51 protein-coding genes (2 of these 51 running past the window's edge) are annotated in these 57,671 nt (G+C 38.5%); 29 read left to right on the top strand and 22 right to left on the bottom strand.

Annotated elements, in window-relative coordinates:
- Window positions 1-460, bottom strand: partial view of a hypothetical protein gene (locus tag ACY2A0_RS17445; RefSeq protein WP_461790659.1) — the start only. 563 nt of this gene lie to the left of the window's left edge; 460 of the gene's 1,023 nt are visible here — the first part of the coding sequence; it begins with the start codon at window positions 458-460; its stop codon lies off the left edge, out of view.
- A gap of 342 nt (window positions 461-802) precedes the next feature.
- Between ACY2A0_RS17445 and ACY2A0_RS17440 the strand changes: the two genes are divergently transcribed.
- From ACY2A0_RS17440 to pbpC, 8 genes are all read left to right on the top strand, one after another.
- Complete coding sequence (locus ACY2A0_RS17440; protein WP_461790658.1) at window positions 803-1,012, top strand: hypothetical protein; 210 nt, start codon at window positions 803-805, stop codon at window positions 1,010-1,012.
- Between the two features lie 55 nt (window positions 1,013-1,067).
- Window positions 1,068-2,798: a sensor histidine kinase gene (locus ACY2A0_RS17435; RefSeq protein WP_461790657.1), complete on the top strand. Its 1,731-nt coding sequence runs from the start codon at window positions 1,068-1,070 to the stop codon at window positions 2,796-2,798.
- Window positions 2,799-2,807: 9 nt separating this feature from the next.
- Window positions 2,808-3,473: a response regulator gene (locus ACY2A0_RS17430; RefSeq protein ID WP_461790656.1), complete on the top strand. Its 666-nt coding sequence runs from the start codon at window positions 2,808-2,810 to the stop codon at window positions 3,471-3,473.
- Window positions 3,474-3,623: 150 nt separating this feature from the next.
- A complete protein-coding gene (locus tag ACY2A0_RS17425; RefSeq protein WP_461790655.1) occupies window positions 3,624-4,025 on the top strand; it encodes a hypothetical protein in 402 nt (133 codons plus the stop codon).
- 3 nt (window positions 4,026-4,028) lie between these two features.
- Entirely contained in the window at window positions 4,029-5,297 is a 1,269-nt protein-coding gene (locus ACY2A0_RS17420; RefSeq protein ID WP_461790654.1) for a hypothetical protein, read from the top strand.
- A gap of 1 nt (window position 5,298) precedes the next feature.
- On the top strand, window positions 5,299-6,207 hold the full coding sequence (locus ACY2A0_RS17415) for a hypothetical protein (RefSeq protein WP_461790653.1): 909 nt from the start codon (window positions 5,299-5,301) through the stop codon (window positions 6,205-6,207).
- Between the two features lie 735 nt (window positions 6,208-6,942).
- Entirely contained in the window at window positions 6,943-12,540 is a 5,598-nt protein-coding gene (locus ACY2A0_RS17410; RefSeq protein ID WP_461790652.1) for an alpha-2-macroglobulin family protein, read from the top strand.
- 383 nt (window positions 12,541-12,923) lie between these two features.
- Window positions 12,924-15,296 (top strand): penicillin-binding protein 1C, encoded by a 2,373-nt coding sequence (gene pbpC / locus ACY2A0_RS17405; RefSeq protein ID WP_461790651.1) that lies wholly within the window; start codon window positions 12,924-12,926, stop codon window positions 15,294-15,296.
- A 115-nt stretch (window positions 15,297-15,411) separates the two neighbouring features.
- Here pbpC and ACY2A0_RS17400 read toward each other — a convergent pair whose 3' ends face one another.
- The 6 genes from ACY2A0_RS17400 to ACY2A0_RS17375 all read right to left on the bottom strand — a co-directional run bounded on the left by ACY2A0_RS17400 (window position 15,412) and on the right by ACY2A0_RS17375 (window position 19,829).
- Complete coding sequence (locus ACY2A0_RS17400; RefSeq protein ID WP_461791718.1) at window positions 15,412-16,008, bottom strand: lysoplasmalogenase; 597 nt, start codon at window positions 16,006-16,008, stop codon at window positions 15,412-15,414.
- An 85-nt stretch (window positions 16,009-16,093) separates the two neighbouring features.
- Window positions 16,094-17,311 carry a sterol desaturase family protein gene (locus tag ACY2A0_RS17395; protein ID WP_461790649.1) on the bottom strand — a complete coding sequence of 406 codons (1,218 nt, stop codon included), beginning with the start codon at window positions 17,309-17,311 and terminating at the stop codon, window positions 16,094-16,096.
- Between the two features lie 119 nt (window positions 17,312-17,430).
- Window positions 17,431-17,826 carry a BLUF domain-containing protein gene (locus tag ACY2A0_RS17390; RefSeq protein ID WP_461790648.1) on the bottom strand — a complete coding sequence of 132 codons (396 nt, stop codon included), beginning with the start codon at window positions 17,824-17,826 and terminating at the stop codon, window positions 17,431-17,433.
- Between the two features lie 77 nt (window positions 17,827-17,903).
- Complete coding sequence (locus ACY2A0_RS17385; protein ID WP_461790647.1) at window positions 17,904-18,593, bottom strand: DUF421 domain-containing protein; 690 nt, start codon at window positions 18,591-18,593, stop codon at window positions 17,904-17,906.
- 113 nt (window positions 18,594-18,706) lie between these two features.
- Complete coding sequence (locus tag ACY2A0_RS17380) at window positions 18,707-19,054, bottom strand: hypothetical protein (RefSeq protein ID WP_113634968.1); 348 nt, start codon at window positions 19,052-19,054, stop codon at window positions 18,707-18,709.
- A 4-nt stretch (window positions 19,055-19,058) separates the two neighbouring features.
- Entirely contained in the window at window positions 19,059-19,829 is a 771-nt protein-coding gene (locus ACY2A0_RS17375) for a queuosine precursor transporter (protein ID WP_461790646.1), read from the bottom strand.
- Window positions 19,830-19,959: 130 nt separating this feature from the next.
- Between ACY2A0_RS17375 and ACY2A0_RS17370 the strand changes: the two genes are divergently transcribed.
- From ACY2A0_RS17370 to ACY2A0_RS17330, 9 genes are all read left to right on the top strand, one after another.
- A complete protein-coding gene (locus ACY2A0_RS17370) occupies window positions 19,960-21,105 on the top strand; it encodes a methionine aminotransferase (protein WP_461790645.1) in 1,146 nt (381 codons plus the stop codon).
- A 13-nt stretch (window positions 21,106-21,118) separates the two neighbouring features.
- Window positions 21,119-21,916: a nitrilase family protein gene (locus ACY2A0_RS17365; protein ID WP_461790644.1), complete on the top strand. Its 798-nt coding sequence runs from the start codon at window positions 21,119-21,121 to the stop codon at window positions 21,914-21,916.
- Between the two features lie 6 nt (window positions 21,917-21,922).
- Window positions 21,923-22,939: a N(4)-(beta-N-acetylglucosaminyl)-L-asparaginase gene (locus tag ACY2A0_RS17360; RefSeq protein ID WP_461790643.1), complete on the top strand. Its 1,017-nt coding sequence runs from the start codon at window positions 21,923-21,925 to the stop codon at window positions 22,937-22,939.
- Window positions 22,939-23,679, top strand: a complete 741-nt coding sequence (locus ACY2A0_RS17355; RefSeq protein WP_461790642.1) for a copper homeostasis protein CutC — start codon at window positions 22,939-22,941, stop codon at window positions 23,677-23,679. The genes ACY2A0_RS17360 and ACY2A0_RS17355 overlap by 1 nt, the downstream gene beginning before the upstream one ends.
- Window positions 23,680-24,111: a hypothetical protein gene (locus ACY2A0_RS17350; RefSeq protein ID WP_461790641.1), complete on the top strand. Its 432-nt coding sequence runs from the start codon at window positions 23,680-23,682 to the stop codon at window positions 24,109-24,111.
- A gap of 193 nt (window positions 24,112-24,304) precedes the next feature.
- Window positions 24,305-26,092 (top strand): translation elongation factor 4, encoded by a 1,788-nt coding sequence (gene lepA, locus ACY2A0_RS17345; protein ID WP_461790640.1) that lies wholly within the window; start codon window positions 24,305-24,307, stop codon window positions 26,090-26,092.
- An 84-nt stretch (window positions 26,093-26,176) separates the two neighbouring features.
- Window positions 26,177-27,055, top strand: coding sequence for a bifunctional 5,10-methylenetetrahydrofolate dehydrogenase/5,10-methenyltetrahydrofolate cyclohydrolase (locus ACY2A0_RS17340; RefSeq protein ID WP_461790639.1), 879 nt, complete (start codon window positions 26,177-26,179; stop codon window positions 27,053-27,055).
- Between the two features lie 155 nt (window positions 27,056-27,210).
- Window positions 27,211-27,477: a DUF6364 family protein gene (locus tag ACY2A0_RS17335; RefSeq protein WP_461790638.1), complete on the top strand. Its 267-nt coding sequence runs from the start codon at window positions 27,211-27,213 to the stop codon at window positions 27,475-27,477.
- 1 nt (window position 27,478) lies between these two features.
- Complete coding sequence (locus tag ACY2A0_RS17330) at window positions 27,479-27,898, top strand: PIN domain-containing protein (RefSeq protein ID WP_461790637.1); 420 nt, start codon at window positions 27,479-27,481, stop codon at window positions 27,896-27,898.
- Here ACY2A0_RS17330 and ACY2A0_RS17325 read toward each other — a convergent pair.
- A complete protein-coding gene (locus ACY2A0_RS17325) occupies window positions 27,891-28,220 on the bottom strand; it encodes a Rieske (2Fe-2S) protein (RefSeq protein WP_461790636.1) in 330 nt (109 codons plus the stop codon). The genes ACY2A0_RS17330 and ACY2A0_RS17325 overlap by 8 nt on opposite strands.
- Window positions 28,221-28,298: 78 nt before the next feature.
- Between ACY2A0_RS17325 and ACY2A0_RS17320 the strand changes: the two genes are divergently transcribed.
- The 3 genes from ACY2A0_RS17320 to ACY2A0_RS17310 all read left to right on the top strand — a co-directional run bounded on the left by ACY2A0_RS17320 (window position 28,299) and on the right by ACY2A0_RS17310 (window position 31,313).
- Entirely contained in the window at window positions 28,299-28,922 is a 624-nt protein-coding gene (locus tag ACY2A0_RS17320) for a 7-carboxy-7-deazaguanine synthase QueE (protein ID WP_461790635.1), read from the top strand.
- An 82-nt stretch (window positions 28,923-29,004) separates the two neighbouring features.
- Window positions 29,005-30,897, top strand: coding sequence for an OmpA family protein (locus ACY2A0_RS17315; RefSeq protein WP_461790634.1), 1,893 nt, complete (start codon window positions 29,005-29,007; stop codon window positions 30,895-30,897).
- Window positions 30,897-31,313, top strand: coding sequence for a DUF6526 family protein (locus ACY2A0_RS17310; protein ID WP_461790633.1), 417 nt, complete (start codon window positions 30,897-30,899; stop codon window positions 31,311-31,313). Before ACY2A0_RS17315 ends, ACY2A0_RS17310 begins: the two co-directional genes overlap by 1 nt.
- On the opposite strand, the gene ACY2A0_RS17305 is transcribed toward ACY2A0_RS17310, so the two are convergent.
- The 3 genes from ACY2A0_RS17305 to recQ all read right to left on the bottom strand — a co-directional run bounded on the left by ACY2A0_RS17305 (window position 31,310) and on the right by recQ (window position 35,122).
- Window positions 31,310-32,029: a YqjF family protein gene (locus ACY2A0_RS17305; protein ID WP_461790632.1), complete on the bottom strand. Its 720-nt coding sequence runs from the start codon at window positions 32,027-32,029 to the stop codon at window positions 31,310-31,312. The genes ACY2A0_RS17310 and ACY2A0_RS17305 overlap by 4 nt on opposite strands.
- 7 nt (window positions 32,030-32,036) lie before the next feature.
- Window positions 32,037-32,849, bottom strand: coding sequence for a 3-deoxy-8-phosphooctulonate synthase (gene kdsA / locus ACY2A0_RS17300; RefSeq protein ID WP_461790631.1), 813 nt, complete (start codon window positions 32,847-32,849; stop codon window positions 32,037-32,039).
- Between the two features lie 83 nt (window positions 32,850-32,932).
- On the bottom strand, window positions 32,933-35,122 hold the full coding sequence (recQ, locus tag ACY2A0_RS17295; RefSeq protein WP_461791074.1) for a DNA helicase RecQ: 2,190 nt from the start codon (window positions 35,120-35,122) through the stop codon (window positions 32,933-32,935).
- A gap of 87 nt (window positions 35,123-35,209) precedes the next feature.
- On the opposite strand from recQ, the gene ACY2A0_RS17290 reads away from it, so the two are divergent.
- Together ACY2A0_RS17290 and ACY2A0_RS17285 are read left to right on the top strand one after the other, a co-directional pair.
- Window positions 35,210-36,175, top strand: coding sequence for a KpsF/GutQ family sugar-phosphate isomerase (locus ACY2A0_RS17290; RefSeq protein ID WP_461790630.1), 966 nt, complete (start codon window positions 35,210-35,212; stop codon window positions 36,173-36,175).
- A 21-nt stretch (window positions 36,176-36,196) separates the two neighbouring features.
- Window positions 36,197-37,288, top strand: a complete 1,092-nt coding sequence (locus ACY2A0_RS17285; RefSeq protein WP_461790629.1) for a mannose-1-phosphate guanylyltransferase — start codon at window positions 36,197-36,199, stop codon at window positions 37,286-37,288.
- Window positions 37,289-37,362: 74 nt separating this feature from the next.
- Here the strand turns inward: ACY2A0_RS17285 and rlmB are convergent, their stop codons facing one another.
- Window positions 37,363-38,136: a 23S rRNA (guanosine(2251)-2'-O)-methyltransferase RlmB gene (gene rlmB / locus ACY2A0_RS17280; protein WP_461790628.1), complete on the bottom strand. Its 774-nt coding sequence runs from the start codon at window positions 38,134-38,136 to the stop codon at window positions 37,363-37,365.
- A 263-nt stretch (window positions 38,137-38,399) separates the two neighbouring features.
- On the opposite strand from rlmB, the gene dnaB reads away from it, so the two are divergent.
- A complete protein-coding gene (gene dnaB, locus ACY2A0_RS17275; protein ID WP_461791717.1) occupies window positions 38,400-39,959 on the top strand; it encodes a replicative DNA helicase in 1,560 nt (519 codons plus the stop codon).
- A gap of 83 nt (window positions 39,960-40,042) precedes the next feature.
- Here dnaB and ACY2A0_RS17270 read toward each other — a convergent pair whose 3' ends face one another.
- From ACY2A0_RS17270 to ACY2A0_RS17260, 3 genes are all read right to left on the bottom strand, one after another.
- Entirely contained in the window at window positions 40,043-40,789 is a 747-nt protein-coding gene (locus ACY2A0_RS17270; RefSeq protein ID WP_461790626.1) for an LOG family protein, read from the bottom strand.
- Between the two features lie 50 nt (window positions 40,790-40,839).
- The gene (gene chrA / locus ACY2A0_RS17265; protein WP_461790625.1) at window positions 40,840-42,039 is read right to left on the bottom strand and encodes a chromate efflux transporter; all 1,200 of its coding nucleotides are present in this window, start codon (window positions 42,037-42,039) and stop codon (window positions 40,840-40,842) included.
- A 135-nt stretch (window positions 42,040-42,174) separates the two neighbouring features.
- On the bottom strand, window positions 42,175-42,510 hold the full coding sequence (locus tag ACY2A0_RS17260) for a tetratricopeptide repeat protein (protein WP_461790624.1): 336 nt from the start codon (window positions 42,508-42,510) through the stop codon (window positions 42,175-42,177).
- A 185-nt stretch (window positions 42,511-42,695) separates the two neighbouring features.
- On the opposite strand from ACY2A0_RS17260, the gene ACY2A0_RS17255 reads away from it, so the two are divergent.
- The 5 genes from ACY2A0_RS17255 to ACY2A0_RS17235 all read left to right on the top strand — a co-directional run bounded on the left by ACY2A0_RS17255 (window position 42,696) and on the right by ACY2A0_RS17235 (window position 47,835).
- Window positions 42,696-43,433 (top strand): electron transfer flavoprotein subunit beta/FixA family protein, encoded by a 738-nt coding sequence (locus tag ACY2A0_RS17255; RefSeq protein WP_461790623.1) that lies wholly within the window; start codon window positions 42,696-42,698, stop codon window positions 43,431-43,433.
- A 77-nt stretch (window positions 43,434-43,510) separates the two neighbouring features.
- A complete protein-coding gene (locus ACY2A0_RS17250) occupies window positions 43,511-44,479 on the top strand; it encodes an electron transfer flavoprotein subunit alpha/FixB family protein (protein WP_461790622.1) in 969 nt (322 codons plus the stop codon).
- Window positions 44,480-44,537: 58 nt separating this feature from the next.
- Complete coding sequence (locus ACY2A0_RS17245; RefSeq protein ID WP_461790621.1) at window positions 44,538-45,164, top strand: bifunctional nuclease family protein; 627 nt, start codon at window positions 44,538-44,540, stop codon at window positions 45,162-45,164.
- Between the two features lie 193 nt (window positions 45,165-45,357).
- Complete coding sequence (locus tag ACY2A0_RS17240; protein WP_461790620.1) at window positions 45,358-46,743, top strand: nucleoside permease; 1,386 nt, start codon at window positions 45,358-45,360, stop codon at window positions 46,741-46,743.
- An 18-nt stretch (window positions 46,744-46,761) separates the two neighbouring features.
- Entirely contained in the window at window positions 46,762-47,835 is a 1,074-nt protein-coding gene (locus tag ACY2A0_RS17235) for a DUF3667 domain-containing protein (protein WP_461790619.1), read from the top strand.
- Window positions 47,836-48,202: 367 nt separating this feature from the next.
- On the opposite strand, the gene ACY2A0_RS17230 is transcribed toward ACY2A0_RS17235, so the two are convergent.
- From ACY2A0_RS17230 to ACY2A0_RS17205, 6 genes are all read right to left on the bottom strand, one after another.
- A complete protein-coding gene (locus ACY2A0_RS17230; RefSeq protein ID WP_461790618.1) occupies window positions 48,203-49,471 on the bottom strand; it encodes a citrate synthase in 1,269 nt (422 codons plus the stop codon).
- A gap of 105 nt (window positions 49,472-49,576) precedes the next feature.
- Complete coding sequence (locus tag ACY2A0_RS17225; protein ID WP_461790617.1) at window positions 49,577-50,134, bottom strand: DUF3347 domain-containing protein; 558 nt, start codon at window positions 50,132-50,134, stop codon at window positions 49,577-49,579.
- Between the two features lie 165 nt (window positions 50,135-50,299).
- Window positions 50,300-50,836, bottom strand: coding sequence for a hypothetical protein (locus tag ACY2A0_RS17220; RefSeq protein WP_461790616.1), 537 nt, complete (start codon window positions 50,834-50,836; stop codon window positions 50,300-50,302).
- A gap of 466 nt (window positions 50,837-51,302) precedes the next feature.
- Complete coding sequence (gene pelA, locus ACY2A0_RS17215; protein ID WP_461790615.1) at window positions 51,303-52,331, bottom strand: pectate lyase; 1,029 nt, start codon at window positions 52,329-52,331, stop codon at window positions 51,303-51,305.
- Between the two features lie 52 nt (window positions 52,332-52,383).
- On the bottom strand, window positions 52,384-54,327 hold the full coding sequence (locus tag ACY2A0_RS17210) for a glycoside hydrolase family 88 protein (protein ID WP_461790614.1): 1,944 nt from the start codon (window positions 54,325-54,327) through the stop codon (window positions 52,384-52,386).
- Complete coding sequence (locus tag ACY2A0_RS17205; RefSeq protein WP_461790613.1) at window positions 54,327-56,003, bottom strand: glycoside hydrolase family 28 protein; 1,677 nt, start codon at window positions 56,001-56,003, stop codon at window positions 54,327-54,329. Before ACY2A0_RS17205 ends, ACY2A0_RS17210 begins: the two co-directional genes overlap by 1 nt.
- Window positions 56,004-56,333: 330 nt before the next feature.
- Between ACY2A0_RS17205 and ACY2A0_RS17200 the strand changes: the two genes are divergently transcribed.
- Window positions 56,334-57,668: a DNA/RNA non-specific endonuclease gene (locus ACY2A0_RS17200; RefSeq protein WP_461790612.1), complete on the top strand. Its 1,335-nt coding sequence runs from the start codon at window positions 56,334-56,336 to the stop codon at window positions 57,666-57,668.
- 1 nt (window position 57,669) lies between these two features.
- Here the strand turns inward: ACY2A0_RS17200 and ACY2A0_RS17195 are convergent, their stop codons facing one another.
- Window positions 57,670-57,671, bottom strand: a 2-nt sliver of a protein-coding gene (locus ACY2A0_RS17195; protein WP_461790611.1) for a glycoside hydrolase family 43 protein. It continues 1,600 nt past the right edge of the window; only 2 of the gene's 1,602 nt are visible here; the start codon falls outside the window, past its right edge; only part of the stop codon is in view: it crosses the right edge, with 2 bases visible at window positions 57,670-57,671.

The raw sequence follows: 57,671 nt of genomic DNA, 5'->3' as shown, positions 1-57,671 counted from the left end.
GCAGGTCAATCCTACTCCCCGCTTCCGGTTGATCTCCGCGTTCTAATTCAATCGCCGTAACTAACGTTACATCAACGTCATCTGCTACTTTAGTTTCATCCGAATTATAGTTCTTACCAAATACGCAGGGACGCTCGAAATCGAGCAAAAGTGCCGCCAAGTGCACATGCTTATCCTCCGGAGTTGAAGTTTTTCCCTTCAACCAATTGATGACCGGTCTAAAATCGTCTATCTCCGCATGCTTCACCATCTTGGCATAAGCAGCGGCATCCTGTTGTTTACCAAAGAAAGCTTCCAATACCTGCCCATCTTTCATTGGATCAAAACTAGTGGACAGGTAGTGCTCCAAATGGTCCCTAATCTTCGCCGGAGACGGCTCTTGCAGCCTAATAGGCAACTCACCAGAAGTTTTTTTCAATAGATAGTACTGTCGTATAGCTTGCTTATAAGTCGAAAACATCAATCGGAATTTGAGCGAATTTATCTCGGAATATACGGAATTTATTACGGTTTTCCGGAAATCCTCCAGAAAGAACGGAAAGAACGGAACCGTCTTACCATCAATCCCTTATCATCCCACAACTTTGTATTCGAAATCGCTAGCCAAGTTTAAAAACAATTCTGGCAGGCGAGATCCACTGAGCCGCAAAAGGCGGAGAAAGGAACTGAAGGGAAGCAGCCCTCTTTTCCGCCCAAGCAGCTCAAACACCTTCCCAAACTAAGCGGCGCCGCTTAATCATGCAGCAAGCTATCGAAAGTTCGGTATGCCCTGCCAATTAGCAACAATTTAAAAATTAAAAAAATGTTTTTACCTCTTTTTATTGCCATATTATTGGGCTTGGCATCCCCTGCGCAGCAGAATTGCGGAAACAAAAATACAACAGTACAAGTTAACAGCACCGACCCTGATGGTGACCCAGATGATGGAGGGGAAACTGGCGACCCTGGTGAAGATGGAGATGGCGGTGGCCACAATGGAGACAACGGTACCATTAGACCTACAAAACCGTAATCAAAATGACGTCTGCCTTGTTTTAAAACCTACAGTTTTACAAGACCGTGCAAATATGCACGGTTTTGTTTATTTTAGGCGAAAACTGGAAAAATTGAAACGCCACCTCACCTTCCTTTTATTGTTGCTCATCGTGTTGCTCTACTCTTGCCAAAAATCACAAGACAAAACGAGTGAGAAATCTACAGATCTAACAGCTGATTCCCTTATTAATGTTGCCGACCGATTGTGGGACAAGGGACGGTTAGATAGTGCCTTCCTAGTATATGCACAAGCTCGTGAATCTGCCGCAAAATCCAAAGATAGCTTAAACTTGGCCAATGCCTTAATCAGTATGGGCATACTCGCTAACGATCAAGGAGATAGTTTTAACGGACAAGAATATGCCTTGGAAGCTACACAGTACCTCAATCGCAACGACAAAAAACACCATCGTAGCATCATCGCCAACTTAAACAATTTAGGTGTTACCGCATACGACCTTAAAAAATACGACGATGCGATTGACTTTTATAGTCAGGCCATTCCACTGGCCAATGATACCGCACATCTTCATATCGCTAAAAATAATCTGGCCAACGCCTACCGACAAAAAGGCAACTATGCCATGGCCATTAAACTGTATGAAGAAATATTAAACAACACCCCTTCTCCTCAGAACAAAGCCAGAACAATGACTAATTTGGCAAAAGCACAACTGATGCGAAATCAAAATTTCAATCCAATACCGCTATACCTCAGTGCGCTTCAAATTCGTAAAAATATAAATGATGAGTGGGGAAAGAACTCAAGCTATTCGCATTTGGCCGACTATTACTTGTACCGTGTACCTGATTCATCCCTATACTACAGCCGCCTCATGTATGAACTGGCAGTGGCGTTGAAAAATCCAGATAATGAATTGGAAGCTTTAGCTAAACTAACCGAACTTGAACCTAAAAATCACCTCAACTTATTCCGCCGCTATCGAAAGCTTGACGATAGCCTATCAAGTGCAAGAAATGTTGCGAAAAATCAGTTTGCCCTAATTCGATATCAAACCGAAAAATATAAAATAAATACATTGCGGCTGGAAAGGGAGAATGAACAAAAAAAATCGCAAATAGATAAACGAAATACGCTCTTAGCGATAGCCATATTAGCGATATTACTTATCTCATTAACCGCAATAGTAGTTTATAAGCAACGTAAACGCCGCCTAACCGAGCACGCCGAAAAACAAATTAGAGACAGTAAACTAAAAACTTCAAAAGAAATCCATGATGTCGTTGCCAATGGTCTCTACAGAATGATGTCTGAAGTGGAGTATAGTGAATCAATTGATAAACCAAAATTTGTTGGACAGCTTGAAAAGCTATATCACCAATCCCGACAGATCTCACACGCGGTATCGGCAAACCCGCAGGATTTCGTTGAGCGTTTGGAAGAACTCATTCATGCATTTTCCAGTTCCGAAACGAAAATCATTACCGTGGGTCTTGATGAAAAATTGAATACCAGTGTTAGTGTGCCTGTTAAAGATGAAATTGTACTCGCTGTACAGGAGTTACTGGTGAACATGAACAAATACAGCAGTGCCTCTCAAGTAGCGCTTCGTTTCATATTACAAGAAGATGAACTGGAAATCCGATACCGTGACAACGGGATTGGCCTATCAGGCGACAAAAAAGACGGGATTGGAATTCGTAATACGGAAAGCCGTATTGCAGCAATAAACGGGCATTTTATATTTGGCAATCATGGGAATGGCGGTGTACAAGCAGTTATTAAAGTCCCATTAACCTAAGAAATAAATATGCTCGAAAAAGTATTAGTGGCGGAAGACCACCAAAATAGCAGCAAAGCTGTTACTAAAATCATTGAGGAATTAGCAATTCCAGTTTGCAACTACGTATATTATTGTGACGATGCATTAACACGCTTAAAAAATGAACTTGCTTCTGGTGAGCCGTACGACCTATTGATTAGCGACATTTCTTTTATAGAAGATCACAGGACGCAGCGACTGAAAAATGGTGTGGAGTTAATCATAGCGGCCAGAGAAATTCAGCCACAGCTGAAAGTTATCATCTTTTCTGGAGAAGACCGTCCAGCAAAGATTCAATCCTATTTCAAAGACTTAAAGGTAGATGGATACGTACAAAAAGGTCGAACTGACGCTATCGAACTTGAAACAGCCGTAAAATTAGTAGCCAAGGGCCAAGTTTATATGCCTCATGGAATCAGAGAGAAGATGAGTCCATCACACAGTCACCAATTCACCAACTACGATATTACTGTGTTATCGTTATTGGCAGAAGGAAAAAAACTACAAGATATCCCTGATTTACTGGTAAAACTTAATGTTTCGCCTAGTGGAAAAAGTTCGATGGAAAAACGCCTTAACCACATCAAGACCGTGTTGAACTTCAACAAAAACGAACAGTTGATCGCCTTCTGTAAGGATATGGGCATCATATAGCCCAATCCATTAACTTACCAAATGAAATAGCTCCCCGGTTAACGGCCTACCATCCGTTACGGTTTTCCGTACAATTAGTTGGTGTACACCTTTTAGTTTTGGGTTTATAACAAACTGGCAGCTTATGCCAATAAACCTAACAAACAAAAAATGGAAAACCAAATTACCGCCACGTTACAAAGCCGTTTTCTGAGAATCTACCAAATGGCTTGTGCCGACGAAAATTTTGACACGCCCGAGATGAAGCAGCTATATCTTTTTGCTGAACAACGCGGGCTCGAAACAGAACAGCTGGAAAAGATCCTAACCGATCCATTGGCTAGGTTAGCAATACCTAAAACTAGGGACGAGAGAATTGAATACCTATATGACTTGGCATTGATGACTTGGGCAGATAAAGAGATAACTGACGATGAATACAGCACCTTACAAAAGTTCTGTCGCCGTTTTCAATTTGAGGATGCCAATATAGATGGAATCTGTGCCTTTCTATTAGAATGCGCTAAACAAGAAATGTCTCTTACTCAAGTATTAACTAAAATAAACGATTAAGCCATGGAAGCAATCAATAAGTTATTCTCCCTGAAGAAACAACTACCTGCAGACCAGCAAAATATTGAAAAAGATACCGACGAAGTACAAGTAAGAATCACCTACTACCAAAGTGGGCACGGCGCAGCGTTAAAAGCTAATGGAAATGCTTTAACATTGAAAGCGTGTTTACAAAATGTTTACAGTAGTTTCGAAGAACAATGTAGAAGACTGAAAGAAGAACAACACAAACTCAAGCAACCCTACATCCAAGATAAAGCAAAGCAGGAAGGTGAATTAAGAAATGCTGAGACAGCGCTCTCAATACACCAAGACAAATTAAATCAACAAGATCTAAAAATAGAGGCAGTAAAGCAGGACATCGAAACTGTACGTAGCAATCCGGAAAAGCATGGCGTAACCGATACCAAGCAACCACACGCCCTATTTTATATTGGCCTTTTGCTTTTGATACCTATCACCATTTACCTTTTCGTTTTTTATATATCAGCTACGTATTCGGCACTTTTCAAAATCTTTTCCGATGATAGTCTCAGTACAGCAATTTTCGACTCTCAGGCATTGAACGACGCATTCAGTGCAAGTTGGCTGGAAGGCGTATTGGTCATCACCATTCCAACTGTCTTTCTAGGTTTAGGATACATCATCCACATGATGCAAAAAGGCAAAGGAATAAAAAACTTAATGAGGCTAGCTGGGCTATTCCTTATCACTTTTTTGTTTGATGGATTATTAGCCTACCAGATAGAAAAGAAAATTTATGATTTCAACAAAACACCTACTACGCCAACCTATAATCTAAAAGTAGCTATCGGTGAAGCAGAATTTTGGATGATCATCTTTGCTGGATTCGTTGTATATATCATTTGGGGATTAGTGTTCGATTTCGTGATGAAGGAATACGAAAACATAGATAAGATCAAAGCTTTTATACGCAACAAACAACAAGAATTGCAACGATTAGAAAAAACCCGTCTTCAAATTTCAACTGATATCGAGCAAACAAAACAACTCATAAGTACCATCAAAGGGAAAATTGAAGAGCTACAAAATAAGATCGACGGATTCATTCTTAATATAAAACAATACCTACATTATCATAATCAATATGTTGAAGGTTGGCTACAAGCAATAAATGGGGAATTAGTGATGTCTGACGCCAAAAAACATGAAATATTGAACAGTTGCGCTATGGCCGCAGAAGAACATCTTAAAGAGTTAGATCTGCTCAAACCTCAACATCAACATTTAATTTATTCTAAAGTTTCTTAATATGAAAAAACATTTGAACTTAACTCTGCTTACGGCCACCCTCATCATCTTGTCGCTCAACAATGGCTGTAATGCAGAGTCTAAAAAAGACCATACACAAAACATTGCCGCTGGTCCTAGGCATGCAAAAAATCTCAACTTAAGTATATTCCTTGATCTTTCGGATAGAATAGATCCAAAGAAGTACCCTAATGAAACGATGGAAATCTATCAACGTGATTTAGGTTACATCAATAGCTTGGCGGAGGCTTTTCAAAGTCATGTAAACAGAACTAAGATCAGCAGAATGGACGAAACGATGCAAATTTTCTTTGAACCTGAGCCAAAATCAAAACAGATCAATGAACTTGCAAAACAGATGAAATTAGTATTCAACAAATCTACCGTTACGACAGATAAAATTGCTGGCATTATGCCGACGTATGAATCAAACTCAAAAAAAATCTATCAGGTAGCGTTAAAAGAAAATAAGTTCATTGGAGCCGACATATGGACTTTCTTCAAAAACAAAGTGAAAGATCAATGTATCCTGCCTAATCATCAAAATGTATTGGTCATACTTACCGACGGATATATGTATCATCAAGAGAATAAACTTAAAATTGGTAATCAAACTTCCTACTTAAGTCCGGAATTAATACGAATGGCGAAATTGAACACCCCAGATTTCGAAAAGAAAATGAGTGATGGTAAGTTCGGTTTTATACCTGCAACAAGTGGACTTCAAGAACTTAACGTATTGGTCATCGGAATCAATCCACAAAGAGGAAAACCTTTTGAAGAAGATGTGATCAAAAAATACTGGGGAGATTGGCTAAAGCGAATGGGCGTAACTAATTTCCAAATCAAGGGTACAGACTTGCCAACGTACATGGATTCGATTATTAAAAAAGGATTAGCTGGCAAATAATCAATTAAGTCGTCTCCCACTATTCTTTAATAAAGTTTAATTGATTAGTAATCAATCTATTAAAAAGTACAATTCTCTTCCTTCAGGAGGAGATGCCGAAAGGTAGCAGGTTGTTTATTGGCCTAGCAGTATTTCAACAGAAAAAGCAAAAGTATTAATAAATAACCTCTCCCTAACCCTCCCGAACAGTCGGGACAAGTACTCCTTAAAAAAGAGGGAATGAGTTAGTGCTAAACCATTCCCAAGCACAACTCTCTCCCTTTCAGGGGGAGATGCCGAAGGCAGAGGGGGTTTAGTGGCCCAGCAGCCTTTCAACAGAAAAAGCAAAAAGTATTAATAAATAACCTCTCCCTAACCCTCCCGAACAGTCGGGACAAGTACTCATTAAAAAAGAGAGGGAATTAGTCTGTGCTAAGCCATTCCCAAGTACAACTCTCTCCCTTTCAGGGGGAGATGCCGAAGGCAGAGGGGGTTTAGTGGCATAGCAGGTTTTCGACGGAGAAAACACCAAAATAACCATAGCAAAATCCTCTCCCTAACCCTCCCGAACAGTCGGGACAAGTACTCCTTGAAAAAGAGAGGGAATTAGTCGGTGCTAAGCCATTCCTAAATACCGCAACATTAACAATCAACCAAATCCCCCAACTAACCCTCAAAACTTTAAACAATTCAGCTATATCCCCAACAAAAAGGAAGTTTTTTCGTTATCTTCATTATCTAAAGTCTATTTAGCGTATGAACCAACAAATCTCCTCTAAAAACGCTCTCCAGCGCCCAACTGCCAAAGCTATAATCATTGGCACACTCGTATTAATCGCCATTGTTTCAGGTCACTTTTTACTAAAGAAAGACAGGAAGCAAGATCACAGTCAATTTGCCAAATACATTGACGCCTACACTTCTGGCATCATCTCCAAAAAAAGCTACATCAGGGTACATTTGGCCAATTCAGTTACCAACACTACCGATTTAGGCGAGACCAAAAAAGAGCTCTTCCACTTCTCTCCTAGCATTAAAGGAAAAACTTACTGGATAGATGCCCAAACCTTGGAATTTCGACCAGACGAAAACTTAGAGCCAGATCAAAAATACGAGGCAACCTTAAACTTGGCTAAAATCCTTCCCGTGGAAGACCAGCTGGAAGAGTTTGAATTTGATTTTAAGGTAATTAAACCAGGTTTAGCGTTCAAACAAAATGGCTTGGTATCGCAAAACAACACCTCCTTAAGCTTGATGAAGCTCACAGGAGAAGTTGCAACTGCTGATGTGGAGGAAACACAAAAGATAGAACAAACATTGCAAGTAAGCTCTCCTCAAAAGCTGCGCATCAAATGGAGCCATAACCCTCAAAAACAAACCTCCGCTTTCACCATCGATAGCATCCAAAAAACCAATTCGTCACTAACCTTAAAATGGAGCGGCGAGGCCATAGATGCAGATGACAACAAGGGCGAAGTCACTTTAGCAATTCCGGCACCCGACGTATTCAAAGTGCTGGACATGAAAGCAGTACAAGAGGAAGAAAATTACGTGCTGATCCAGTGCTCGCAACCAGTAAGCGTAACACAGGACTTAGTGGGCTTAATCACCGTTGGTCAACTCGGCGACCTGCGTTTTACCATCGATGGCAGCCAAATTAAGGTATATGCGCCTGATGCACTTGAAGGAAACTATAACGTCACAGTAAGCAATGCCATCACCAACATTGAGGGCAAGAGCTTGGAAGCCGCTAAATCGGCCAACCTTGTTTTCGAAGATAAGAAACCCGCCGTAACCATCGCGGGTACCGGAACCATCCTACCAAATTCGGGTAAATTAGTTTTACCTTTTGAGGCGGTCAACCTGAAGGCGGTGGACGTAACTATCATTAAAATTTATCAAGATAACATCCCGCAGTTTTTCCAAGTCAACAACTATAAAGATGGCAATGAACTACGACGGGTAGCGAAACCTATCTTACAAAAAACCATCAGCTTAAGTGAAGATAAATCCTTGGATCTCCACAAGAAAAACCGTTTCACACTCGATTTAGATCAATTGATTAAAACCGAACCGGGTGCCATATATCGCGTGAGCATCATGTTCAAACAATCGTACAGCTTATTTAATTGCACCGCTCGCAGTACCAACGAAGAGGTAAATGATGCCGATGAAGAAGAAGATGGCGATCGTTACGATTATGGAGAAAAACTGGATGAGGACGATGATTTTTGGAACAACTACCAAAATTACTACCCACGAAATTACAGTTGGAACGATAAGGATGATCCTTGTACGCCATCCTACTATACCAGCGAGAGATGGGCACACCGCAACTTACTATCATCAAATATCGGCTTAATTGCCAAACGAGGAAATGACGAAAGCATGCTCGTAGTCGCTACCGATCTGTTGTCTGCAAAACCTTTAAGTGGTGTAAGCATCGAGCTGTTAGACTATCAAAAACAGGTGTTAACTACCGTAAAAACGGATGGTGATGGCATGGCCAGTTTCAGCCTAAAAAGGAAACCATTTTTATTGGTGGCGAAGAATGGCAATGAGCGTGGCTATTTGAAACTAGATGATGGTAACTCGCTGCCTTTATCAAGGTTCGACGTAGGTGGCGATATCGTTCAAAATGGCATTAAAGCGTTCATTTATGGGGAGCGTGGCGTATGGCGACCGGGCGATAGCGTTTATCTTTCCTTTATTTTGGAAGACAAGCTGAACAAGTTGCCGCCCAATTATCCAGTGGTGTTTGAATTGTACAATCCAAAAGGACAGTTAATCAAAAAACAAACCGATAACAATCCGCTTAATGGATTCTACACCTTTAAAACCGCCACCGAAAGCACTGCTCCTACTGGAACTTGGCAGGCTAAATTTAAAGCTGGAGGAGCTACGTTCACCAAAAGCTTAAAGATAGAAACCGTAACCCCTAATCGCATCAAAATCAATTTCGATTTGGGAGGAAAAAAATACTTGGGAAATGGCCGAGTGTCAACAGCAACCCTATCGGCAAAATGGCTGTTTGGTACGCCTGCACAAAACCTGAAAGCTAAGGTAGACATTAACCTAAGTAAGGGAGAAACCTCCTTCCCTAACTTTAAAGATTATGTATTCGACAATCCTATCGTACAGTTCGACAATCAGTTGAAAACCGTATTTGAAGGCACGCTTAATGATGCAGGTGTGGCAGTAGTGAATACAAATTTGAACGATAACATGTCAGCTCCGGGCATATTAAGAGCCAATATCACCACTAAAGTTTTTGAACCCGGCGGTAATTTCAGTATTGATAATTTCAGTATCCCTTATCACGTTTACGACAACTATTTCGGTATCAAAGCGCCGCAGGGCGATAAGTTGACGGGCATGTTGGTAACGGGTAAAAATCATCAAATTGATATTGTAAATGTAAATAGAGATGGTATCTTACTAAATGCGAACAAAACCGTAACCGTAGCTTTATACAAAGTACAATGGCGTTGGTGGTGGGAACAAAATAATCAGGAAAACTATGCCAATTTCACGCAGAATGAGTATAACAAACTCATCAGGGCAACGCAGGTGCAAATGGTTAATGGTAAGGCCAAATGGGATTTACGCCTAGATGAGCCTGAATGGGGAAGATATTTAATTGTGGTGGGTAATGCGAGCGGCGGTGGCCATTTTGCAGCTAAGGAAGTATACATCGATTGGCCGGGATGGGCGCAACGTGAGCAAGGGAACAATCCTACCGAAGCGGCCATGCTATCCTTCACGTCCAATAAAACCAAATACAACGTAGGCGAAGAAGTAACGTTAACCATCCCAACTCCTGAAAACGGCAGGGCATTCATCTCCATTGAAAATGGAAGTCGGGTAATTAAAACATTTTGGGCTGATACCAAGAAAGGACAAACCCAAGTTAGTTTCAAAGCGGAAAAAGAAATGACACCAAACGTTTTCGCAAACGTGACCTTGTTGCAACCGCATAGTCAAACGGTAAACGACATGCCAATACGCATGTACGGCGCTATTCCTCTGAGCATCGAGAATCCAGAAACGATCTTGAAACCTCAAATTGCAATCGCCAAAGAACTTAAGCCAGAAGTGGAAAGCAGTTTAGCCATTAGCGAAGCAAACGGAAAAGCCATGACTTATACCATTGCCATTGTAGATGAAGGCTTGCTTGACCTTACCCGATTTAAAACACCAGATCCTCACGCTACTTTTTATGCCAGAGAAGGGTTAGGCGTTAAAACTTGGGACTTGTTTGACCAGGTACTCGGTGCTTGGGGCGGCAACTTAGAACGTATCTTAAGCATAGGTGGCGATGGTGCCGTAAATAAAAACATCAATCCGGCCAAAGCCAACAGGTTTAAGCCTGTAGTAAAATTCATGGGGCCATTTCAGTTAGCCAAAGGCGAAAAGAAAACACACCATTTTAAATTGCCGCAGTACATTGGAGCGGTAAAAGTAATGGTAGTGGCTGGCGCCGATGGTGCTTATGGCAATGCCGAGCAATCGGTTGAGGTGAAAAAGCCAATCATGCTTTTAGCTTCCGTACCTAGGGTAATTGGCCCAGGTGAAACCTTCACCTTACCTGTAAATGTATTTGCAACAAACAACAACCTACGTAATGTTAGCGTAACCCTGCAAACCAGTAACTTGCAAATCAACTCGGGCAATAAGCAAAACTTAACCTTTGCCAAGGCAGGCGATCAACTTACCTATTTTAACGTCACTGCACCAAATAATACGGGCATCGCCAAAATTAAAATTATCGCACAAAGTGGATCAGAAAGAACTATCTCCGATGTGGAATTGGACATCAGAAATCCAAATCCAATAGTAACCAATGTAATTTCAGGAGTGGTACAGCCTAACCAAACATGGAGCACCAAATACGCTGCTATTGGAACTTCTGGCACTAACATCGGTAGCTTGGAGGTATCGTCTATCCCTCCTATTAATTTGGAAAAACGAATGGGCTACTTGATTCAATATCCTCACGGTTGTGTAGAGCAAACCACGTCTAGCGTATTTCCTCAATTGCATTTGAATAAGTTGGCTGATTTAAGCGAGCAGAAAAAGGCGCAAATAGAACGCAATATCAAAGCGGGCATCAATAAGCTGAAAGGTTTCCAAACTACTGATGGCGGCTTAGCCTATTGGCCAGGTAACGCAGAGGCTGATGAATGGGGAACAAATTACGCCGGGCATTTCTTGGTAGAAGCGCAGGATGCCGGATACGCACTTCCGGTGGGTTTATTCGATGGCTTAACACGCTACCTTAAAAACAAGGCCAACAACTGGACACCAAATTCCAATAATTTCTATGGTGGAGATTTAAGTCAGGCCTACCGATTATACGTGCTGGCTTTAGCTAAAAAACCGGAAATGGCCGCCATGAACAGGCTGAGAGCTTTCCAATACTTAAGCGAGGCTGCTAAGTGGCGCTTGGCGGCGGCGTATCAATTGGCAGGTCAAAGCGGCGCCGCCAATGGCTTGGTTAAAGGTTTGAACACAGAGATTACGCCTTACCAACAACTTGGCGGTACCTACGGTTCTGATTTAAGAGATCAGGCAATGATCATGGAAACGCTAACCTTGATGGGACAAAAAAGCAGGGCGGCGCAACTTCTCACTAAGGTAGCGGCTAAACTAGGCGAAGATCAATGGTACAGCACCCAAACTACAGCCTACAGCCTACTGGCAATTGCTAAGTTCTGCGGTACGCAAAAAGCTGGCCGACAATTGAACTTCCAATACCTACTTGATGGCAAAAAAGCGGGAGTAAACAATAACCAATTCTATAGCACTACGCCTATCAGTTTTAAAGGTAACACCGCCAGCGTAACCAACAAAAGTGGCGGTGTACTATTCGTCCGACTGATTGTTCAAGGGCGCCCAGCTACCGGACAGAATAATTTCTTGCCTAACCACCCAGAGTTGTTAGATATGCAGGTAAGTTACAAAAACATGAAAGGTCAGTCATTGGATCCTACCCGTTTAAAACAAGGACAAGATTTTTATGCTGAAGTGACTGTAAAAAACACTGGCAATAAAGGTTTGTATGAGCAAATGGCACTCACGCAAATCTTCCCTTCAGGTTGGGAAATCATCAATACCAGATTGAATGACAATGAAGGTGCTTTTGCAGCATCAACCTTTGACTACCAAGATATTAGGGACGACAGGGTATTTACTTACTTCAACTTACGTGAAAACGAAACCAAAACCTATAGGATATTGCTAAACGCGGCGTATTTAGGAAGATTTTACCTATCCAATGTACAATGCGAGGCCATGTATGACAATAACATAGCTGCTGCCAAAGCAGGTTATTGGGTAGAAGTAGTCAAATAATAAAATAGTGGAAATGGAAGATAATTAAGGTAATAAAACAGATACGGGTTATGAGTTTTGGGTTGTAAATCACATCACTCATAACCCTAACTACTAACCCCTAATACCTAGCAACTAATCCCTAACAACTAATACCTAATTCCTAAAAACTAATCCCTAACTCCTAAACCCTAGGCCAAACATTAGTGAGCACAAAGCGAATAAACCCTGCCGAGAACTTCAAAAAAGTAAATATTTTTTCCATATTTCATCCTCCTTTTATTGATATCAAAAGATTGGAGAAATTGTTACCGTTAAAATTGAACAATTAGTTGATTAGCAAGAATATCAGGCAATAGCAAGTAAGAGACAGCCATTGAATCCAGCTCGGACAAACCAACGAAATGAATAAGCAAATCAGAAAAATCATTTATACCGATGCCCTATTTTTAGTGGCATTGCTTTGTTTTTGGTTTTCCTTACCTCGGCCGCTATTCATCACCCCTACCTCTTACGTAATTGAAGCCAGCAATGGAGAATTATTAAGCGCAGCTATTGCTAGTGACGGACAGTGGAGATTCCCAGTGGCAGATAACGTTCCAGAGAAGTTTGAAAAGTGCATCCTAACTTTTGAAGACAAGCGTTTTTATCAGCACTTTGGTGTGGATATTTTGGCCTTAGGACGAGCAATTAAGGCTAATTTGCAGGCAAAAACGGTAACCAGTGGCGCAAGTACCTTGAGTATGCAAGTGATTAGGCTTTCTCGCAAAAAGAACCGGAATATCTTTCAAAAAGCTATCGAAATGTTACTGGCAATGCGTTTAGAAGTTGCTTATTCCAAGAAGGAAATATTAGAACTATATGCCGCCAACGCTCCATTTGGTAGTAATGTGGTGGGTTTGGAAGCTGCCAGCTGGCGTTATTACGGCCGACCTGCAAACAATCTTTCGTGGGGAGAAATGGCCACTTTAGCCGTACTACCCAACAGTCCTTCTTTGGTACATCCGGGCAAAAATGCGGTAAAACTCATCATCAAACGTAATAACTTGCTGGATAAATTGGTGTCGGCCAACATCATTGATCGGCCTACAGCACAGCTAGCTAAAGCCGAGCCCATTCCAACTACGCCTATGGCACTGCCACAAAACGCACCACATTTGCTGAATAGATTTAAAGCTGAAGCGAAACAGCTGGATGTGGCTAGTACTAGGATTACTTCAACCATTGATGGGCATTTGCAAAAAGAACTGAACGGCATGATCAGTCAATACCACCAAAAATTTGCAGCCAACGGCATCAATAACTTAGCTGCATTGGTACTCAACGTAAAAGATGGTAGCGTAGCAGCTTACATCGGTAATTGTTACCTGCCCCAACAACGTGAAATGGAAAGTCACGTAGATATGATCAGTGCCAGAAGAAGTCCGGGAAGTACCTTAAAGCCTTTGCTTTACGCCAGCATGCTGAACGATGGTTTCATTTTACCACAAACACTCATTCCAGATGTGCCCACTCAAATTGGTGGTTATACGCCAATGAACTTCGATTTGGGTTATGATGGCGCTATCCCAGCCGACAGAGCGTTAAGCAGATCGCTTAATATACCAGCGGTAAAAATGCTGCAGCAATACAAGTACGAACGCTTTTATGACAAGCTTAAGAAATTCCACTTCTCTACCTTAAACCAACCTGCTGATCATTATGGCCTTTCGCTAATTCTTGGTGGAAGCGAAGTAACCATGTGGGATTTATGCAATGCGTATTTAGGAATGGCCCGCACTTTAAATCATTACAACAACTACCAAGGGAAATACAACAGCGCCGATTACGCCCCTGCCTATTACGTAAAAGATAAGAAGCAAGATAAGGAAATCATTGAACCTACTTCGTTAATAGATCACGGATCAATTTGGGCTACATTTAATGCGATGGAAGAAGTAATGCGCCCCGGTGATGAAGGACTTTGGCAACAATTTTCGTCGTCGCAACGCATAGCTTGGAAAACGGGCACCAGTTTTGGCTTCCGCGATGCATGGTCGGTTGGCTTAACACCAAACTTTGTGGTTTGCTTATGGGTAGGTAATGCTGATGGTGAAGGCCGACCGGGATTAACAGGAATAGAAGCAGCAGCGCCCTTAATGTTTGATATTTTTAGGTTGCTACCTACTTCAAAATGGTTTGCCATGCCTAAAAGTAAACTAAAACAAATGTTGGTTTGCAAGCAAAGTGGTTATAAAGCCTCGGCTGTTTGTACCGATAAAATAACACAATGGGTATCACCTATGGGCGAAAAAACTTCCCTTTGTCCCTACCATAAAATGATTCATTTAGATGCAACTGAACAATATCAGGTGAGCAACCAATGTTACAGCGTAGCTCAAATGAAGCATCAAAGTTGGTTCGTATTGCCGCCAACCATCGAATACTACTACCAAACCAAAAATGCAAGCTACAGACCGGTCCCTCCTTTTATGTCCGGCTGCGATAACAGCACAACACAAGTGATGGAGATGATTTATCCGAAGCCCAATGCCGCTGTATATATTCCATTAGAGATTGATGGAAACCGAGGAAAAGTGATTTTCAATGCTGCCCATCGCAATCACGGCGCTACCATTCACTGGCATATTGATGAAACCTATGTCGGTTCAAGTAAAGGCTATCATCAAATGGCTTTAAGTCCACAACCCGGTAAGCATGTGCTCACGCTGATTGACCAAAACGGCGAAAGACTAGTTCAGTCGTTTACTGTGCTAGATAAAGATAACGAAAGATAATTCTTGGTGAAATTGGTTAACTGTTTAATCGGTTAATCGGTTGGGTTAATTGTTTAAACTGTTCGACTAACACCTAATACCTTACCACTAACCACTAATACCTAACACCTAACCCCTAATTCTTCTTCACATACTTCCGCTCTGCGGTACCCATTGCAATAAAAAATTGCGCTAGCATATAGGTCGACATGATTAGAATATCACCAATTTCCAGTGGCTCTACAAACTTATTATATGCTAATATGGAATCAGAGATGATAAATAAAACAGCGCCAGTTAAAATCCACGAAAAGCTCTTGAAATTAGTTTTACCATACCTCAGTGCAGCAGTAATTCCCATCAAAGCAATAGTGATAGAATAGAACAAAACCGGTAGGCTCAACTCGCCTAAATACGGACTAAGTATAAAATAATAAGAAAAGCAATAGAAGCCAAAAACCATAAAAATTGGCAATATATAACGGCGATGGACTTCAATTTTATTGGTACTATCTAAGTAAAAAGCAGCAATATAAAAGATATGTGCGATTAAAAAAGCTCCCAACCCCAGCATGAAAAAAACATTATCGTTTGAAGTAAACATTAATGCTATATCTCCAATCAAAGAAAAAAGCAAACCGATAATTACTTTGTTCGTAAACCTGCTTGAACGTTTAATGATGAAGTAAAGAAACAACATCAAAGAAATGGTAATTAGCGGTTTCGTGATCATCCTAACGCTAATAAAATCATTCGTGGTGGCGATTAGATCCGCAAAAAATATAATAGCAAATGCAAAACTGAATTGTGGATATTTATTAAACATTTCTATAGCTAGCTTTGATGAAAAAGAAATAAACAAGCATGCCTACGTGTAGGACCAATGCAATTCCCAAATACATCGCATTTAAACTTTGATGGTATAAGGTGTAGATAGTGGCAAACCCTAGCAAAAACCTTAGTATCTCCGCTCCTACAAACCAACGCTTTTTTTCCAGCAATGCGCCACAGGTAAGCAAACTCGAAATAACTAACGTAGCAATCAAAATAGCGGCATTCAACTGTAGCTTATCGAAATAGAAAAGCTGGTAAGATCCCAAACCTAAGGCCAGCAAAAACAAAAGTATGGCATAACCCATTGCTACAAGATTACTTTCGGTATGAAACTTCTTATAATTTAGCGCATCTATTTCCGGAGCAGCCTGAAAACCTCCCAATTGCTCTGGAAACCACCCCGGAGGTTTAACAAATACTTTGATCTTATCGTGAAAGCGCTCAGACTTTTTAGCAGTTTCAATCAAATCTTTCCAGTAATGCAAGTTGGCCCAAACTGGATTCCAACTCGCCAAAGGCTTGGTGATTCCGTAATATACTTCTTCTTCTTCCTTCTGGAAAGTACCAAAAAGTCGGTCCCAAATGATTAGCGTACCTGCATGATTTTTATCAATATATTTAGGATTTGAACCATGATGTACCCGATGATGCGAAGGCGTGTTGAGGATATACTCCAAAAAACCCATGCTTTTTATGGTACGCGTATGAATCCAAAATTGGTAAAGCGTATTGAAAGAGCTCAGCGTTAAAAACATAATTGGGTCAAACCCGATGAGCGCCAAAGGCAAATAAAAAACCCACGAAAACCAACCTTGAATCCACGACTGTCGCAACGCTACAGTTAAATTATATTCTTCGGATTGATGATGAACGATGTGAGCTGCCCAAAGTGCATTAATCTGGTGGCTCATTCGATGAAACCAGTAATAAAAGAAATCCACACCGATAAAAAGAATAATCCAAGTCCAAATCGTATTGGGGATTTCAAAAAGTCGCCAATGCTCAAAAATGTACATGTAACCAACAAAAAGCACAGATTTCATGAAAAGCCCCACCAATTGAGAACCTATACCCTGACTCAAATTAGCAATGGAATCATTTAATCGATAATAATTGAGTTTTTTATAAAAGGTATATGCAAGTTCTATCCCTATTAAAATAAAAAAGATAGGCACCGACAGGGCAATATAATTGGTTTTCATACTCTAATTTATAACTAAATTAAAGATTTCAAACGCAATAAATAGGAAATTATAACCTGAAATTAAAAGTTTATGGTAAAGGAAATAAAGTTCCTACCGAACAACTTCCAACAGAACATTTACTTAGTTAATAGTTTTAACAATTTTATTGCTGGCGCACTGTTAATGTAATCCGAAACATCGGGATGTGTACAGTTCTCAAAGTCATTGATCGTATTCAACGAAATCTCTTTAAAATCCATACTCCATCCGCCAAAATGCCTAGATTCAACATTTCCGGTAGTAACTAATTTGGTAGCCACCATTCTAGAATCCTGTATAATTGAAGAGTAAACATCTTTTACGTCCGCTTCATTACCCTCCAACACTTGAATAAATGTTCCCTCACAGTAAATCAACTTCCCAGTAATATTCAGTTTCTCATTACGGGCCCTTGCTTGCTCTAACAGCTCCTCAAAATCTTTCTGCTTAAATTTAAAGCTCTCTATCCCGTAATACAACAAATAAAACACCATAAACCCCAATACATTTAAAGCCGCAAGTTACTGCAATTATTTGATTAAATAACGCTACTTTAAACAATATTGTTGTATTACGTAACTCTTATGACATTAATAGACTTTACCCAAACATTTCTATTGCAACACTTACAAACGTGATTTTTTGTTGGCGCTATTAACTCAGTATTCCCGCAAAAGTTACAAGAATAGTAATCATTGTATTTAATCTCTTGTTTTTTGTTACCGAATAAGGCTGGTAAAACTGGCAATCCATACTTTACCTCATCATCTGGATAATAAAATAGACTTATACTACCAGAAGTTTCTAAGATTGCAAGTTTAACCTGCCCTAAATGAGAAACTCCCTTTAATCTCAACTCAGCAAAAAACTCATCCTGTGCTAGAGATTCTTTTTTAAAACTGTCGAGTGTAAATTTACCATGCTCAATAAGGCAGGTACAAGCACCTTCTAATAATATCTCTATTTTTTTGTTAGTGCTAACTAAGTGTGAGGTAAATTTGTAGGCCAATACCACCACTGTAAAAACAATAATCGCGTTCAAAACGCCCACTTCCTTATAAAACATTGGATCACCAGCTGCTGAACCCAACCCTATAATTACTACCAGCTCAAATACAGAAAGTTGCTTTACTCCTCGTTTACCTAAAACACGTAAGCCAATTAGTATAACGGCATACATAATGAAGGTTCGTAGAATAATTTCGGGGATGAAAATCCACCCTTCGCCACCAAGTAAGAACTGCTTTATGTCATCGTTCATAGCACGCTTCGTTTTTGGTATAAACGCAGAAGCTAAAGATTTGTTTAAACCCGAATGCGATAGCTAAGTAGTATTTACGAGCTCTATGATAAAAGAAGTCTCTTAAAGCTGCTTTATTGAGATAAATATCGTTTTAATAAGGTTTTGGTAGTGCGTTTTTTCCAAGCAGTGATGAGTAGTTCTTCTAAGATTATTGGTTCCACCAAATCCAAATTAACCAACATGTACTTGTAGTTTTGATAATGAGGTGTGATGAAGAAAGTATCGGGAGAGATATTTATCCATTTTTCCCGCTCTTCAGTATAAATCACCAAATTTTCTTCGTCTTCTTTTAACCTAGCGAAAATATTCTTACCAGCGTAAAAAGCGGGAGTATCAAAACATATTTTCTCGAGGGTATCAGGTAGCTTAGCAACTACATTTCTGATAAAATTTAAAGCTAATATGGTTTTCTCCTGCATTAAACTATCCCCTTGCTGCTAGCTTGATCATGCGGTGCGCTAAATCTTTACCTAAATATCTGTCGATGATGGTATGCACTACGTACAAAATTGGCGTCATCAGCAATGCTACAATAAACTTGTACGTATAACCTACCAAACCAATGGCAGCAACCATTTGCCAACTCCAATGATAAGCTGGATTAAGGTAAAACGCTATGAAGATTACAACGAAACTGTCTATCAACTGCGAAACCAAAGTGGAACCAGTAGCTCGTAACCAAAGTGCCTTCTCACCGGTAAATTTCTTGATTTTATGGAATATCAACACATCAACCATTTGACCAATAAGAAACGCTGTAATTGAACCAACAATAATCCACATACCTTGACCGAAAATAGCGTTAAAGGCCCTCGGCATATTCAATTGCTGACCATCAACTTCTTGTGTCAACCAAAAATCTGAAGGCTGCAGTTTAATAGCCATCCATAAAACTAAAAAAGCAAATGCAATTAAAATTGCAGTTAACACAGATAGAAAACGGACCTGTTTAACTCCAAAATATTCGTTAATAATATCCGTCATGATAAAGACAATAGGCCAGGTAAGTACACCTGCAGACATATTCATGGAGTTATGCGGAACTCCAAATAAAGTAATATCAAACTTCTTAATGCCCAACACGCCCTCTACAGAAAATATCTTTACGCCAATAAACTCTGATATCAACGTGTTGGCAACAAAAAATGCACCCAATATCAATAACAATCTGCTCTCTTTGGTCTTAAATGTCATAGCCAACTAAAATAGCAAAAAATAATTATCGACAAGTGACTTATCGATTTTTATTACACCATCTATTTCATCCACTTTATATCGACATATTTAACTAATGCAATACGATAAATTGTTATTTTCGTAGCAAATGATCATTAACTCTAAATTACCAACGGTTGGTACAACCATATTTTCAGTAATGTCCAAAATGGCTGAAGATCATCAGGCAATCAACCTTTCACAAGGATTTCCGGACTATCCTGTCGACAAAAAGTTAATTGCTGACATTCAGCAGTCTATGAAAGACGGCTTTAATCAGTACGCACCAATGCCAGGGTTATTGTCACTGAGAGAGTTAATAGCGGATAAAATGGAGCGTTTTTATCAAGCCTCCTACAATCCAGATACCGAAATTACCATCACCGCTGGTGGTACACAAGCAATTTTTACGGCCATCAACACCTTTATAAATGCTGGAGATGAGGTTATTATATTTGAGCCTGCTTACGATTGCTATGCACCTGCAATCAAATTATTAGGTGGTTTAGTGAAGCCCTTCGAGCTTCAAGCACCGGATTATAAAATCGACTGGGAAATGGTGAAAAAACTGTTCACAGCGAACACTAAAATGATCATCATCAACTCGCCCCACAATCCAAGCGGAAGTATATTGCAGAGAGAAGATATTGAAGCTTTAATCAAACTTACTAAGGATACGGACATTCTAATTTTGAGTGATGAAGTTTATGAACACATCATTTTTGACGGTGAAAAGCACCAAAGTGTGGCGCTTTATCCGGAGTTAGCTGAACGAAGTTTCATCATCGCCTCTTTTGGAAAATTACTGCATGCTACTGGTTGGAAGGTTGGTTACTGTCTAGCACCGGCTAAACTCATGGCTGAATTTAGGAAAGTACACCAATTTAATGTTTTCAGCGTTAATACACCTATGCAAGCAGGAATCGCTAATTATTTAAAATCTGCCGATGTTTATCAAGAACTGCCCTTATTTTTTCAAAAGAAAAGGGATTTGTTGCGACAGTTACTTCAACAAACAAAACTTGAGCTACTACCTTGTAAAGGGTCTTATTTTCAATGCGTAAGCTATAGCAAAATCAGTGATGAGAAAGACGTAGACTTTGCGAAAAGACTCGTTACGGAGTTTGGAGTAGCTACCATTCCCCTATCTGCCTTTTATACCAAAGGAAAAGATGATCAAATTTTACGCCTATGCTTTGCTAAAGAAGATGCTACCTTAGAAAAAGCAGTAAAAAAATTAATAACTTTAAGTTGATAAAAATTCGCTCATGGAACCACATTACCTTCACATTCAAAACCTGAAAATCACCGTATTTCAGGCCTATCTATTTTGGGAAAACATTGAGAAGAATTTACAGAATATAACCTTGCGCCTTTCAGGTGGCGTTAGGGAAAAAACGGATTTAATTGTACTGCCCGAAATGTTCAATACAGGTTTTTCCATGCGTACGGAATTAGCGGAAGAAATGGACGGAAAAACGATGCAATGGATCAAGAAAACTGCCGTTAATTTCGATTGTGTTGTTACTGGTAGTTTGATGATTAAGGAAAATGGACATTGCTACAATAGAATGGTTTGGGTAAAACCCGATGGCACGTATGAGTATTACGACAAACATCACTTATTTGGTTTAGGTGAAGAAGACAAATATTTCTCAGCAGGAAAAGAGCCTGTTACGGTAGAGTTAAAAGGTTGGAAAATAAGGCTGGCAATTTGCTACGACTTAAGATTTCCTGTGTGGCTACGCAATAAAAAAGGTGCTTACGACATCCTTTTACTTGTAGCTAGCTGGCCAGACAGACGTTCGTCGCATTGGCGTACACTTATCCACGCTAGAGCGATCGAAAATCAAAGCTACGTGATTGGCGTAAACAGAGTTGGGCATGATGGCAATCAAATTTATCACAGCGGTCATTCGATGTGTATTGATCCGCTAGGCAATACGGTGTATTACAAACCCGAAGATGAAGATCTTTACACGTTTAGCATCAACTACGCGGAACTGGAAAAAGTAAGAAGACAATTCCCGTTTTTGAAAGATGCTGATGACTTTGAAGTTAATTGATCAGCAATGTATAACCGTAGGAAATTTATTCGCGATACCGCCTTATCTGGTGCACTAATGGCAATCAGTAAAAATACCTTAGCTGCAAGCAACAATGTTAACCAACCCATTGTAATTTCTACCTGGGATTTCGGTGTTGCCGCCAATGCTGACGCCTGGAAGATATTATCGAATAATGGTAAAGCCCTAGACGCAGTTGAAGCTGGCGTAAAAGTACCAGAAGCGGATATCAAAAATCAGTCGGTGGGCTACGGCGGACTACCCGACAGAGATGGCATTGTAACGCTTGATGCTTGTATCATGGATCATTTGGGCAATTGTGGTGCTGTACTTGCTTTAGAGCAAATCAAGCATCCTATAGCCGTAGCACGTTTGGTGATGGAAAAAACTCCTCACGTAATGCTTGCTGGAGATGGTGCACTGCAGTTTGCTTTGGAACAGGGTTTTAAAAGAGAAAATCTACTCACCGAAAGCAGTCAAAAAGCTTGGAAAGAATGGCTAAAAACGTCGAAGTATGAACCCATAAGCAACATTGAAAACAAACTTTACGATAAGGCTGCACCCGAAAAACTCCCGGGTAATCAGTACAATCATGATACTATTGGAATGTTAGCTTTAGATAAAGCTGGCAACTTATCCGGAGCTTGTACTACTAGTGGAATGGCCTATAAGCTGCACGGGCGTATTGGTGATAGCCCTATTATTGGCGCAGGACTTTACGTTGATAATGAAGTTGGTGCAGCTACAGCAACTGGCGTTGGCGAGGAAGTAGTGCGTAACGTTGGCTCATTTTTAGTTGTAGAACTAATGCGACAAGGTTATTCTCCAGAAGCGGCTTGCAAAGAAGCAGTAATGCGCATCATTAAAAAGAAGAAAGAAAGCACGAAGAATTTGCAGGTAGGTTTCTTAGCGCTCAACAAAAAGGGCGAATATGGTGCTTATGCCATACAACAAGGTTTTACTTATGCTGTTTGCGATACTAACAAGCAAGACTTAGTGATCAAAGGTAAAAGCTACTACTAATGTATCAACTGGAAATCTGTGCTAATTCAGTAACCTCTGCAATTGTAGCGGAGCAAGCCGGTGCACATCGCATTGAGCTCTGCACCAATCTTTCCGAAGGTGGTACGACTCCAAGTTACGGACAAATTAAATGGTGCGTTGATAATTTAACAATTCCTGTTTGGCCATTAATCCGTCCGAGAGGTGGAGATTTTCTATATACTGACGCTGAATTTGAAGTCATATTAAATGATATAACCTTTTGTAAAGAAGCTGGTTGTGATGGTATAGTTACTGGTATACTTCTAGCTAATGGAGGTATCGACAAAGAACGCTGTGCCAAGCTAATTGCTGCAGCCCAACCAATGCCGGTAGCATTCCATAGAGCTTTTGACATGACAAATGATTTAACCAAATCTTTAGAGGATTTAATTAGCTTGAGCTTTGTGAGAGTATTAACTTCTGGCGGTAAAGCAAGTGCTTACTCTGGAGCGAAGCAAATTGCTAGTCTGGTTGCGCAAGCAAAAAACAGAATCGAAATTATGCCCGGAGCTGGTGTAAATGCCGAAAACATTGCAGAAATAGCAGCAATCACCTACGCAAAGTGCTTCCATACTACGGCAAAAGCTCCAGCGAAAAGTGAAATGCAATTTAAAAATAACCACGGTAAAATGAGTGATCATACATTAGATGAATTTAATCACGAGCAAACAGATTCATTTAAAGTAAAACAACTGATTGAAATACTTAAAAAATTATAAATGAAAAACTTAAGTATAATTTTATTCACTACTTTTTTATTTACCGTTAGTAGCTTTCATTGCTTCAGTCAAAATACACCTTCAAGTTTTTTAAAAGGGAATTTTGTTGACGACTACGGAATTAAATATACCATCAATGATACGCTTTGGGTTCAGCATCCAAATATTAAATATCACATTATTAAATGGAATGTTGCTGAACAATACGTTATTGCTAAAAATGGAAGCGGTCATCGTTCGGATGAAAATAAGTATACCCGTATTGATTTTATGAAATTTGAAGGCATGCAGCCTTGGATATGGGGTTTTTGTTTAACTGCTTATCAAGCGAAAAACGAACAGGAAGCAGCGCAAACCGCGGCAGCTGACAGGAAAAATCCGAAGAAAGGCTGTAACGGTTTTCCGTTTTCAAGGATGAAGTTAGTTGATTAGCACTAGATTTCTTTTAGCTAGTAGCACAGGATGATGTAAAATAAACCGGATAGCAACGAAAATCTCCCGATTTCAATCGGGAATTGAAGTGTATAGCCGGACTTTCGATACCGAAAAGCTCCGGAAACTGCTTTTCTGATCCGAGAATTTACTATAATTAAATTTGCTTAAAAACGCTATCTTTGCAGCGAAGATGAAGAATATACGTAACTTCTGCATAATTGCACATATTGACCACGGTAAGAGCACTTTGGCCGACCGTTTACTAGAATATACCAATACCATTTCGCAGCGTGAAGCGCAAGCGCAATTATTGGACAACATGGATTTGGAGCGTGAGCGGGGCATTACTATTAAAAGTCATGCCATACAAATGAACTATAAATTGGATGGACAGGAGTATGTTTTCAACTTGATTGATACGCCGGGCCACGTGGATTTCTCCTATGAAGTTTCTCGTTCCATTGCTGCTTGTGAGGGCGCACTATTAATTGTAGATGCTTCGCAAGGCATTCAGGCTCAAACCATTTCCAACCTTTATTTGGCTTTAGAGCACGATTTGGAAATTATTCCAATTTTAAATAAAATGGACTTACCGGGTGCTATGCCAGAGGAAGTTAAAGATCAAATTATTGATTTAATTGGATGTAAGAGAGAAGATATTATCCCTGCTTCGGGTAAAACCGGAATGGGAATTCCCGATATTTTAGCGGCAATTGTTGAGCGTGTTCCAGCACCAGTTGGTGATCCGCAAGCACCTTTGCAAGCCTTAATTTTCGATAGCGTCTTTAACTCTTTTAGAGGAATCATTGCCTACTACAAAGTGGTAAACGGCGAGATAAAAAAAGGTGATAAAGTAAGGTTTATCAATACAGAAAGGCAGTATATTGCCGATGAAGTTGGTATCCTGAAATTGGATATGGCACCTCGTAGCGTGGTAAAAACTGGAGATGTAGGTTATATTATATCTGGAATTAAAGAAGCCCGTGAAGTAAAAGTAGGTGATACGATTACTACAGTGGAAAACGGCTCTAAAGAAGGCATACAAGGTTTTGAAGAAGTAAAACCAATGGTATTTGCTGGTATTTATCCTGTTGATACAGAAGATTACGAGGAACTTAGAGAGGCAATGCACAAGTTGCAGCTGAACGATGCTTCCATAGTTTTTGAACCTGAAAGTTCTGCGGCGCTTGGCTTCGGTTTCCGTTGCGGTTTCTTGGGAATGCTTCACATGGAGATTATCCAGGAACGTTTGGAGCGTGAGTTCGATATGACTGTAATCACTACGGTACCCAACGTGTCTTATAATGCGTATGGCACCAAAGGCGATTTAATTATCGTAAACAACCCTTCTGATTTACCCGATCCAAGTAAACTGGATTACGTAGAAGAACCTTTTATCAAGGCGAACATCATTACCAAAGCTGAATTTGTTGGTCCGGTGTTGAGCTTATGTATTCAAAAGCGTGGTATCATTGTTAATCAATCGTATTTAACTGCGGATAGAGTTGAATTGATTTTTGAAATGCCAATGGGCGAAATTGTATTTGATTTCTACGATAAGTTGAAAACGATTTCTAAAGGTTATGCTTCTTTCGACTACCATCCTATTGGTTATCGGAAGTCTGACTTGGTAAGATTGGATATGTTATTGAACGAAGAGCCTGTAGATGCGTTATCATCACTTATTCACCGTTCAAATGCTTACGATTTTGGCAAAAAGATTTGTGAAAAGCTGAAAGAGTTGTTGCCTCGCCAACAGTTTGAGATCAAAATACAAGCTTCAATCGGTGCTAAAGTTATTGCCCGCGAAACCATTAGTGCTTTACGTAAAGATGTAACCGCTAAATGTTATGGTGGTGATATTTCACGTAAGCGTAAATTATTAGAGAAGCAGAAAAAAGGTAAAAAACGTATGCGCCAAGTAGGTAACGTTGAAATACCTCAAAGTGCTTTCATGGCAGTTTTAAAATTAGATTAATTAGTATCAAGGGTTGAGTATCAAGTAGCAAGACAAATTGCCCTATCTAGATACTCGATACTTGCTACCAGATACTTTATACAAATGCAATTACTCGACGGAAAATACGTATCAGAAAAAGTTAAAGTTGAAATAGCGGAAGAAGCGGCTAAATTTACTGCTGATAGTGGCAGAAAACCTCACTTGGTTGCCATTTTAGTTGGTAACGATGGTGGTAGCGAAACTTACGTTGCCAGCAAGATGAAAAACTGCGAAAAAGTAGGCTTTAAATCATCGCTATATCGTTATGATAATTCCGTTACCGAGGCAGAGCTTTTAGAAAAAGTAAGAGAAATTAATGCAGATGCAGATGTAGATGGATTGATTGTTCAGTTGCCTTTGCCAAAGCATATTGATCCTGAAAAAGTGACCGAAGCCATTGATCCTAAAAAAGATGTAGATGGCTTCCATCCTATTAATTTAGGCAGGATGATGCGTAACTTACCTTGCTATATTCCAGCAACACCTTACGGAATTTTGCTGATGCTACAGGCATATAACATTGATACTACTGGAATGCACTGTGTTGTTGTTGGACGTAGTAACATTGTGGGCAGCCCAATGAGCGTTTTAATGGCTCGCAACGCGAACCCTGGGAATTGTACCGTTACGCTAACCCATAGCAAAACCAAAGATCTAAAAGAGCAAGTATTGCAAGCTGATATTATCATTGCAGCTATTGGCAAAAAGAATTTTATCACTGCTGATATGGTGAAGCCCGGCGCTATTGTGATTGACGTGGGTATCAACAGAGAAACCTCAACGGAAACTAAATCTGGATTTAAGCTTTACGGCGATGTGGATTTCGATAATGTAGCTCCTAAGTCTTCGTTCATCACCCCTGTTCCAGGAGGCGTTGGATTAATGACTATCGTTGGATTGTTGAAGAATACTTTAGCATCGGCTAGAAAAGAGATTTACTAATCAATATCATTCACCACCTAGACACTTTATACATATTCAAGTGGTTATCTATTTATAAATTCCTTACTCGTTACAGGAATAAAACACGTATAACTATTTTTTATCTTACGTAAGATATTTAACTTTGTGATGTTAAATTATAAACGGAGGTAAAAATGGATACTAAATTAACATTGAGTTTTGACCAAAATGTAGTTGAAAAAGCAAAGAAATACGCTGCTGCAAACAACATTAGTTTATCTCGTTTAATAGAATTTTTATTAACCCAAGTTACCTCTACACAATATAAATCATTAGAAGATTTTCCGATAAGTGAATGGGTAAGTAAAGTTGCTGAAGGTGAGGTAGAATACAAAAGAACTCCAAAAACACCCAGAAAAGATTTAAAAGACGAATTTTTTAACGCCAAAAAGTCCAAGTAAAATGATACGGATTTTTCTGGATGCCAATGTTTTAATTTCAGTACTAAACAAAGAATTCCCGTTATTTAATTATTCTTCAAGAATATTAAGTTTAGCGAGCCACCCTAAATTTGAAGTTTACACCTCTCCTATGTGCTTGGCAATTGCTTTCTATTTTGCGGAGAAGAAAAACAAATCCTTAGCAAAACAAAAGATTGCCACGCTTTGCGAATACATCAGAATTGCCGACAATACTGCTAGCGGAGTAATCGATACTATTTCTAACAAAAAAATCAATGATTTTGAAGATGGATTGGAATACTACGCTGCAAAATCGGTTAAATGCAGGTACATCATTACTGAAGATACTGAAGATTTTCACTTTTCAGAAATAGAAGTACTTTCCTGCGAACGTTTCTTTTCGGATTACCTGCTTAGCTGAATAATCTCTTCCAAAAACTATCTTTCATAGCAATGTAAATGCCATCATTCCTCTCTTCTATGGGATAAATTTCAATATAATCTCTTTGGGTAGCGGCACCTCTCCCCGTTTCCAAGTCATATTCGTATCGATGTATAGGACAAACAATATTGCCATTTTTACACCAACCATTACTTAACATTCCACCTGCGTGAGGGCACCTGTTTTGTATAGCATGTAGCTTCCCTTGGTTTCTGATCAAGCAAATTTTCTTTCCATTTACCTTAACCACGTTAATAAAATCCTGCTCAGGCAAATTCGTATCCAATTTAAACCATTTCATATCACTCTAAAATTACTTTGACAAGATACAGATATTAGTAGATTGTAGCATAATTACTTACCTTTGCATCCTTAATTTATGGCACATCATATTCCAGAAGACGGCACTTTACTTCCTTTAATGGAAGAATTTTATACGATACAGGGCGAAGGTTACAACACCGGCAAAGCTGCTTATTTTATTAGGCTCGGCGGCTGTGATGTAGGTTGTCATTGGTGCGATGTGAAAGAAAGCTGGGATGCGGAGTTACACGCCTTAACCCTTGCTGACGATATAGTAGCCAAAGCAAATACTTTCCCCGGGAAAGCAGTTGTGGTAACTGGAGGCGAACCATTGATTTATAATTTAGACTATCTAACAAAATCCTTACAGGAAAAAGGAATACTTACGTTTATTGAAACTTCTGGTGCCTATCCCCTTTCTGGTTCTTGGGATTGGATCTGTTTATCTCCCAAAAAATTTAAAGCGCCCAGACCAGATATCGCTCCTTTTGCCAATGAGTTAAAAGTGATCGTTTTCAATAAAAGTGATTTTGAATGGGCAGAGAAATATGCGGAAATGGTGGGTCCAAACTGCAAACTTTACCTACAGCCAGAGTGGTCGAAAGCCAAAACCGTTACACCGCTAATTGTGGATTATGTGATGGCTAACCCGAAATGGGAAATTTCTTTGCAAACTCATAAATTTTTAAATATCCCGTAATTTTGCTCATCGGTTAATTGATTAATTGTTTGTAAATTGCTACTCGGATTTATTCCGTTTACAGATTTATTAACCATTGATTATGTGCAGATACTTTCTTCTAATTTTCACGTTGCTGTTTAGCGTAATAGCATTTGGGCAGTCTAACGTTAAAAAAGCGCAAACAAGCTATGAAGATGCACAACAGTTTGTAAGACAGAATATTTTCGATGAAGCCATTAAGAATCTGAATGATGCGATAAAAGCTGATCCTAAATTTCAACGAGCTTATTTGCAACTCGGAGATATCTACAAACGTTTGAGAAATCTACAGAAAGCTAAAGAAAATTACAGATTAGCGATTAAAGCTGCACCTCCAGAAAGCCCAAATACCTACTTTATCCTCGGAGAAACTGAGTTACAAACCGGCGACTATAAAGAAGCTAAAGAAAACTTTCAGCATTTTATTTACAACGCTAACAACGTTGATCAAAAATTCATTGATAAAGCAAAAAAATACGTTATAGATTGCGATTTTTCGATCAATGCTATTAAAAATCCTGTTCCTTACCAACCGTTTAATATGGGTTTTTTCGTCAACAGTGAGTACCGCGATTATTTCCCTGCATTAACGGCAGATGGCCAAACCATCATCTTTACTAGAAACATTAAAGGCAATGAAGATTTCTATACTTCCGTGAAGAAAAATGGAGATTGGGAAAAAGCTAAATCGTTAAGCGACAACATTAATACTGTGAACTTTAACGAGGGAGCGCAATCGCTATCTCCTGATGGAAGATACTTGTTCTTTACTGGCTGCAATAGACCCGACGGTTTGGGAAGATGCGACATTTATGTTTGCCGAAGAGAAGGAAATGATTGGAGCAAACCTATAAATTTGGGGCAAACTATTAATACCGGAGAGTGGGAATCTCAACCCGCAATAAGTGCAGACGGCAGTACTTTATACTTTTTGAGTAACAGACCAGGTGGTTTCGGCGGATACGATATTTGGAAATCGGTAATGGATGAAGAAGGTTACTGGACAACGCCAACGAACTTAGGACCAAATGTAAATACACCCTACGATGAAGCTACACCTTTTATTCATCCCGATGGGAAAACGTTGTACTTTTCTTCAGATGGTTGGCCAGGATTGGGACAAAAAGATATCTTCATGAGTAAATTGCAAGCCGACGGCTCTTTTTCAAAGCCAATCAATTTGGGTTATCCTATTAATACCTTTAACGATGAATTCGGTTTCGTTGTTAGTGCAGATGGACAAGAAGGTTTATTTTCGTCGGATTTAGATGGAGGTTTTGGAGATGTAGATATTTATAGATTCAAGTTGCCGGAAGCATTTAAACCAGAGCCTATTACGTACGTTAAAGGCATTGTAAAAGATAACGACACTAAAATGCCTTTGGAAGCTTCTGTTTTGGTTATTAACTTGCGCAACAAACTTGCCGCTTACAATGAGATCACCGATAAAGTAACCGGAGATTTTATGGCCGTAATGCCTGCCAATGAAAATTATGCATTCAACGTTTTTGCAGAAGGTTACTCGTTATACTCCAAACACTTTGATATCAAACCTACTGATGCCAATAAACCTTTTGAATTAGAAATTTTATTAAAAAAATTCAAAATTGGTGGCAAAGTTCAGCTCAACAATGTGTTCTTCGACACGAATAAATCAGAATTACTACCTGCATCCTTGGTTGAGCTTAACATTTTGACTGATGTTTTAAAAAATAATCCTAACTTAATCATTGAGATACAAGGACATACTGATGATGTCGGCGATAACAAAGCGAATCAGAAGTTGTCTGAAAACAGAGCTAAAGCAGTATATGATTACCTGATTAGCAACGGCATCAACAAAAAGCAATTGACCTACAAAGGTTACGGCGAAGAAAAGCCCGCTTTTGACAATGCAAGTGATGACGGCAGACAAAGAAACAGAAGAACTGAATTTTTAATCATCAACATATAATGGAGCAGAACTACAAAAATCATATCAGATTTAACCCAGCGTACCATTTTCTAGCGGTACCTGTTACGTTTTTAGCATTTTGTTGTTCAGTATATCTCTTTTTAGCGCATAAAGATTTTACTCATGGTTTAATGGTTATTGGTTTTCTTCTATTAATAGTTGCATTATTTTTTGCGAGATATTTTTCATTAAGAGTTCAGGATAGAGCAGCAAGAGCTGAAGAAAGGTTACGCTATTTCATGCTTACGGGAAAGGCATTACCTACTGAATTGAGGATGGGACAAATTTTAGCATTGAGATTTGCTAGTGACGAAGAATTTGTAGCCTTAACGGATCAAACTTTACAGGAAAAGCTAAGTCCTAAAGAAATTAAAATGCTTATTAAAAATTGGAGAGCAGATAATTATAGAATTTAAAATCTAATCTTACTGCCTTTCAGCACATTAATTGCAGATCCTTCTGCTAGCATCACAGAAGAAAGAGTTTGATGGTTCAGCATGGCAAAATCTTCTCCGTAGTTGGCCTCAAAATCTACATCTATGTCGTATTCCCTTACTTGATAAGTTTGCCATCTAGGATGCTCAACTTGATACTCTGAGGTTAAGTTAGGAGCTAATTTGGTATAGCCCCAAAAATGTTCGGTTATAAACTCTTCTTCACTTCCAACACCCATATCCTTACAAACTGAACTTGCAATTACTGCGAATTTATTCCAATTCCTAAGCTTCCAATAGTATGCAACTGATAAAGCTTCTTCAGTATGCTGCCAAGTATGCTTCATTGGTAAAGTTTGGTATTTTTCTTTATAAACCGTATTAGCTACAAAGGTAATTGCTGGCTTGGGAACAATTTCTTTGATAAAAACAACCCCTCTTTTCCAAATCGTCCCCTCTTTAAACTTAACGTAGAACCTTAAATTTACCTCTTCAAAATTAACATGAAATGGGATACCAAAACCCCTCAGTTTGGTATCCATGAACATAAAACCCACCAAACTCACATAGAACCTTCCGTTCCAATCATCTAATTCTGTAAATGGAGGTAAATATTTAAGTAAGATTTCTTTATCAATCTCATAATTGGCTAATGCTAACTTACGCCATTGTGCAGATAAAAAAATACCCTTTGACATATTTTCGTTAAATAACTGCTTGTCTAACCCTAACTAACTTGACCAGCAATTCTTCCAGCAAAGCCAGATTCAACATGTTGGCACCATCTGATTTTGCATTAGCTGGATCTGGATGGGTCTCAATAAATAAGCCATCAGCACCTACGGCTATTGCGGCCTTAGCGATAGTAGTAATCAACTCAGGCTTACCTCCTGTTACACCACTGCTTTGATTAGGTTGTTGCAAGGAATGTGTACAATCCATCACAACTGGTACACCAAAGCTCTGCATTTCTGGTAAACCGCGATAGTCTACAATCAGATCCTGGTAACCGAACGTATTTCCTCTATCCGTTAAAATCACTTTGTTATTTCCAGCATCTTGGATTTTCTCTACTGCAAATTTCATTGATCCTGCTGACAAAAACTGGCCTTTTTTTACGTTTACTACTTTTCCAGTTTCCGCTGCTGCAAGCAAAAGATCAGTTTGACGGCATAAAAATGCTGGAATTTGAAGTACATCTACATAAGCAGCAGCCATTGCGGCCTCGCCACTTTCATGTATATCGGTTACTGTAGGTACATTAAATTCTTTACCCACTTTTTCTAATATTTTTAGCGCCTTTTCGTCGCCAATGCCTGTAAATGAACTTCCTTTACTTCTGTTTGCTTTACGATACGAGCCTTTGAAAATATATGGAATGTTTAATTTATCAGTTATTGTCACAATTTTCTCCGCAATACGAAGTGCGATATCTTCCCCTTCTATAGCACAGGGGCCAGCCATTAAAAAGAAATTGTTGCTATCAGTATGTTTTAATTTATCTAAGTAGTTTATCATTTTATCAAGTTGCGGATATGGACGCTTATTGCTATTTGTTTGTTGTATATTGATTATTGAAGTTTGGAGTTTAATTCAAACTATTAATTCCCCAATTCGCTCATAAATTTAATGCGCATCAATTGAATTTCTTCACGAGTATAATCAGTTTCTCCCAAATCTTTTAGGGCTTCATCAATGGAATCACTTTCGGCAGATTGAAAATAGTCAAAAACCTCATCTTGCCTATCTTCATCAATCATTTCATCGATATAATAAGTCAGGTTAAGTTTAGTGCCAGAGTTTACAATCGCTTCAACCTCTTTTAACACATCATTATAAGTAATTCCCTTTGATCGGGCAATATCTTCCAATCCAATTTGCCTGTCAATATTCTGAATGATAGATACTTTTAAGGCTGATTTATTAGCTTGAGTTTTAATTACCATATCCACCGGACGATCGATATCATTATCCTCTACATATTTTTTGATCAATTCGATGAAAGGTCCGCCGAATTTAAGCGCTTTACCATTTCCTACGCCTGAAATCTGCTTCAATTCGTCGTTAGTAATGGGATAATGCGTACACATCTCTTCCAACGATGGATCCTGAAATACCACAAATGGAGGCACATTTTTCTGTTTAGCAATTTTCTTACGCAAGTCTTTAAGCAACTGCAATAACTGGGTGTCAAGGGCACCGGTACCTTGCTTCACTTCTTCTTCATCGTCGTCACTTGCAGCTTCCATAACATCGTTTAATATAAACTTTAAACTGTACGGATTTTCTATGAATTCACGACCAAGTTTAGTTAGTTTTAACAGACCATAATTGTCAATATCCTTAGCGAGGAAGTTATTTAAAACCGCTTGTCTAATCAGCGATTTCCATAAAAGCTCTCCATCTGCTTTTCCAGCACCAAATTCTGGTAATTTACTATGTTCGTAGGCAATAGTTTGGGCGGTTTCTAATCCTAAAAATATATTCAAGAGATGTAAATCATCAAACTTCTCTCCTGTACTTTCAATCAATCTTAATAACGTAAGTAGATTTTCTTCCGCTTCAAATTGTTGCTTAGGCTTCTTGCAGTTATCACACATGCAATTACAACCGGTTTCATTAAAGTTTTCACCGAAGTAATGTAAAATTTGCTTTCTTCTACAAACGGATGATTCGGCGTAATCAATTACTTCCTTTAAAATTTGCGTACCAATTTCTCTTTCAGAAACCGGTTTATCTTTCATGAATTTGGCCAGTTTTTCTACATCCTTTTGAGAATAAAAGGCAACACATACACCTTCACCTCCATCTCTACCAGCCCTACCAGTTTCCTGATAATAGCCTTCCATGCTTTTTGGAATATCGTGGTGGATTACAAACCTCACATCAGGCTTATCGATTCCCATACCAAAGGCAATAGTTGCAACAATTACCTCCACATCTTCCATTAGGAACTTGTCCTGAGTTTCGGCACGTACTTTTGGCTCTAAACCAGCATGGTATGGTAGCGCTTTAATGCCATTGATATTTAAAGTTTCGGCTACTTCCTCTACTTTCTTTCTGCTTAAGCAATAGATAATCCCCGATTTTCCAGGGTTATATTTAACGTAGCGGATAATCTCTTTAGTGATGTTCCTTTTAGGTCTAATTTCATAAAACAGGTTTGGTCTGTTAAACGATGATTTGAACAATGTCGCGTCCATCATGCCTAAGTTCTTAATGATATCCTGTTGTACCTTAGGTGTAGCTGTTGCTGTTAACGCGATGATCGGTATATTATCTCCCAAACCCGCTATTACCTGCCTAATTTTCCGATATTCTGGCCTAAAATCGTGGCCCCATTCAGAGATACAATGTGCCTCATCTACCGCAACAAACGACAGTTTCAGCAAGCGTAAAAACTCTACATTTTCCTGTTTAGCTAACGACTCTGGAGCAACATACAGCAACTTAGTGCTGCCATTAAGTAAATCTGTCTTTACCTGCGTAATTTCCGATTTAGTTAAAGATGAATTTAAAAAGTGTGCGATGCTATCGCTACCACCAAATGCTCTGATTTGATCAACTTGATTTTTCATTAAAGCGATTAGCGGCGAAATTACAATCGCCGTACCCTCGCTCATTAAAGCAGGTAACTGATAACAGATAGATTTGCCACCACCAGTTGGCATTATTACGAATGTGTTCTTCCCCTCTAATATGTTGGTAATGATCGATTCTTGATCACCTTTAAAATTGTCGAAACCGAAAAAAGTTTGAAGGTTATCAAATAAAGACTTCTTGACGTCCATTTCCTTTGCTGAATATTGTGTGCTATTATTGTTCAAAATAACATAATTTTGCAGTAATTAAAGTATTAATTTACTAATAAATTCTCTTTGGAAAGTAAAAAATCTATAATTGATTCAGCTATCAATACCTTGAAGTTAGAATCGGCTGCCATTTTTGGCCTAATCGACTATATAAATGACGATTTTGTAGCGGTTGTGAATTCTATTTTGAACAGCAGTGGACGAGTAGTTGTGACCGGGATAGGCAAAAGCGCCATCATAGCTCAGAAAATAGTTGCTACGCTTAATTCGACTGGAACTCCCGCAGTTTTTATGCATGCAGCAGATGCCGTTCATGGCGATTTAGGGATGATACAAAAAGATGATGTGGTATTATGTCTATCTAAAAGTGGAAACACGCCAGAAATCAAATTACTTGCGCCACTCCTTAAACTATCAGGGAATACGTTAGTAGCAATGCTGGGCAACGTAAATTCTGATTTAGCCAAGCAAGCTGATCTAATCTTAAATACCACTGTGGAAAAGGAAGCTTGTCCACATAACCTAGCTCCCACTACAAGTACTACTGCGCAGCTAGCGATGGGCGATGCACTGGCGGTGTGTCTATTACAAGCCAAAAAATTTGAATCAGCCGACTTCGCTAAATATCATCCAGGTGGAGCACTAGGAAAACGACTCTACTTAAAAGCAGGTGATCTAGCGGCAAAAAATGAAAAACCCTCAGTATCAGCCCATGCGCCTGTTAAAGACATTATTATAGAAATTAGCAAAAACCGTTTGGGTGCAGTTGTTGTTACCAATGGTGATGATATTTTAGGGATAATTACGGATGGTGACATTAGGCGAATGCTGGAGAATCACACTAATCTGGAAAATATCAAAGCGATAGACTTAATGAATAGTAATCCGAAAACAATTGATGCGGAAGAGTTGGCCCTATTGGCTTTGGAAATCATTAAGAAAAATAACATTACCCAAATTTTAGTAACTAAAGATGATCGGTATTTTGGATTAATCCATTTACACGATCTATTACAAGAAGGTATAATTTAAAAGTATATATTTGCGGCAAGCATGAATAAAAATAAATACGCTTTAATTATGGCTGGCGGTGTTGGAAGCCGTTTTTGGCCAGTAAGTAGAACCGAATTCCCTAAACAATTTATAGATTTTTTCGGCATAGGAAAAACGCTCATTCAAAGCACGTATGAACGTTTTTTAGAAATTTGTCCTCCTGAAAATATTTTCATCGTTACTAACGAAATTTATACAGATCTAATCAAAGAGCAGCTGCCTGATATGATGGACAATCAAATTTTGGCTGAGCCAATGATGCGAAATACAGCGCCATGTATTGCCTACGGTGCTATGAAAATCGCTGAAATTAATCCAGAAGCTACCATAGTGGTTGCTCCCTCAGATCACACTATTGCTAATCAAGCGGCATTTGTTAAGGCGATTGATAAATGTATGGAAGTAGCAACTGGCTGCGAATGTTTAATCACTTTAGGGATAAAACCTAACAGACCGGATACAGGTTATGGATACATCCAATATGCTGATGAGACTTTGCAAGCAGACAATGACATACATAAAGTAAAAACATTCACTGAAAAGCCCAATTTAGAGTTAGCGAAGTCGTTCCTACAAAGCGGAGATTTCTTATGGAACGCCGGCATATTCATTTGGTCGGCAAGCGCAATAAACAAAGCACTGCAAACGCATTTGCCCGATATGCATGAAATTTTCACTAGCGGTAAATCATCTTACAATACAGTCAACGAAAAAGCTTTCATCTCCAACGCTTACCAACTTTGTACTAATATCTCTATAGATTTTGGCATTATGGAAAAGGCTGACAACGTTTATGTATTGCCTTCAGATTTTGGTTGGTCTGATTTAGGAACTTGGGCTTCTATTTATGAAATGGCTGAAAAAGATTACGTTGGTAATGCGGTAATTCCTTCTGAACAGGTAATGATGTACGATTCATCCAACTGCATGGTGAATGTTCCGGAAGAAAAGTTAGTAATTTTGCAAGGCTTACACGACTACATTGTTGTGGAGTCAAATAACACTTTACTGATTTGCCCTAGAGCAGAAGAGCAAAATGTAAAAAACATTGTCGCAGACGTAAAAGGCAAATTCGGCGGAAAATTCATTTAACCGAAGATAAAAGGGCTTTATCAATTGCTTTTCAGTAAATTATGATGCTGAAAGTTTTTGATAAAGCCCTATTTTTATGCTCTCTGCCTTACAGCTTCGTATAAAATTACACCAGCAGCAACTGAAACGTTTAAAGATTCGATACTGCCAGCCATTGGTATTTTAGCCAAGTAATTTGCTACTCGTAATAAATCGTTTGATATCCCTTCATCTTCTGAGCCCATTACTATTGCGGTAGGCAACTTATAGTCTGGCACATAGATCAAATCGTTAGTTTTTTCAGTACAAGCTACGATTTGCAAGCCGCTGTCTTGTAAAAAAAGACAGGTTTTGTGCAAATTTGCATGCCTACAAACTGGAATTGAAAACAAAGCGCCAGCCGAAGTTTTGATTGCATCTGCATTAATTTGAGCTGCATTTTTTAGCGGCACAACAATGGCATGAACTCCAACACAAGCCGCTGTACGGGCAATTGCGCCCATATTCCGCACATCGGTTACGCTATCAAGCACCAAAACAAGCGGTGTCTCCCCTTTTTCATAAATGGCTGGAATGATATCCTCAATATTTTGATAAGTGATTGGCGATATTACCGCAATTACACCTTGATGATTTTTTTGGGTCATGCGGTTCAATTTTTCGATAGGAACCACACTCAACGGAATTAAAGACCCAGATAGCAACGCTTTAAGTTCTAAAAACAGATCTCCCGACAAGCCTCTTTGTACGTAAATTGTTTCAACGTCTTTACCTGCTTTTATCGCTTCAATTACAGCTCTAATGCCAAATACAAATTCATTATTTTCTTTGAAACGCTCTCTTCTTTGGGGTCTTTTAAAATTATCCATATCAATTATTGAATTGCAAAAGTAACCAATTAAATAGTGTTTGTTTGAATGATTTTTTAATGAGTGATAATCGCTAGAACTAGAATGAATTAGCCGCCAATATCGTTATTCAAAAACGACATTATTATCAACATTAAATTGTTTACAACTCTTTGTAAATTTATAATATACTAAAAAATTTCATCGGTTTAGCACTCAACTTGTTGACAAACGACTAATAACTTCTTCAAACAAAAACCTGTGGTTTTGTTTACTTTTGTTTCATGAGTACAGAGAACGGACAAAAAGGACAGGACAAATTTTCATTATCAGCGAGAAAAAACAGACTATCAAATACAATAGCTACTGTGGATAAAATACAACCACAAGCTACAGATCTAGAAGAAGCTGTTTTAGGAGCGCTCATGTTAGAGAAAGATGCTTTGTCTGCCGTAATTGATGTACTTAAACCTGAATTGTTTTACGATGACAGGCACAAGCGGATTTTCGAAGCCATTCAACAGCTCTTTCAAAAATCTAAACCCGTAGATATTTTAACGGTAACTACCGAATTAAGAAGTAGTGGTAGTTTAGAAATGATTGGTGGTGCTTATTATGTAACATATTTAACCAACAGGGTTACTTCAGCAGCCAATATTGAGTACCATGCTCGTATCATTTCTCAAAAATACATTCAAAGGGAGTTAATTAGAATTTCTACGGAGATTATTAAAAATGCCTACGAAGACACCACAGATATCTTCGACTTGTTGGATATGGCCGAAAAGAATCTGTTTGATATTGCCCAAAATAACTTGCGTAGAGATACGCAAAAAATGGATGATATCATTAAACAATCGTTAGCATCCTTAGAAGAACTAAGAACCAAAACTGATGGTTTAACTGGAGTTCCATCAGGGTTTACAGATCTTGACCGTGTTACTGGCGGATGGCAAAAATCAGATTTAGTTATCATTGCAGCTCGTCCAGCGATGGGTAAAACTGCCTTTGTACTGAGTTGTGCCCGTAATGCCGCTGTTGATTTTCAAAAACCTGTGGTGGTATTTTCCCTAGAAATGTCTTCGGTACAGTTGGTAAATCGTTTGATATCGGGCGAGGCCGAAATTGAGCAAGAGAAAATCAGAAAAGGGAATTTGGCTGAATGGGAATGGCAACAATTGCACAGTAAAATTGGAAGGCTTTCGGAAGCTCCTTTATTAATTGACGATACGCCGGCACTTAATATTTTCGAATTTAGAGCAAAATGCCGTCGATTAAAGTCGCAGTATGATATACAAATGGTAATTGTCGATTACTTGCAGCTGATGCATGGTAAAGGTGAAGGCGGCGGTAACCGTGAACAGGAAATTGGTAGTATCTCTAGAGCGTTAAAATCAGTAGCTAAAGAATTAGATGTGTCAGTTATAGCACTTTCGCAATTAAGTCGTGCGGTAGAGAGTAGACCTGGACAAAATGGTAAACGCCCAATGTTATCCGATTTGCGTGAATCTGGTTCAATTGAGCAGGATGCCGATATGGTACTTTTCTTGTATCGCCCTGAATATTACGGCATTATGGAAGACGAAAGTGGTCGTTCAAATGCAGGTGTTGGTGAGGTAATTATAGGTAAAAACCGCCACGGTGAAACTGGAATTGTGCCGCTAAGATTCATCGGTAAGTATGTTAAGTTCGCTGATTTAGAAGATAGCTTCTTACCTCCGTCAAGTTTCTCAGCTGGAAGTGATAACGTTATGATGCCTTCTGAAAGCTTCGACAGACCCGGAAATATCATCATCAGACCTTCAAGTATGAATGATATGCAAGATGACGAACCACCATTTTAAATTCGTCATTGCGAGGCACGAAGCAATCTTAAGCTCCAAACTAACTTTAGTTATAGAGTTGCTTCATACCTCGCCTTAGCATATTAACTTGCCTTGGCGTCTGGTTTTTGTTCTCCAAAAATCCACCAAGCTTTTTTAGGTGATTTTAGCTTGAATATAGGTGCTGTCTCCTTATATTTTCTGATGTGTGCTACCACTTCATTTACATCATCAGTAAACAAAAGTAGATCCATATCTTCCGGACTAATTGTTTTTTGATCCATCATAAGTTGCACATGCTCGTAAATATGTTGATGAAATTCTTTTCCCATAATTACGATCGGAAATTTTTCAACTTTTCCGGTTTGAATCAAGGTTAGTGTTTCAAAAAACTCATCCAATGTGCCAAAACCTCCCGGCAACACCACGAAAGCATAAGAATACTTCCTTAATAACTCTTTTCTTACGAAAAAATATTCAATGTTAACGAAGGTATCTAGGTAAGGATTTTCATGTTGTTCATGGGGTAAAACGATATTACAACCAACGGATAAACCACCTGCATCTTTAGCTCCCCTATTTCCAGCTTCCATAATGCCTGGACCACCACCAGTCATAATGGCAAAACCTAGCTTTGAAATTTCCGAAGAAACCTCTCTGGCCATTTTGTAGTAAGGATGGTCCTCATTGAAACGTGCAGAACCAAAAACAGTAACGCATGGCCCCACAAAGTGTAACTTTCTAAACCCTTTGTAAAACTGATAAACTACGCCTAAAACATATTTCAATTCTTGCCAACGAGTTCTGGCACCTCTTAAAAAACTAACCTCTTCCTTAACAAATTTATTCATCTCTATTTCTTTTAAATCAACGCCTGCTAGTGTAAAAAACTAGCTTTACATTAGATGATATATCCTAAAATTACACCTGCCAATATCACCAATGCAGGACTAACTTTTGTAAAATTCAACAATAAAAAAGTAGCGAGCACAATAGTCAAAAACATCCAATTTAAACCAATCGGTGCAAGCAACATTAAAAAAGCAGCAACGATAAAGCCTACGCTCACAGCATTAATTCCAGATAGCGAGTACTTGATTCTCGAAATCTTCTTTAAATCGTTCCAAAATGGCACAATAAAAAGCACCAAAATCAAGCCCGGCAAATTGATGCCAAGTACTGCTAAAATTCCGCCTATCACCTGCCCTCCTATACCGTAGTTACCGTGCTTCATTCCTAAAGCGCCAATATAACTAGTAAACGAAAATGTGGGACCGGGTAATATTTGTTGGAAAGCAAAACCAGAGAGAAAATCTGTTTGGCCTAAATAATGTTTCATTTGTACAAACTCTGTAAACATTATAGGTACCAATACTTGGCCACCGCCGAAAATAAATATGCCGTTACGATAAAAATTTTCGAACAACCTTATAGGCAAACTAAATGGCGACGTGCGATTGATGATAGCACCCAAAATCGCCATGAGCAGCAATACTCCAACAAAGTAACTTAGCTTTTTAGGATTAACATTTGCGAATAAACCCACTCTCAATTCGGTCTCCTCCCTCGGCGTACCAATTGCTGAAGATACCATGCCGCCAATCAGTATCGCTAAAGGAAAAACATACGCCTCCCTTAATACCAAAGTACCAACTAAAGCGCCAAAAGCTAAAAAAATGGATACCTGATTTGTAAGTACTTTTCTGCCTAATTTGAAAGCGCCATAAGCTACAATACCTAACGCAATAGGATGAATATACTGCAATATTTCAACGAATTTATGCTTTTGATCCAATAGGGAATACCAAATTGCGGCCAAAGTCATCAGCGCTGCAGAAGGTAAAATCCAAATGAGAAAAGTAACAATTGATAGTTTTAAGCCGCCTACTTTGTATGCAATGCCAACCAAAGTTTGCGTTGACGCAGGCCCCGGTAAAACTTGAGCTAATGCATTTAATTCTAAAAGCTCTTCTTCGGTAACAAAATTGATGTTGGTAACAAAGTACCGTAACAATAACGACAAATGTGCTTGTGCACCTCCAAATGCAGTGAAGGTGAAAAGCAGTACATTCCTTAAAAAGAACAATTGTCGTTTAGCCAAGGGAATTAGATTTGATAGTGGTTCATTAGTTCAATCATTCATTAGTTCATTAGTCATTGATTATTGTTATCTATCATTTCTCATTGCCCATTGATGATTGGAATTTGATTACTGATTATTAGCTATTGCATCTTTCTAATCATCTTCGTAATCTAAACCAGCGGCACTATTATAGGCTCCTTGTAGTTCTGATAGTGCATGCATATCCCTTTTATTTCGGGCCGCCTGCATGCCTTTTTGATACACTTTAATTGCATCCTCCTTATTCTCTAACTTTTCATACAGTTTGCCCAAGTGATAATACGTCCCTACATAATCTGGATGTTTTTCTGTCAGTTGAAGATAATATTTTAAAGCGTTATCAGTATCGTTTGATACGTTGTACTCCGTTGCGATGGCATAAAGGATAAAACTATCGTTTGGATCGGCTTCTAAAAATTCAAATAATTTGGATAATCGCTGGTTTTGCATTTTAATTCCCTGCTTTTTTAATTAAATTTGTATAATTTATTTTAGCCACATAATAATCTGCAAAGGTGTTCTTTCAAACGTAAAAATCATCTGTTTATAAATTCTAAATAATTTTATGAAAATAGATTTAGATTCTATAACATTGCAAATATATTATGCAAGCATAACAATTTAACTTAAGTATTATGAAAATATTAGTTTGTATCAGTAATGTTCCCGACACGACCACAAAAATAACTTTTACGGGCGACAATACCGAATTCAATACAGCCGGAGTGCAATATATTGTAAATCCTTATGATGAAATTGCCTTATCTCGTGCTATTGAGCTTTGTGAAGGCGGAAAGGGTACAGTTACCGTAATTAACGTTGGCGAAGCTGCTACTGAACCAACCATCAGAAAAGCGTTGGCAATTGGTGCAGATGATGCCGTTAGAGTAAATGCAGCTCCAAGAGACGCTTATTTTGTAGCGAATCAAATAGCTACTTATGCTAAATCAAATGAGTTTGATATGATTTTATGTGGTAGAGAATCAATTGATTACAACGGTTCGCAGGTTGCTGCCATGGTAGGCGAATTGCTAGACATACCTTCTATCTCCATCATTAAAAAATTAGATTACGACGGCAACACTGCAACCATTGAGAGAGAAATTGAAGGCGGAAAAGAAGTGGTTAGCGTGAGCGGAAAGTTTGTAGCGAGCTGCGCAGAAGGAACTGCCGAGGCTAAAATTCCAAATATGAGAGGAATTATGTCGGCAAGAACAAAACCTTTGCAAGTTGTAGACGCTGTTGCGGTGGAAGAAGTTGGCAAAATCACAAAGTTTGAAACTCCTGCACCTCGTGGCGCCGTAAAACTGATTCCTGCTGAAAGTGCAGAGCAATTGATTGATTTATTGCACAGCGAAGCAAAAGTGATTTAATCGATTGGCCCGAATTGAAAATCAATAATTAACTAAGTATCAAACATTCTCCTTTGGGAGATTTCAAATAGATTAACATGTCAGTATTAGTATATGTAGAACAAGTAGAAGGAAAGTTCAAAAAATCTGTTTTCGAAGCAGTTTCTTATGCAAAAGCAATTGCCGATCAGCAAGGAACTGGCTTAACTGCCATTTCAATTGGCAATGTAGCAGAAAGCGAACTTAATGAACTTGGAAAATATGGCGCAAGCAAAGTGCTAAAAGTTGAAACAGACCAACTTCAAAACTTTGTGAACCAAGCTTATGCAGCGGTAATTGCCGAAGCTGCTACTAAGGAAGGCGCAAACATTGTTGTTTTATCTAACTCGTTTTCGGGCAAAGGTTTAGCACCACGAATTGCAGTAAAACTTAAAGCAGGTTTAATTGATGGTGCTGTAGAATTGCCTACCAATGAAGGTGGCTTTTCAGTTAAAAAAACTGCTTTTTCAGGTAAAGCTTTCGCTATTACCACTTTAACTTCAGCAAATAAAGTGATTGCGCTTAACCCTAACTCGTTTGGTGTTAAAGAAAATGCAACTACGGCGACCATCGAAGCTTTTAGCCCTGAAGTAAAATCAACTGATTTAGCTGCCATAGTAAAGGAAATTGTAAGAGCTACGAATAAAGTATCGTTACCTGATGCAGAACTTGTGGTATCTGGAGGTAGAGGTTTGAAAGGACCTGAAAACTGGGGCATGGTAGAAGAACTGGCAGATTTGTTAGGGGCAGCAACAGCTTGCTCTAAACCAGTTTCAGATGCTGATTGGCGACCACACTCAGAACACGTAGGACAAACTGGTATCGCTATTAGCCCTAATTTATACATCGCCATTGGTATTTCTGGAGCTATCCAACACTTGGCTGGAGTTAGCTCTTCAAAAGTAATTGTGGTAATCAATAAAGATCCAGAAGCTCCTTTCTTTAAAGTAGCTGATTATGGCATAGTTGGCGATGCATTTGAGGTAGTGCCAAAAATTATTTCAGCTTTAAAAGCTCATAAAGGGTAAACATATCTGTTGCCTGGGCTGTTGATATCATATTGACAGCTTAGGCTGCATATAAAATATGAAGAAAGTAAAACTTGATATAGTAGGACTATCGTATAGCCAAACACAATCTGGAGCTTACGCATTAGTGCTGGGAGAAGTGAACGGGAGGCGTAGGCTGCCAATCATTATTGGCGCATTCGAAGCGCAGGCAATAGCCATCGAAATTGAAAAGATGTCTCCTACCCGACCACTTACACATGACCTATTCAAATCATTTGCGCAGGCGTACGAAGTAGAAATTACAGAAGTGCTCATTTACAACTTGGTTGATGGTGTATTTTTCGCCAAATTGATGTGTAGTAAGGATGGCGAACAAATTGAAATTGATGCCCGTACTTCAGATGCTATTGCCATTGCAGTTAGGTTCAATGCGGTAATTTATACCTACGAATTTATACTGGCTTCTGCTGGCATTGTGATTGAAGGTAACGATTTTCTATTCTTAGAAAATTTGGAAGGCATTACAGGAAGCAGCGGAGCATCTACGCAAGAAACCTCTCCTGAACCTACGCCAGTATCAGGTTATCAAAGTTTAACGATTGAAGAGCTGCATAACAAACTCGAAAAGGCACTTGCCGATGAGGCTTATGAAAAGGCAGCAAGAATACGAGATGAAATTAATAGAAGAAATGCAGGTAAATAACCTGCATTTTTTGTTTAGCCATCACGCCCTCAATCGTTTTCATCAAAAGGTATATCAAAACATCTAACAAATTCATTTTGCTATTAGATAATAGATTTTTTCAAATCAAATAATTGCTGTGCATCTGCGTCAATTTTAAAAAAAATCTTATCTTCAAACCTTTAAAACTAACAACCAAAACATAATATTATTTATGAATATAAAGCTGCGCTTAACGATCATGAGCTTCATGCAATTTTTTGTGTGGGGCGCTTGGCTAATTACTATCGCAAACTATTGGTTTGGTACCAAACAATGGGACGGAACTCAATTTGGAGCCATTTTCGCCACTATGGGCTTTGCATCTCTGTTTATGCCCACCCTAACAGGGATCATTGCTGATAAATGGATCAATGCCGAGAAGCTTTATGCCATACTTCACATTTTATATGCAGCTGTTCTATTTTATATTCCGCAAGTAGCAAGCCCCAATTCATTTTTTTGGACGATGTTACTGGCCATGTGCTTTTACATGCCAACCATATCGCTAAGCAACTCTATTTCCTACACTACGCTTAAGTCAAGTGATTTAGATGTGGTAAAAGATTTTCCGCCGATAAGAGTTTGGGGCACGATTGGTTTTATTGTAGCCATGTGGGTAACTAACCTTACTGGAAGTAAAGCGTCAGCTTATCAATTTTACATCGCTGGCACAGGCGCTTTGGCGCTTGGCATTTATGCGTTTAGCTTACCTCAATGTAAACCTTCGAAACTGATTTCCGAGAAAGCTACTTTCATGGAAACTTTTGGTCTAAGTGCATTTAAACTTTTCGCCAACTATAAAATGGCTCTTTTCTTTATCTTCTCTATGTTTTTAGGAGGCGCATTGCAGCTTACCAATGCTTATGGAGATGTTTTTTTAGATGAGTTTAAGCACTTCCCGAAATATGCGGATTCATTCGTGGTAAAATACTCAACTATTATCATGTCCATATCGCAAGTTTCGGAAACGCTTTTCATTTTGGCTATTCCATTTTTCCTTAAGCGTTTTGGAATTAAAAAAGTAATGATTATTGCCATGTTAGCTTGGGTTTTCCGTTTTGGTTTGTTCGCCTATGGTGATCCTTCCGGTAATTTATGGATGATTGTGCTTTCTTGTATTGTATATGGTATGGCATTTGACTTTTTCAATATTTCAGGCTCCCTATTCGTTGAGACTTCTACTACTCCAAAAACCAGATCATCTGCACAAGGATTATTTATGATGATGACTAACGGTTTTGGTGCCGTTTTCGGAAGCTTAATTTCAGGCTGGATGATTGATAAATACTTTACAAAATCTTTTACCAACGTAAATGAAGTTGCTACTTATGTTGATTCAAGCGCTGATAATGCACACTTACTGTCATTTATAAAAAGTCAAGGTATTACGATGTCTGCTAATGGCAGCTTTGACAATGCCCTGTTCATGAAAGATTGGCAACACATTTGGCTTTCCTTCACGATTTATGCCCTAATTATCACGGTACTTTTTGCAGTAATGTTTAAGCACAAACATACCAGAGCCGAAGAAGAAGCAATCAATAAAATAAGTCACTAATATTATCATTACGTTCCGATGTCATCCGTAAAGCTTAGGAAAGAGAAAAACTGTTTAAATTGTGGTCACGACGTTGAAGAAACCTATTGCCCACACTGCGGACAGGAAAACATTGAGTTGAAAGAAGATGCTTTGCACATGATTACTCATGCTATTGCAGATTATTTCCACTTCGAACATAAATTTTTTGGCACTATTAAGCCGCTACTTTTCAAGCCGGGCAAACTTACTGTAGATTATGTAGCAGGAAAAAGAGTTTCATTTCTTCATCCCATCAAACTGTACATTTTCATTAGTATCGTATTTTTTATTTTGATATTTAGTGGCAGTGAGAAAAAGAAACATGAAGAAAAATCAGTAGCTAAGGTTGCTCAAGAGATACAACAAGATTCGGTTGAAATTGATGATGTTGCCGATGTTAAACAAATACTGAGATATCTACCAATTAGTAGGTCACAAAAAGACAGTATCATCAATGAAGTAAAAGCTGAAATTAAAGCAAAAGGACATGCATCTTTAAAAATTGACTCCGCTCAATTTAAAAAAGGAAATTTTGATATGTTTTCCGAAGAAAAAACGGTGGAAGACTATGAAAAGAAACAACGTGCCTTACCTAAAGAAAAACGAGATAATTTCATTGTAAACTATTTTACTAAAAAGAGTATCCAGTTCAAGAGTTATCCGGATCCTAAAAAGAAAATTCAAGAGGATATCATTAAATTCATCCCTAAGATGATGTTCGTATTGTTGCCTTTATTCGCTTTGATTTTGAAGTTGGTGTACATTAGGAAACATCGATTTTACTATGAACATTTAATTTATTCTTTTCATACGCACTCGGCCTTATTTTTAAGCTTTATTTTGATCAAGGCATTCAGCTGGCTTAGTGGATTTGTTCTCGACATCAGCTCGTGGATACAATTTGCAGGCTTTATTTACATCGTCTGGTATATTTATCGATCATTACGAACTTTTTACGGTAGTAGCAGATGGATCACTGTATTGAAGGTGTTCTTCCTAGGATTTTGCTACAGTATTTTGTTGACCATTTGCTTTCTAGGTATTATCGCTATTAGTTTTATCGGCGGGTAATCTTCTGTATTAAAGTATATTTCATTGGTTTTTGTGACTTATACTATTACAAGTCAATATCGAACTATGTCTCGTTAAAGAAGCGCCGATGATGTGCTAATTTAACTAGCAGGCACTTTGCTATTTAAGCCCGATTGTACCGAAAATACTTTTTGTTATTGCTGAGGTTTTAAATAACCTAGTGGGCAGGTAAATAATCACTGCATGAGAGGCAATAGGAATACAGTAAAAAGATTGTAGGGAAAAGCGGGACTATCGGAAGATGTGAAAACCTGACTTAAGCTTCCAAAACCAAAATTAAGACATAAAAAAAGCCGGTATCCACCGGCTTAAACAACTATATTTGGTTGTAAAGAGAGTTCTTATATTACATGTGCTTATTTACATCACCAACGTAAATTTGACGTGGTCTGCCGATAGGCTCTTTATTACTTCTCATTTCTTTCCATTGTGCAATCCATCCAGGAAGACGTCCCAACGCAAATAGTACGGTGAACATTTCAGAAGGGAAACCCAATGCCCTGTAAATGATACCCGAGTAGAAATCTACGTTAGGATACAATTTACGATCAATGAAATACTGATCTGTTAGTGCTGCCTGCTCTAATTTCTTCGCAATTTCCAACACTGGATCGTTGATTCCTAAGCTTTCTAAAATATCATCACAAGCTTTTTTGATGATTTTAGCACGTGGATCAAAATTTTTGTATACACGGTGACCAAAACCCATCATACGGAAAGGATCATTTTTATCCTTCGCTTTAGCAATCCACTTATCTGTATCGCCGCCGTCAGCTTTGATTTTTTCTAGCATTTCAATTACAGCTTGGTTAGCACCACCATGTAATGGACCCCAAAGTGCTGAAATACCTGCAGAAATTGAAGCATATAAGTTACAGTCTGATGAACCCACAATTCTTACTGTTGATGTAGAACAATTTTGCTCGTGATCAGCATGAAGAATCAATAATTTGTTCATAGCACTTACTACCACTGGATTAGGTTCGAAATCTTCGGTACGTTGACCGAAAGTCATCCACAAATAGTTAGTAATGTAATCGTATTTATTTTTTGGATAGATTAGCGGGTGACCTAACGATTTTTTATAAATGAAAGCCACGATGGTTGTCATCTTCGCTAACATTTTAATAATAGTAAGGTCTTTCTCCTCATCGGATTGGTTGGCTTCTAAACTTTCAGGGTAAAATGTAGATAAAGAACATACCAATGAAGATAATTGCGCCATTGGATGCGATTTTGACGGGTAACCATCAAAAAACTTCTTCATATCCTCATGAATCAAGGTATGCATGCTGATGTCTTTTTGGAATTTCTCCAAAGTTTCTGCCGAAGGAAGCTCGCCATAAATTAACAGATAAGCCACTTCTAAAAACGAAGCTTTTTCTGCAAGTTCTTCAATAGGGTATCCGCGATATTTTAAGATTCCCTGCTCACCATCTAAAAAGGTGATTGCACTTTTGGTAGAACCTGTATTTTTATATCCAAAATCTAACGTAATATGACCAGTAAGGTCTCTCAATTTTGAAATATCAATAGCTTTCTCTCCTTCTGTACCAGTGATTACCGGAAACTCATAAGTCTGTCCGTCTATCTTAATTTCTGCAGTAGTTGACATATATCTAAAATTTTATATAATTATAAGTAGTTATTTTCTTTTATTAAAATTTGGGCGGTACAATTATAGACTTGTTACAAATATTTTAACAATTCTAATGTACTTTTAATTCAAGTTAGATGCTTTAATCTCTTCAGCTACTCTCCCACACTCCATCATCTCGTCTCCATAGTAAGGATTTTGTATTTTTTTAGCTGACGATAACCAATCTGCACCATCACCGTTATTTGCCATTGGGCAATGCTGAACGTAAAGGGTTCCAGCTGTTAGGGCAGCATGTTTAAACACTGGGATTAACTCAACATTCAAATCTGTAAATGCAGCACGTTGCACTTTTATGTCGCTTGCTGAACTAATTTTATTGGCAATATTTGCTGCACTTTCACAACCTTCAAAACCTTTTAATGCTGTAGCCAAACTGCTTGCCGCTGCTTTAGCTTCACTGGGCTTAGTAGCAACCAACGCATCTTTCAAATTGGTATAACTTGCGTAGATATTTTTAAGCGTATCGTTTTTAAATGCCAAATCAGTAGCAGCGGTAGTATCACTAGCATTAGCTATTTGCGTACTATCGCGTAGTTCGATGGTTTTGTTATTACTGTTACATGCAAATAAGGCTGATGTAGCTAGTAAAACAAAAACAATGTATTTTTTACTTCTCATATGCGGTTAATTTTAACTATATATTTGGTAGCGCACACCGTTGTTGGATATGTTCTGTTTTGTGCTCAAAATAGCATTTATTATTCTAAAAACACAAAAAAAGCCCCGATAAAATTATCGGAGCTAAGTAATATTATATTACGATTATAATTTGTTAACTACAGCTTAAAGTTTGAAGCCATAAGCTAAACGTAAACCAACATAACCGTTGTTAACGCTACTTTTTGTCAAGCCTTCATATTTCACACCTAAATCCAATCCGTTACTCCAAGCGTAACCGATTGCTGGTGAGTAAGTGAACCAAGTACCGCCGCCTTTGTTTGTACTGAAAGCAGCACCTGCTTCTGCTAAACCATAAGCACCAGATCCGCTGTCGCTAAAAAATACTTTTAAACCAGCTTTAGCAGGAATATAGTTGAAATTAGCAACACTAACATTACCAATATCCTTGTTAAAAATTGAGGTAAAACCTGTAGTAATTGGAATAGATAATTGTCTATCGATATCCACTTGGTAACGTAAATCCGCTCCTAAGGCAAAACTTGAACCATCGTTAGTTGGAATACCAGCATTAATACCAACACCTAATTTTTGGCGTGATGGATTTGTAGGTTCAGAAGCAGTTTGAGCGTTTGCGTTAGTTGTTACGAAAATAGCTAGTGCAGCTACTGCAGCCGCTATTGATTTTGTATACTTTTTCATTGTTTTTTGTGTTAATCTTTTGAAATCGATTTAATTTTTCTGGGGTTGCTAACTTACGCTTGCAACTGAACATAGAAGTTCAAACAACATGCCACTTGGCGGAATAGTCTATACGATACGGATATAAAAAACTAACAAACAACAACTTATAAGAGTAAAACAATTGAATTATCTATATTTTGATTAGCTGGCATAACAGTAATGAAATGTACTAAAAACTAAACAAATCTGTTACAATTGAATAGTTGAGTGTAAATTATACACTGGCAGCATAAGGAGAATACCTTTAAAACTATCTGAGAAAGTTCTCTTGAGATTGGAGTAAAGGAACTAGTAAAAGCTAATATTTAAGAAAGAAATGCTACAACAACAGAAAGCTAATAGCAAAAAAAGAACAGACTTAGTTTTTTTAAGCCTGTTCTTCACGGTGTAAATTAATACGTCCTTTATAAAATAGTTTTAAAACTTAATTAGCTTTTAACCATTTGGGATATTCTTTAGCCAATAAATTTTGAGCAAAGGTGCCGTACCAAGCATAACCGTTCCTACGCTCTTGACTGATGTCTTCTACCCTATCTTTAATGGAATTATCTCTATCGCCAAAAATTGGCTTATTGGTATTAAGATCGTAAAATCTTGCCCAACTTATAGCTTCGGGATTTGGAACCAAGCCTTTGTCCTTCTCAGCAATTTTATCATATTTAAAACCAACTATCTTGGTGCTTTCAAACCACTCTACTGCATTTTTGATGGCATCCTTAATTTCAGTTGATGGATTCTTAAGCTTCATTAGAAACCTAACTACACCAACCGATTCACTTGTACTTAAAGACGCTGGCTCAAAAGCTCTCGCTTTAGCTGGTTGCAAGGTATTTTGATCGTATTGTGCAGCCCAAATTGTCTTTTTTCCATTTTGTAAAACCTGTGTTTTAAGAATGCAAGATATGCCGCGTTTAACAGCGCTTTCTGCTTTGGAAACATATTTCGCATCTACTACATCAAAACCATTCGTTTTATCGATGATATTCAACATTACCGTCAATGCATTAATCATCGCATTATCGTTATAGGTAATTTCTGCTCTGTAGCTACTTTTATCAGGATAATATTGCGGCCAGCCACCGTTGGCATATTGAGCCATTAACAAATAATCTATTCCATTTTCCGCTGCTTTTAAATAAGCGGGATTATTAGTGTTTTTATATGCTAAAACAAGTGCGTTAATTTCTCTAGAAGTTGCGTTATTATCGATGGTGGCATGCAAAGGAGAGGTTGCTTTAATTTTCGAAAGCAATTCCTTTGTAAGTGGATTTTCATACTTGACAACACTCTTATCTTCCAGTTGCTTAGGCCAGCCTCCATTACTTAGCTGGTAAACCAACATTTTATCGGCAATGCTATCTGTTTTAACATCTGCTTTTGTAACACTCTGCGCCGTAGCACAGCCACTTAAAGCTACCATGCAGATGGTTAGTATATGAATGATATTTTTCATTGTGATCTGTTTTAATTTCTGCGATACACTTATTAAGAACGTTATCACTACCTCACTTTTTGGCGAGGGTTTGTTTTGCCAACCAATTAATTAACTCTTGCGCAGCTTGATAATTTTCGTAATTCGCAGGTATTTTGCGTCCATCCACGTACTCGTTATACAACCACGGATCACCAATTACGAATACAGTGCCCTTTCCGAATTTAGTTACTGACATTACATTATCTCCATCTTTGTCTTTCAAAACTGATTTGGCATTTCCCGATAATTTAAGGCTGCTATACTCCTTAATAAATAAATCCTTAGGTTTGAAGATGCTGTTTCCAGCTGGCACTACCACTTTTGCTGTCTCAAAATTTGTTGCTACAGGAACTGTTCCCTTACTATCTCCGTTAAAATGAACACCGAAGACATTCGCTAGCTTATTAAAGTTCTCTAGCTCTACATTCGCCGCATCATTTCCCATTAATACCAATATGCCACCTGCTTTAACCCAAGCAGAAATCTGCGCTATATCTTTTGATGAAATGAAGTTTGGCTTCGGATTTTCTTTTTCAAAATCAGGATCAACAATGATATAAACAGCAGCGGTTTTTAAGTTAGCTGAAGTTGGGGCCTGATATAAGGTATTGGTTCTGAAACCTGAATTTTCAAATTGCTCAGCCCAAAAAGAGAAGCCTCCATTGGCACGTTCTTCCCATTTGTAATGCCAAGACAGATCGTTGCCACTTTGATCTTTCTTTACTTCATTATTGAAATATGAATCTAAAACTACAATTTTATTTTTGCCAATTTTAGACGTAGCAGCGATTTCCATTTCATTTGCAGCTAGCAAAAACGCACCCACTCCTTTTGGATCATTGGTAATCACTTTCTCGCTAACGTAATATTCGTAGCTACCATCTCGGTAGGGCTTACCTCCCAGTCCCGAAACTTCTACTGTTCCTTTTAAATTCACCTGACTAGCTGATCGTTGTTCAATAAATTGCTTTTTAATTCCATTGTAACCTTTATCTGCAACGCTAAAATAAGCTGCTGGCAACCATCCATTTCTAACCGCTTTTGCAAAAGTATATACAAACATACTGGAGGCAGATGCTTCCACATAGTTGCCTTTAGCGGTAGGCTTGTCCAAAACATCGAACCATAAGCCTGTTTTTGGATCTTGAACTTTTTGTACTGCTTGAGCGAAACGGCCCAAGATTGCTAAAATTTCTTTTCTCCTAGGATGATTTTGCGGAAAGTTGTCCAATACATCAACCATAGCCATTCCGTACCAACCCATGGCTCTAGCCCAAAAATTTGGAGACTGACCAGTGGTTTTATTTGCCCATGCTTCCGCTTTTGACTCATCCCATCCATGATAAAGTAAGCCAGTTTTGGCATCCCTTGCATGTTTTTCCATCCATACAAACTGGTTTGCAATATCGTCGAATGCTTCCTCGTCTTTCACGAGGGCGGCATACTCCGCATAAAACGGTTGTCCCATGTAAAGTCCATCCAACCACATTTGATACGGGTAAACCTTTTTGTGCCAAAAACCGCCTTCATTGGTGCGAGGATGCTGCTTTAGCTGCTCCCACAATGTAGTAGCAGCAGTAAAATATTTCTTTTGACCAGTTACTTTATATAAATCGAGTAGTATTTTTCCATTTTTAACATTGTCGATGTTATAATCACTTTGTTTATAGCGCTCAATATTGCCTTCTTTAGTGACGAAAAAATACATGCTTTTTTGCATGTACTTAAAGTAATCACCATTGCCTGTTCTGCGCCAAATCGCATCTATTCCTTCCAAAACTACACCTTGATCATAAGCCCATTTCACTTTTTTAGGCACTTCCGGATTAAGATTAAGTGAATCTTTCCAAATTTCCATCACCGTAGATGCCATTTGCTGAGACAGCGGCAAAGTAGATTTCACTTGCGCAACAGCATTGAAGGATATTACAGCTAACGAAAATGCAGCAGCACCGTATTTGAGAACCTTGTTCATTATTTATTAATTTGAAGTGATTTTTCCTGTGCACCATTTAAAAATTCAGCTTGCTTTTGAGCTTTGGAAACGTCCAACCCTGAAGTTTTAATGTTACTATTTCTATCGCCGCTGATTCTAAATAACAAATCAGCACTGTTGTAGCCAATATTTTTAAGATTTACATTATTGGCATTTTGAATATTAATCAGAGGGTTGCCATGCTCAATAGTAAGTTTTACATTAGTTAAATTGATTGCTTTACCCTCCTGAATATCAATACCTTTTGTAGCTTTAATATTGATATTACTTAAGTTGATATTGGCAATGCTCATTTCTGGCAAACCACGCACAAATATGGCTTTTTCTGCACCGTCACAAACTACGTTGTCAATAAAAAAGTCTTTAAATACAGGTGTCTCTTCGGTAACCGGCAACATTTCCACTTTAGGTGCTTCACGCTGATCGCCTACTAAAGCAATAGGATCCACTGCAGCATAATACATATCAAATAATATCGCTTCGCCAGGAATATCCATCATGTTGATATTTTTGATGTGAATATTCTCCACAACACCGCCCCTACCTCTAGTAGTTTTAAAACGCAATCCGATATCAGTGCCAATGAATGTGCAGTCGGACACGAAGATATTTTTTGCACCCCCACTCATTTCACTACCGATTACAAAGCCACCGTGTGCGTGGTATACGGTGCTATTTCTGATGATTACGTTTTCTGTAGGCATTGCTCTTTTGCGTCCCCAAGCATCTCTTCCAGACTTGATACAAATTCCATCGTCGCCTACGTCGAAAGTGCTATTTTCGATCAATACGTTTTTACATGACTCGATGTCAATACCATCGCCGTTTTGCGCATACCAAGGGTTTTTTGCGTACACGTTTCTCACGGTTAAATCTTCGCACATTAGGGGATGAATATTCCAAGCAGCAGAATTTTGGAAAGTAACGCCCTCCAATAATACTTTTTTACAAGAGGTGAATACCAACAAATTCGGACGAAAAAAATCTTTCAAAGAGTCGTAATACGCAGCGTCTTTATCTGCCTTAATTTCTCCAGGATTACCTTTGATTTTTGAACCTTCTAAGCTCTTTTGTGAAGGATACCATGTTTTTTTATCTTCAGAGAGCACTCCACCCGAGGCTACTAATGTTTTCCACTGCGTTTCGGTTAGCTTGCTTTTTTTCACCATTCGCCAAGCATCACCACCGCCATCAATAATACCGTAGCCTGTAACGGCGATATTGGTTTGGTTAATCGCCCAAAGCGGAGATTGGTTACGCATTTGCGGTAAACCTTCCCAATTACTTTTTACTAAAGGATACTGATTAAAATCGCGGGTAAATTGCAGTATAGCATTCTTTTGAAGATGCAAATTGACATTGCTTTTTAGCTCAATGGGTCCTGTAATCCACAAGCCTTTAGGTACCACTACAACGCCGCCACCTTTTTTATTACAAGCTACAATAGCGTCATTAATATTTTTAGTGACCAAAGTAATTCCATCGCTTTTGGCGCCATAATTCACAATGTTAAAAGTATCTTTCTTGAAAGAAGTTTTTGCAACAACTGGCAAATTGTTAAAAGAATAGGGTTTCTTACTTGTTTGCGCCGATACAATTGTTGGCACTGCAATAAGTAATGCAAAAACGGAAGCTACAATTTTCTTCTTATCCATGTATTTATATTGGTTAGTTAAAAACGCTACGCTTAAAATCTGAGTGCTTTTTAATTAAAAAATTATTGATTCTAACTGAAAGCGCATAGCAATATTCAATAACAAGTCTACACAGTTTAGTGCAGTAAATGAACTAAAAGCTCGAAAATAACTATGCAAACGTTCCCAAATTGATGGTTGTAAAAGCGATGTTACCAATTTTACATTATTGATATCGTGTTAACATGTAAAAGCCGAGAAACCTCTCCCTAAAGGAAAAAAAATACGCCTTTTACAATAATTAGGTTTAAAACTTTTTTGAGTACATTTAATGCGCTTAATTATACCTCAATGCAAAAAAAACTTATGCAGCTATATTTTTCTTTACTGTTGTTGATCAGTATCAGTAGTTTTAGCTGCAAAAAGGCAGATGCTAGTAGCGTAATAGAGGAACCTGAACGTCCATCGATCGAAGAAAATTTTGAGAAAGGCGTTAAATCGTCCTATACAGAAGCCGAGCTTCAACTTGAATCAGGAAGCTGGATTTTCAATGATGCGCTTATTGGAAATTTAAGTAGCGACGTTAAGAACGGAGCCAATGCAGTTCGAATACGTAACAACGGATACATTTATACCAATTTTAGAACCACGGCAAGCATTAGTGCGATAAGTTTGAAATATGCTAAATATGGTAATGATTCGGAAGGGAAATTTGTTGTGCTTTATAGTTTGACAACTGATACCGCTTGGAAGGCCTTAAGTGATACTATCTTGGTAAATAACACTTCTTTAAAGAGTTTAGATTTAAAGCTAAAGATCAGTGGAGAAATCAGATTCAAGATTTTAAAGATAGATGGCACTTCAAACAGGATCAATATTGACGATTTTATTGTAGCTGGATCAAAAACTGGTACTCAAAATCAATCTAGCAACCAAAGTGTTAATCATATTTTACTTGGCAATCCGAGCAACGCCACTTACGATATTGTAAATTTTGAGAATTACTTACTGGAACAGCCCTACTACGTTAGTTCCTACAATAGCAGCAAGGGGATTCCGAACTGGGTGAGTTGGCACCTAGAGGAGAAAGATTTAGGTGCTGCTAAGCGACAAGATGACTTTAGAGCCAACACTTCATTGCCGAGCAGTTGGTTTATCGTGCAAAACAGCAGTTATTCAGGCTCAGGCTTTGATAGAGGACATATGTGCCCCTCGGCAGATAGGACTTCAACTACCGAAGCCAACTCGGCTACATTCTTGATGACTAACATGGTGCCGCAAGCACCAAGGAACAACCAAGGAGTTTGGGCAAATTTAGAAGACTATACTAGAACCTTAGTTAAAGCTGGCAATGAGGCTTATATCATTTCTGGTACTTTTGGAAGCGGCGGTACAGGTAGTCAAGGTGGTATTACTTATAGTTTGCAATCGGGGAAAATTACAGTACCAAACGCCGTTTGGAAAATCATTTTGGTGTTGCCTTTGGGCGATGATGACTTAACCAGAATAAATAGCAACACTAGAATTATAGCGGTACTTATTCCAAATGAAAACTCGGTGGGCAGCAACTGGAGAGATTACAGAACGAACATCAAAACTATCGAGGGAAAAACTGGATATCAGTTTCTTTCTGTGTTGAGTGCAAATCTGAGGAATATCTTAATCGAAAAAATCGACAATCAGTAAATT

Source organism: Pedobacter sp. (genome assembly GCF_965249885.1).
GTDB lineage: Bacteria > Bacteroidota > Bacteroidia > Sphingobacteriales > Sphingobacteriaceae > Pedobacter.
The sequence above is the reverse complement of the archived record's forward strand: the minus strand, read 5'-3'. Positions and strand labels throughout refer to the sequence as shown.

What these genes read in the sequence shown, in the direction of transcription:
- ACY2A0_RS17310 (WP_461790633.1), top strand. Translation starts at nt 30,897, where the DNA reads ATGGAGCAGAACTACAAAAATCATATCAGATTTAACCCAGCGTACCAT.
- ACY2A0_RS17240 (WP_461790620.1), top strand. Translation starts at nt 45,358, where the DNA reads ATGAATATAAAGCTGCGCTTAACGATCATGAGCTTCATGCAATTTTTT.
- dnaB (WP_461791717.1), top strand. Translation starts at nt 38,400, where the DNA reads ATGAGTACAGAGAACGGACAAAAAGGACAGGACAAATTTTCATTATCA.
- ACY2A0_RS17285 (WP_461790629.1), top strand. Translation starts at nt 36,197, where the DNA reads ATGAATAAAAATAAATACGCTTTAATTATGGCTGGCGGTGTTGGAAGC.
- ACY2A0_RS17420 (WP_461790654.1), top strand. Translation starts at nt 4,029, where the DNA reads ATGGAAGCAATCAATAAGTTATTCTCCCTGAAGAAACAACTACCTGCA.
- ACY2A0_RS17355 (WP_461790642.1), top strand. Translation starts at nt 22,939, where the DNA reads ATGTATCAACTGGAAATCTGTGCTAATTCAGTAACCTCTGCAATTGTA.
- ACY2A0_RS17390 (WP_461790648.1), bottom strand. Translation starts at nt 17,826, where the DNA reads ATGGTGTTTTATTTGTTGTATTACGGGATAGAGAGCTTTAAATTTAAG.
- ACY2A0_RS17380 (WP_113634968.1), bottom strand. Translation starts at nt 19,054, where the DNA reads ATGCAGGAGAAAACCATATTAGCTTTAAATTTTATCAGAAATGTAGTT.
- ACY2A0_RS17325 (WP_461790636.1), bottom strand. Translation starts at nt 28,220, where the DNA reads ATGAAATGGTTTAAATTGGATACGAATTTGCCTGAGCAGGATTTTATT.
- ACY2A0_RS17370 (WP_461790645.1), top strand. Translation starts at nt 19,960, where the DNA reads ATGATCATTAACTCTAAATTACCAACGGTTGGTACAACCATATTTTCA.
- pelA (WP_461790615.1), bottom strand. Translation starts at nt 52,331, where the DNA reads ATGAAAAATATCATTCATATACTAACCATCTGCATGGTAGCTTTAAGT.
- ACY2A0_RS17210 (WP_461790614.1), bottom strand. Translation starts at nt 54,327, where the DNA reads ATGAACAAGGTTCTCAAATACGGTGCTGCTGCATTTTCGTTAGCTGTA.
- ACY2A0_RS17245 (WP_461790621.1), top strand. Translation starts at nt 44,538, where the DNA reads ATGAAGAAAGTAAAACTTGATATAGTAGGACTATCGTATAGCCAAACA.
- ACY2A0_RS17225 (WP_461790617.1), bottom strand. Translation starts at nt 50,134, where the DNA reads ATGAGAAGTAAAAAATACATTGTTTTTGTTTTACTAGCTACATCAGCC.
- ACY2A0_RS17220 (WP_461790616.1), bottom strand. Translation starts at nt 50,836, where the DNA reads ATGAAAAAGTATACAAAATCAATAGCGGCTGCAGTAGCTGCACTAGCT.
- ACY2A0_RS17415 (WP_461790653.1), top strand. Translation starts at nt 5,299, where the DNA reads ATGAAAAAACATTTGAACTTAACTCTGCTTACGGCCACCCTCATCATC.
- ACY2A0_RS17250 (WP_461790622.1), top strand. Translation starts at nt 43,511, where the DNA reads ATGTCAGTATTAGTATATGTAGAACAAGTAGAAGGAAAGTTCAAAAAA.
- ACY2A0_RS17375 (WP_461790646.1), bottom strand. Translation starts at nt 19,829, where the DNA reads ATGACATTTAAGACCAAAGAGAGCAGATTGTTATTGATATTGGGTGCA.
- lepA (WP_461790640.1), top strand. Translation starts at nt 24,305, where the DNA reads ATGAAGAATATACGTAACTTCTGCATAATTGCACATATTGACCACGGT.
- ACY2A0_RS17330 (WP_461790637.1), top strand. Translation starts at nt 27,479, where the DNA reads ATGATACGGATTTTTCTGGATGCCAATGTTTTAATTTCAGTACTAAAC.
- ACY2A0_RS17385 (WP_461790647.1), bottom strand. Translation starts at nt 18,593, where the DNA reads ATGAACGATGACATAAAGCAGTTCTTACTTGGTGGCGAAGGGTGGATT.
- rlmB (WP_461790628.1), bottom strand. Translation starts at nt 38,136, where the DNA reads ATGGATAATTTTAAAAGACCCCAAAGAAGAGAGCGTTTCAAAGAAAAT.
- ACY2A0_RS17270 (WP_461790626.1), bottom strand. Translation starts at nt 40,789, where the DNA reads ATGAATAAATTTGTTAAGGAAGAGGTTAGTTTTTTAAGAGGTGCCAGA.
- ACY2A0_RS17365 (WP_461790644.1), top strand. Translation starts at nt 21,119, where the DNA reads ATGGAACCACATTACCTTCACATTCAAAACCTGAAAATCACCGTATTT.
- ACY2A0_RS17235 (WP_461790619.1), top strand. Translation starts at nt 46,762, where the DNA reads ATGTCATCCGTAAAGCTTAGGAAAGAGAAAAACTGTTTAAATTGTGGT.
- ACY2A0_RS17260 (WP_461790624.1), bottom strand. Translation starts at nt 42,510, where the DNA reads ATGCAAAACCAGCGATTATCCAAATTATTTGAATTTTTAGAAGCCGAT.
- ACY2A0_RS17400 (WP_461791718.1), bottom strand. Translation starts at nt 16,008, where the DNA reads ATGATCACGAAACCGCTAATTACCATTTCTTTGATGTTGTTTCTTTAC.
- ACY2A0_RS17440 (WP_461790658.1), top strand. Translation starts at nt 803, where the DNA reads ATGTTTTTACCTCTTTTTATTGCCATATTATTGGGCTTGGCATCCCCT.
- ACY2A0_RS17305 (WP_461790632.1), bottom strand. Translation starts at nt 32,029, where the DNA reads ATGTCAAAGGGTATTTTTTTATCTGCACAATGGCGTAAGTTAGCATTA.
- ACY2A0_RS17430 (WP_461790656.1), top strand. Translation starts at nt 2,808, where the DNA reads ATGCTCGAAAAAGTATTAGTGGCGGAAGACCACCAAAATAGCAGCAAA.
- ACY2A0_RS17230 (WP_461790618.1), bottom strand. Translation starts at nt 49,471, where the DNA reads ATGTCAACTACTGCAGAAATTAAGATAGACGGACAGACTTATGAGTTT.
- ACY2A0_RS17335 (WP_461790638.1), top strand. Translation starts at nt 27,211, where the DNA reads ATGGATACTAAATTAACATTGAGTTTTGACCAAAATGTAGTTGAAAAA.
- ACY2A0_RS17350 (WP_461790641.1), top strand. Translation starts at nt 23,680, where the DNA reads ATGAAAAACTTAAGTATAATTTTATTCACTACTTTTTTATTTACCGTT.
- ACY2A0_RS17360 (WP_461790643.1), top strand. Translation starts at nt 21,923, where the DNA reads ATGTATAACCGTAGGAAATTTATTCGCGATACCGCCTTATCTGGTGCA.
- kdsA (WP_461790631.1), bottom strand. Translation starts at nt 32,849, where the DNA reads ATGATAAACTACTTAGATAAATTAAAACATACTGATAGCAACAATTTC.
- recQ (WP_461791074.1), bottom strand. Translation starts at nt 35,122, where the DNA reads ATGGACGTCAAGAAGTCTTTATTTGATAACCTTCAAACTTTTTTCGGT.
- ACY2A0_RS17320 (WP_461790635.1), top strand. Translation starts at nt 28,299, where the DNA reads ATGGCACATCATATTCCAGAAGACGGCACTTTACTTCCTTTAATGGAA.
- ACY2A0_RS17435 (WP_461790657.1), top strand. Translation starts at nt 1,068, where the DNA reads ATGCACGGTTTTGTTTATTTTAGGCGAAAACTGGAAAAATTGAAACGC.
- ACY2A0_RS17315 (WP_461790634.1), top strand. Translation starts at nt 29,005, where the DNA reads ATGTGCAGATACTTTCTTCTAATTTTCACGTTGCTGTTTAGCGTAATA.
- ACY2A0_RS17255 (WP_461790623.1), top strand. Translation starts at nt 42,696, where the DNA reads ATGAAAATATTAGTTTGTATCAGTAATGTTCCCGACACGACCACAAAA.
- ACY2A0_RS17410 (WP_461790652.1), top strand. Translation starts at nt 6,943, where the DNA reads ATGAACCAACAAATCTCCTCTAAAAACGCTCTCCAGCGCCCAACTGCC.
- ACY2A0_RS17340 (WP_461790639.1), top strand. Translation starts at nt 26,177, where the DNA reads ATGCAATTACTCGACGGAAAATACGTATCAGAAAAAGTTAAAGTTGAA.
- ACY2A0_RS17425 (WP_461790655.1), top strand. Translation starts at nt 3,624, where the DNA reads ATGGAAAACCAAATTACCGCCACGTTACAAAGCCGTTTTCTGAGAATC.
- ACY2A0_RS17205 (WP_461790613.1), bottom strand. Translation starts at nt 56,003, where the DNA reads ATGGATAAGAAGAAAATTGTAGCTTCCGTTTTTGCATTACTTATTGCA.
- ACY2A0_RS17200 (WP_461790612.1), top strand. Translation starts at nt 56,334, where the DNA reads ATGCAAAAAAAACTTATGCAGCTATATTTTTCTTTACTGTTGTTGATC.
- pbpC (WP_461790651.1), top strand. Translation starts at nt 12,924, where the DNA reads ATGAATAAGCAAATCAGAAAAATCATTTATACCGATGCCCTATTTTTA.
- ACY2A0_RS17395 (WP_461790649.1), bottom strand. Translation starts at nt 17,311, where the DNA reads ATGAAAACCAATTATATTGCCCTGTCGGTGCCTATCTTTTTTATTTTA.